This is a genomic window from Sphaerisporangium sp. NPDC088356 (genome assembly GCF_040685555.1).
In the GTDB taxonomy this organism is placed as follows: Bacteria; Actinomycetota; Actinomycetes; order Streptosporangiales; family Streptosporangiaceae; genus Sphaerisporangium.
Map to the genome: position 1 here is coordinate 1 of NZ_JBFBIK010000021.1, position 56,631 is coordinate 56,631.

At 69.3% G+C, this 56,631-nt stretch carries 52 protein-coding genes, 1 tRNA gene and 2 pseudogenes (1 of these 55 only partly in view); 27 read left to right on the plus strand and 28 right to left on the minus strand.

Features of this window, described 5'->3' with window-relative positions:
• The first annotated feature begins 102 nt into the window (after positions 1–102).
• On the plus strand, positions 103–417 hold the full coding sequence (locus AB0O34_RS10815; RefSeq protein WP_363914974.1) for a zinc ribbon domain-containing protein: 315 nt from the start codon (positions 103–105) through the stop codon (positions 415–417).
• Positions 418–541: 124 nt separating this feature from the next.
• Here the strand turns inward: AB0O34_RS10815 and AB0O34_RS10820 are convergent, their stop codons facing one another.
• On the minus strand, positions 542–1,432 hold the full coding sequence (locus AB0O34_RS10820) for an SDR family oxidoreductase (RefSeq protein ID WP_363914976.1): 891 nt from the start codon (positions 1,430–1,432) through the stop codon (positions 542–544).
• Between the two features lie 153 nt (positions 1,433–1,585).
• Here AB0O34_RS10820 and AB0O34_RS10825 point away from each other — a divergent pair, with 153 nt between their 5' ends.
• The gene (locus AB0O34_RS10825) at positions 1,586–2,104 is read left to right on the plus strand and encodes a TetR family transcriptional regulator (protein ID WP_363914978.1); all 519 of its coding nucleotides are present in this window, start codon (positions 1,586–1,588) and stop codon (positions 2,102–2,104) included.
• An 872-nt stretch (positions 2,105–2,976) separates the two neighbouring features.
• Complete coding sequence (locus tag AB0O34_RS10830) at positions 2,977–4,440, plus strand: RICIN domain-containing protein (RefSeq protein ID WP_363914980.1); 1,464 nt, start codon at positions 2,977–2,979, stop codon at positions 4,438–4,440.
• Positions 4,441–4,462: 22 nt separating this feature from the next.
• On the opposite strand, the gene AB0O34_RS10835 is transcribed toward AB0O34_RS10830, so the two are convergent.
• On the minus strand, positions 4,463–5,698 hold the full coding sequence (locus AB0O34_RS10835; protein WP_363914982.1) for a hypothetical protein: 1,236 nt from the start codon (positions 5,696–5,698) through the stop codon (positions 4,463–4,465).
• A gap of 801 nt (positions 5,699–6,499) precedes the next feature.
• Between AB0O34_RS10835 and AB0O34_RS10840 the strand changes: the two are divergent.
• Positions 6,500–6,676 (plus strand): annotated as a pseudogene (locus AB0O34_RS10840) (IS5/IS1182 family transposase); the annotation flags it as partial.
• 332 nt (positions 6,677–7,008) lie between these two features.
• Here the strand turns inward: AB0O34_RS10840 and AB0O34_RS10845 are convergent.
• A tRNA-Pro gene (locus AB0O34_RS10845) sits at positions 7,009–7,082 on the minus strand.
• Positions 7,083–7,203: 121 nt separating this feature from the next.
• Positions 7,204–8,109, minus strand: coding sequence for a metallophosphoesterase (locus tag AB0O34_RS10850; RefSeq protein ID WP_363914984.1), 906 nt, complete (start codon positions 8,107–8,109; stop codon positions 7,204–7,206).
• A gap of 189 nt (positions 8,110–8,298) precedes the next feature.
• On the opposite strand from AB0O34_RS10850, the gene AB0O34_RS10855 reads away from it, so the two are divergent.
• The gene (locus tag AB0O34_RS10855; protein ID WP_363914986.1) at positions 8,299–8,754 is read left to right on the plus strand and encodes a GatB/YqeY domain-containing protein; all 456 of its coding nucleotides are present in this window, start codon (positions 8,299–8,301) and stop codon (positions 8,752–8,754) included.
• 127 nt (positions 8,755–8,881) lie between these two features.
• On the opposite strand, the gene AB0O34_RS10860 is transcribed toward AB0O34_RS10855, so the two are convergent.
• Entirely contained in the window at positions 8,882–11,152 is a 2,271-nt protein-coding gene (locus tag AB0O34_RS10860; RefSeq protein ID WP_363914988.1) for a transglycosylase domain-containing protein, read from the minus strand.
• Positions 11,153–11,451: 299 nt separating this feature from the next.
• Here AB0O34_RS10860 and AB0O34_RS10865 point away from each other — a divergent pair, with 299 nt between their 5' ends.
• Positions 11,452–11,748, plus strand: a complete 297-nt coding sequence (locus AB0O34_RS10865; RefSeq protein ID WP_114029663.1) for a WhiB family transcriptional regulator — start codon at positions 11,452–11,454, stop codon at positions 11,746–11,748.
• A gap of 129 nt (positions 11,749–11,877) precedes the next feature.
• On the opposite strand, the gene AB0O34_RS10870 is transcribed toward AB0O34_RS10865, so the two are convergent.
• Both AB0O34_RS10870 and AB0O34_RS10875 read right to left on the minus strand, forming a co-directional pair.
• Positions 11,878–12,978, minus strand: coding sequence for an ArsA family ATPase (locus AB0O34_RS10870; RefSeq protein ID WP_363915114.1), 1,101 nt, complete (start codon positions 12,976–12,978; stop codon positions 11,878–11,880).
• Positions 12,979–13,058: 80 nt separating this feature from the next.
• Positions 13,059–14,063, minus strand: a complete 1,005-nt coding sequence (locus tag AB0O34_RS10875; RefSeq protein ID WP_363914991.1) for an ArsA-related P-loop ATPase — start codon at positions 14,061–14,063, stop codon at positions 13,059–13,061.
• A gap of 432 nt (positions 14,064–14,495) precedes the next feature.
• Here AB0O34_RS10875 and AB0O34_RS10880 point away from each other — a divergent pair, with 432 nt between their 5' ends.
• Genes AB0O34_RS10880 through AB0O34_RS10895 form a run of 4 tightly spaced genes read left to right on the plus strand, consistent with a single transcriptional unit; the run spans position 14,496 to position 16,813 of the window.
• On the plus strand, positions 14,496–14,651 hold the full coding sequence (locus AB0O34_RS10880; RefSeq protein WP_214410020.1) for a DUF4177 domain-containing protein: 156 nt from the start codon (positions 14,496–14,498) through the stop codon (positions 14,649–14,651).
• Complete coding sequence (locus AB0O34_RS10885) at positions 14,648–15,109, plus strand: RidA family protein (RefSeq protein WP_363914993.1); 462 nt, start codon at positions 14,648–14,650, stop codon at positions 15,107–15,109. The genes AB0O34_RS10880 and AB0O34_RS10885 overlap by 4 nt, the downstream gene beginning before the upstream one ends.
• Positions 15,110–15,161: 52 nt before the next feature.
• Entirely contained in the window at positions 15,162–16,019 is an 858-nt protein-coding gene (locus AB0O34_RS10890; RefSeq protein ID WP_363914995.1) for an NUDIX hydrolase, read from the plus strand.
• Positions 16,016–16,813 carry an MBL fold metallo-hydrolase gene (locus AB0O34_RS10895; protein WP_363914997.1) on the plus strand — a complete coding sequence of 266 codons (798 nt, stop codon included), beginning with the start codon at positions 16,016–16,018 and terminating at the stop codon, positions 16,811–16,813. The genes AB0O34_RS10890 and AB0O34_RS10895 overlap by 4 nt, the downstream gene beginning before the upstream one ends.
• Here AB0O34_RS10895 and AB0O34_RS10900 read toward each other — a convergent pair.
• Positions 16,795–17,475, minus strand: a complete 681-nt coding sequence (locus tag AB0O34_RS10900; protein WP_363914999.1) for a Crp/Fnr family transcriptional regulator — start codon at positions 17,473–17,475, stop codon at positions 16,795–16,797. The genes AB0O34_RS10895 and AB0O34_RS10900 overlap by 19 nt on opposite strands.
• A gap of 192 nt (positions 17,476–17,667) precedes the next feature.
• Between AB0O34_RS10900 and AB0O34_RS10905 the strand changes: the two are divergent.
• Positions 17,668–17,892 (plus strand): annotated as a pseudogene (locus AB0O34_RS10905) (endonuclease III); the annotation flags it as partial.
• 34 nt (positions 17,893–17,926) lie between these two features.
• Here AB0O34_RS10905 and AB0O34_RS10910 read toward each other — a convergent pair.
• The 14 genes from AB0O34_RS10910 to AB0O34_RS10975 form a co-directional block, all read right to left on the minus strand.
• On the minus strand, positions 17,927–19,075 hold the full coding sequence (locus tag AB0O34_RS10910; RefSeq protein WP_363915001.1) for a ThiF family adenylyltransferase: 1,149 nt from the start codon (positions 19,073–19,075) through the stop codon (positions 17,927–17,929).
• Entirely contained in the window at positions 19,072–20,109 is a 1,038-nt protein-coding gene (locus AB0O34_RS10915; RefSeq protein WP_363915003.1) for a ketoacyl-ACP synthase III family protein, read from the minus strand. The genes AB0O34_RS10910 and AB0O34_RS10915 overlap by 4 nt, the downstream gene beginning before the upstream one ends.
• 28 nt (positions 20,110–20,137) lie before the next feature.
• Positions 20,138–20,905, minus strand: a complete 768-nt coding sequence (locus AB0O34_RS10920) for an SDR family oxidoreductase (RefSeq protein WP_363915005.1) — start codon at positions 20,903–20,905, stop codon at positions 20,138–20,140.
• Positions 20,906–20,974: 69 nt separating this feature from the next.
• Complete coding sequence (locus AB0O34_RS10925; RefSeq protein ID WP_363915007.1) at positions 20,975–22,159, minus strand: acyl-CoA dehydrogenase family protein; 1,185 nt, start codon at positions 22,157–22,159, stop codon at positions 20,975–20,977.
• Positions 22,156–22,887 carry a class II aldolase/adducin family protein gene (locus AB0O34_RS10930; RefSeq protein ID WP_363915009.1) on the minus strand — a complete coding sequence of 244 codons (732 nt, stop codon included), beginning with the start codon at positions 22,885–22,887 and terminating at the stop codon, positions 22,156–22,158. Before AB0O34_RS10930 ends, AB0O34_RS10925 begins: the two co-directional genes overlap by 4 nt.
• Positions 22,884–23,627, minus strand: coding sequence for a dihydrodipicolinate reductase C-terminal domain-containing protein (locus AB0O34_RS10935; protein ID WP_363915011.1), 744 nt, complete (start codon positions 23,625–23,627; stop codon positions 22,884–22,886). The genes AB0O34_RS10930 and AB0O34_RS10935 overlap by 4 nt, the downstream gene beginning before the upstream one ends.
• On the minus strand, positions 23,620–23,892 hold the full coding sequence (locus tag AB0O34_RS10940) for a hypothetical protein (protein WP_363915013.1): 273 nt from the start codon (positions 23,890–23,892) through the stop codon (positions 23,620–23,622). The genes AB0O34_RS10935 and AB0O34_RS10940 overlap by 8 nt, the downstream gene beginning before the upstream one ends.
• 14 nt (positions 23,893–23,906) lie before the next feature.
• Positions 23,907–25,334, minus strand: a complete 1,428-nt coding sequence (locus AB0O34_RS10945; protein ID WP_363915015.1) for a class I adenylate-forming enzyme family protein — start codon at positions 25,332–25,334, stop codon at positions 23,907–23,909.
• An 11-nt stretch (positions 25,335–25,345) separates the two neighbouring features.
• The gene (locus AB0O34_RS10950; protein ID WP_363915017.1) at positions 25,346–26,779 is read right to left on the minus strand and encodes a nitroreductase family protein; all 1,434 of its coding nucleotides are present in this window, start codon (positions 26,777–26,779) and stop codon (positions 25,346–25,348) included.
• Between the two features lie 12 nt (positions 26,780–26,791).
• Entirely contained in the window at positions 26,792–27,262 is a 471-nt protein-coding gene (locus tag AB0O34_RS10955) for a VOC family protein (protein WP_363915019.1), read from the minus strand.
• Positions 27,263–27,274: 12 nt separating this feature from the next.
• The gene (gene rfbA, locus AB0O34_RS10960) at positions 27,275–28,144 is read right to left on the minus strand and encodes a glucose-1-phosphate thymidylyltransferase RfbA (RefSeq protein ID WP_363915021.1); all 870 of its coding nucleotides are present in this window, start codon (positions 28,142–28,144) and stop codon (positions 27,275–27,277) included.
• Entirely contained in the window at positions 28,144–29,103 is a 960-nt protein-coding gene (rfbB, locus tag AB0O34_RS10965) for a dTDP-glucose 4,6-dehydratase (protein WP_363915023.1), read from the minus strand. The genes rfbA and rfbB overlap by 1 nt, the downstream gene beginning before the upstream one ends.
• A complete protein-coding gene (locus AB0O34_RS10970) occupies positions 29,103–30,224 on the minus strand; it encodes a glycosyltransferase (protein ID WP_363915025.1) in 1,122 nt (373 codons plus the stop codon). Before AB0O34_RS10970 ends, rfbB begins: the two co-directional genes overlap by 1 nt.
• A gap of 40 nt (positions 30,225–30,264) precedes the next feature.
• Positions 30,265–31,428, minus strand: coding sequence for an acyltransferase (locus AB0O34_RS10975; protein WP_363915027.1), 1,164 nt, complete (start codon positions 31,426–31,428; stop codon positions 30,265–30,267).
• Positions 31,429–32,147: 719 nt separating this feature from the next.
• Here AB0O34_RS10975 and AB0O34_RS10980 point away from each other — a divergent pair.
• Genes AB0O34_RS10980 through AB0O34_RS10995 form a run of 4 tightly spaced genes read left to right on the plus strand, consistent with a single transcriptional unit; the run spans position 32,148 to position 36,839 of the window.
• A complete protein-coding gene (locus AB0O34_RS10980) occupies positions 32,148–32,933 on the plus strand; it encodes a 2,3-dihydro-2,3-dihydroxybenzoate dehydrogenase (protein ID WP_363915029.1) in 786 nt (261 codons plus the stop codon).
• A gap of 15 nt (positions 32,934–32,948) precedes the next feature.
• Complete coding sequence (locus AB0O34_RS10985) at positions 32,949–33,608, plus strand: isochorismatase family protein (protein ID WP_363915031.1); 660 nt, start codon at positions 32,949–32,951, stop codon at positions 33,606–33,608.
• A 21-nt stretch (positions 33,609–33,629) separates the two neighbouring features.
• Complete coding sequence (locus AB0O34_RS10990) at positions 33,630–35,618, plus strand: chorismate-binding protein (RefSeq protein WP_363915033.1); 1,989 nt, start codon at positions 33,630–33,632, stop codon at positions 35,616–35,618.
• Positions 35,619–36,839, plus strand: a complete 1,221-nt coding sequence (locus AB0O34_RS10995; protein WP_363915035.1) for an FAD-dependent monooxygenase — start codon at positions 35,619–35,621, stop codon at positions 36,837–36,839.
• A gap of 27 nt (positions 36,840–36,866) precedes the next feature.
• Here AB0O34_RS10995 and AB0O34_RS11000 read toward each other — a convergent pair whose 3' ends face one another.
• On the minus strand, positions 36,867–37,361 hold the full coding sequence (locus tag AB0O34_RS11000; RefSeq protein WP_363915037.1) for an FBP domain-containing protein: 495 nt from the start codon (positions 37,359–37,361) through the stop codon (positions 36,867–36,869).
• 81 nt (positions 37,362–37,442) lie between these two features.
• Here AB0O34_RS11000 and AB0O34_RS11005 point away from each other — a divergent pair, with 81 nt between their 5' ends.
• The 5 genes from AB0O34_RS11005 to AB0O34_RS11025 all read left to right on the plus strand — a co-directional run bounded on the left by AB0O34_RS11005 (position 37,443) and on the right by AB0O34_RS11025 (position 42,709).
• On the plus strand, positions 37,443–38,042 hold the full coding sequence (locus tag AB0O34_RS11005) for a WHG domain-containing protein (protein ID WP_363915039.1): 600 nt from the start codon (positions 37,443–37,445) through the stop codon (positions 38,040–38,042).
• On the plus strand, positions 38,035–39,465 hold the full coding sequence (locus AB0O34_RS11010) for a DHA2 family efflux MFS transporter permease subunit (protein WP_363915041.1): 1,431 nt from the start codon (positions 38,035–38,037) through the stop codon (positions 39,463–39,465). Before AB0O34_RS11005 ends, AB0O34_RS11010 begins: the two co-directional genes overlap by 8 nt.
• Before the next feature lie 7 nt (positions 39,466–39,472).
• On the plus strand, positions 39,473–41,152 hold the full coding sequence (locus tag AB0O34_RS11015; protein ID WP_363915043.1) for an FAD-dependent monooxygenase: 1,680 nt from the start codon (positions 39,473–39,475) through the stop codon (positions 41,150–41,152).
• 11 nt (positions 41,153–41,163) lie between these two features.
• Entirely contained in the window at positions 41,164–41,898 is a 735-nt protein-coding gene (gene nth, locus AB0O34_RS11020) for an endonuclease III (protein WP_363915116.1), read from the plus strand.
• Positions 41,899–42,058: 160 nt separating this feature from the next.
• On the plus strand, positions 42,059–42,709 hold the full coding sequence (locus tag AB0O34_RS11025) for a CoA pyrophosphatase (protein WP_363915045.1): 651 nt from the start codon (positions 42,059–42,061) through the stop codon (positions 42,707–42,709).
• Positions 42,710–42,716: 7 nt separating this feature from the next.
• On the opposite strand, the gene AB0O34_RS11030 is transcribed toward AB0O34_RS11025, so the two are convergent.
• Positions 42,717–43,265 (minus strand): HEAT repeat domain-containing protein, encoded by a 549-nt coding sequence (locus tag AB0O34_RS11030; RefSeq protein ID WP_363915047.1) that lies wholly within the window; start codon positions 43,263–43,265, stop codon positions 42,717–42,719.
• A 398-nt stretch (positions 43,266–43,663) separates the two neighbouring features.
• On the opposite strand from AB0O34_RS11030, the gene AB0O34_RS11035 reads away from it, so the two are divergent.
• Positions 43,664–44,854 carry a MarP family serine protease gene (locus tag AB0O34_RS11035; protein WP_363915049.1) on the plus strand — a complete coding sequence of 397 codons (1,191 nt, stop codon included), beginning with the start codon at positions 43,664–43,666 and terminating at the stop codon, positions 44,852–44,854.
• On the opposite strand, the gene AB0O34_RS11040 is transcribed toward AB0O34_RS11035, so the two are convergent.
• The 4 genes from AB0O34_RS11040 to acs form a co-directional block, all read right to left on the minus strand.
• Positions 44,851–45,351: a DUF309 domain-containing protein gene (locus AB0O34_RS11040; protein ID WP_363915051.1), complete on the minus strand. Its 501-nt coding sequence runs from the start codon at positions 45,349–45,351 to the stop codon at positions 44,851–44,853. The two genes, AB0O34_RS11035 and AB0O34_RS11040, sit on opposite strands and share 4 nt — an antisense overlap.
• A gap of 32 nt (positions 45,352–45,383) precedes the next feature.
• The gene (locus AB0O34_RS11045; protein WP_363915053.1) at positions 45,384–46,310 is read right to left on the minus strand and encodes an alpha/beta hydrolase; all 927 of its coding nucleotides are present in this window, start codon (positions 46,308–46,310) and stop codon (positions 45,384–45,386) included.
• An 8-nt stretch (positions 46,311–46,318) separates the two neighbouring features.
• Positions 46,319–46,852: a phage holin family protein gene (locus AB0O34_RS11050; protein ID WP_363915055.1), complete on the minus strand. Its 534-nt coding sequence runs from the start codon at positions 46,850–46,852 to the stop codon at positions 46,319–46,321.
• A gap of 422 nt (positions 46,853–47,274) precedes the next feature.
• Positions 47,275–49,251 (minus strand): acetate--CoA ligase, encoded by a 1,977-nt coding sequence (gene acs / locus AB0O34_RS11055; protein ID WP_363915057.1) that lies wholly within the window; start codon positions 49,249–49,251, stop codon positions 47,275–47,277.
• 408 nt (positions 49,252–49,659) lie between these two features.
• Between acs and AB0O34_RS11060 the strand changes: the two genes are divergently transcribed.
• The 6 genes from AB0O34_RS11060 to AB0O34_RS11085 form a co-directional block, all read left to right on the plus strand.
• A complete protein-coding gene (locus AB0O34_RS11060) occupies positions 49,660–50,469 on the plus strand; it encodes an oxidoreductase (protein WP_363915059.1) in 810 nt (269 codons plus the stop codon).
• A 1,300-nt stretch (positions 50,470–51,769) separates the two neighbouring features.
• Entirely contained in the window at positions 51,770–52,810 is a 1,041-nt protein-coding gene (ssd, locus tag AB0O34_RS11065; protein WP_363915061.1) for a septum site-determining protein Ssd, read from the plus strand.
• Positions 52,807–53,973 (plus strand): TadA family conjugal transfer-associated ATPase, encoded by a 1,167-nt coding sequence (locus AB0O34_RS11070; protein WP_363915063.1) that lies wholly within the window; start codon positions 52,807–52,809, stop codon positions 53,971–53,973. The genes ssd and AB0O34_RS11070 overlap by 4 nt, the downstream gene beginning before the upstream one ends.
• A 123-nt stretch (positions 53,974–54,096) precedes the next feature.
• Entirely contained in the window at positions 54,097–54,816 is a 720-nt protein-coding gene (locus AB0O34_RS11075; protein ID WP_363915066.1) for a type II secretion system F family protein, read from the plus strand.
• A gap of 552 nt (positions 54,817–55,368) precedes the next feature.
• Positions 55,369–55,995: a type II secretion system F family protein gene (locus AB0O34_RS11080; RefSeq protein ID WP_363915068.1), complete on the plus strand. Its 627-nt coding sequence runs from the start codon at positions 55,369–55,371 to the stop codon at positions 55,993–55,995.
• 556 nt (positions 55,996–56,551) lie between these two features.
• On the plus strand, positions 56,552–56,631 hold the 5' end (the start) of the coding sequence (locus tag AB0O34_RS11085; RefSeq protein WP_363915070.1) for a DUF4244 domain-containing protein. It continues 217 nt past the right edge of the window; only the first 80 of its 297 coding nucleotides appear in the window; the start codon lies at positions 56,552–56,554; its stop codon lies off the right edge, out of view.

The following is a 56,631-nucleotide window of genomic DNA, read 5'->3' on the forward strand; positions in this document are numbered from 1 at the left end:
TGCCCTACCGGCCGGGCGTGCTGACACTGCAGCGCTAACGGCGTGACACGGGTCCACCTCGGATGTTCCTGACGTTCACCGCCAAGGCGTACGCAAAGTCGGGTGAGCGTTACCACAGCACGCGATCAGGACCGGGTGGAGTTCGAGCGGCGGGCTCGGTGCAAGGCCGAGCCCGCCCGGGTCACGCGAAGAACCCAGATCATCCTGCTGTCCGAGCGAGGGAGTTCGCATTGGGACGGGGCTGTTGGGAAACTCCTCCTTGATGTGCGGGAACGGGATTGCCGGTCCTGCGGTGAACACCATGATCGGGACATCGCCGCCGTGATCAACATCCTCCTTGAGGGACAACGCATCATGAGCACCACCGTGGCCGCCGGGCTGGCTGGACACGGCGAAACGACTGCCGAGGGCAGGTAAGACCAGGTGAGGCAACTCCGACCCTGGCTCCACCCGAAACCTAAGACCCGCAAGCGGCGTAGCAGAAGCAGTAAGAACCCCACGGCGACGTGGGGAGTCCCCGGCGTTTACGCCGGGGAGGATGTCAATGCTTGAAGTAGTGGCCGGCGTCGAGGTCGGCGATGAGTCCCGGTTGCACGGGATTCCACCCGAGCAGTTGCCGGGTCGCCGAGCTCGACGCCGGGCCGTCGAGGCCGAAGAAGCGCGCCATCCACCCGAAGTGGTCGCTGGCCTGGTCGGCGGGGATGGGGACCACCGGTAGGTGGAGGCCGCGACCGATCGCGTCGGCGATGACGCGGGTGGGCACGCCTTCCTCGGCGGTAGCGTGCAGTGCCGCGCCGGTCGGCGCCTTGTCCACGGCGAGACGGACGAGGTTAGCGGCGTCGAGCCGATGCACTGCGGCCCACCGGCTGCTGCCGTCGCCGATGTAGCCGGAGAAACCCTTCTCACGGGCGATGCCGACCAGGACGGCCACGAAGCCGTGATCGCCGGGACCGTGGACGGTGGGAGCGAACCGCACGGACGATGAGCGCACGCCGCGCGTGGCGAAGGACATGGCCGCCTCAACGCCGGCGGTCCGCGGGTGGAGGCCCGGATCAGGCATGTCCCGCTCGGTCGCGACCCGGCCGGACGCGAGGCCGAGCACGCCCGAGGCGACCACGAACGGCCGGTCGGTGCCCGCCAGTTCCGCGCCGATCGCGTTGATCGCCGCCAGGTCAGTCTGCGCCGCCGCCTCCATCCGGGAGAAGTCGTGGTTGTACCCGAGGTGGACCACGCCGTCGGAGGCGCCTGCCCCGGCACGCAGGCTGTCGAGATCGGCCAAGTCGCCGCGCTGCACCTCGGCGCCGAGCCCGGCGACCGACGCGGCGGCGGTGTCGGAACGCGCGAGGCCGAGAACCTGATGCCCGGCATTGAGAAGCTCGGGGATGACGGCGGAGCCGATCCACCCGGTTGCGCCGGTGACGAAGATACGCATGAAGACCTCCACAGGACCGGCCGCTCGACAAGGCAACCGGTGATGTCACTTGATGACATCACCATAGCAGGTGATGTCATCAAGTGACATGACTAGACTTCTGCCATGGGGCGATGGGAGGCAGACGCGAGCGGCCGGCTCCGCGAGGCGGCGATGCAGCTCTACGTCGAGCGCGGCTTCGAGCAGACGACCGTTGCCGAGATCGCCAAGCGGGCCGGACTCACGGCGAGGACGTTCTTTCGCTACTTCGCGGACAAACGCGAGGTGCTGTTCGCAGGCTCGGCCGACCTGCAAGAACACCTCATGCGTGCGCTCGAGGCAGCCCCGAACTCCGCCTCACCCATGCAGGTCGTCTCGGCCGTCCTCGACGCCGCCGCCACGGCGCTGGGGCAGCACCGCGAGCACTCCCGACAGCGCCACTCAGTCATCAACACCAACGCGGAACTGCGGGAACGCGAACTGATCAAGTTGGCGTCACTATCCGCCGCCCTCGCCGAGGGCCTACGCCGACGCGGCGTCCCCGAGCCGGACGCGAGTCTGACGGCCGAGACAGGAATCGTCGTGCTCCGCATCGCGTTCGAACGCTGGGTCAGCGAGCCGCATGGCGCAGACCTGTCGCAGACCATGCGCACCACGCTTGACCGCCTAAAGACCGTCACCACCGCTCGCTGATCCCGCACGGCACGGCAGGCGTGCCATCAACGGCGCGAACTCGGACGCACTCTCGGGGACTCCCCAAAGTGGCCGGCTGATGACAACGTCGCCTGCCCGCTGCACACGCATCACGAGTCCGAGGTCCGTCGATAGAGGGTTCCCGTCGTGCGTGTAGCGCAGGTCCAGTCCGTTTGCCGACGTGTGATCCCAGATCCACTGCTCCATTTTGGACGGCACGCGTCCGGTCCCGCACACAGCGGAACCTCCTCAGTCAAGGGCTGCCGTACCAGCAGTCGACGATGTCCTCCTGCGGCAGTGACAGAGCCATCGCCACTGGCCCGCCGTGGCCATGCTCCTCGGGTCACGGTTCGAAATCGGGAGCCTCGAACGGTGCGGCGGTGGCGACGCGGCTGAACGCGCCGTCGGCCTCCACGCCGATCGGCCCGATCTCCTCCTCCAGGATCAGCGTCCCTCCGGGTGTCCAGCAGGGACGGCCCTCGGCCTGGTAGGCCGCAGCGCCCCCGGGCGGCAGGCGATCCTGTTCGTACCCTGCACCGACCGGGCCGCGATCGGAAAGCGCAACGTGTGGCCGAGGCGCGGTGGAGTTGCACCATCGGGGCGTTGGCGTGACCAGGAGCCTGCCTGAAATTTACAGCGGTGTCCGTCACGGACCAGCGGTTCGAGCAAGTCGTCTCCCTTTCTGTTGACGCACTCCCGCCTCCTCTCTAGCGTGAGGCCTCCGTGGGTGAGCGGGATTTATTTGTTAGCGCTAACAATGCGCACAAGTCAAAGTTTGACCCAGCAATTTAGATCTAGTGATGGGACATTTCATGGCACTGAGCATGGCGTCCGATGGTTACTCATCAGGACCATCGCGGAGCATCCGGTCGTTGCGCCAGTTGCTGATCGCCCTTGTGCTGACCGCGCTCACCGCAGTGGCAGCCCTCGTCCCCGCGTCGTCGGCCAATGCCGCCACCAGCCAATTCCGAGGCATGAACTGGGCCGTGCTGGGTGACAATTTCAGCACCGGCCCGCTCGTCGTGCAGGGCCTGAGCCAGTCCGACAGCAACGCGACGGTACGGGCCAAGGCCAACGCCCTCTACGACGACATGGCCTCCACCATGGGGGTCAACACCGTCCGGTTGCCCATCAACACCCACACTGTGGCCAACACGACCTGGTGGAATTCCTACCGCGGCGCCATCGACGCCGCCACCGAACGTGGATTCAAGGTCATCCTGGCCTATTGGGAGGACGGTGCCGCCTCCGGCGGCAAGATCACGAACCTCGCCGCATGGAACGCGATGTGGTCCAGCGTGATCAACACCTACGGCTCGAACAGCAACGTCTACTTCGAGCCGATGAACGAGCCGCACGGCTACTCATCGGCGGACTGGCGCAACGTCGCAGCCAACTGGCTCAGCTCGCACACCTCGGCGGTTCCCGGCCGGGTGCTCATCGGCGGCACCGGCTTCAGCCAGGACCTGCGGGACATCTGCAACGACAGCCGCTTCAACTCGACGCTGCTGTCCTTCCACTACTACGCCTTCTTCTACAGCGCGATGACCTACGACGCCTTCCGAAGCCACATTCAGACGCGTCTGGGCAACTGCGCCTCCCGCGCGGTCGCGACCGAGTTCGGGGCACCGATGTCCGATGGCCTCAACTACGGCGACGCGAACAGCACCGACAACTTCGTGCGTTACCTCCGCGCTGTGGCCCAGGTGATGCGTGACAACCAGATGGGCGGCACCTACTGGCCCGCCCTCGGCGGCAAGATAACCGCAGGCCTCGGCTACGACCACTACTCGATGTACGCCCTGGGTGGCAGCGGCACCGACCTCAACCTGACCATCCGCAACACCTCCGGCGCCGACCGCGTCCGCTACGCCTGGGGCGACACCACCGGCGGCTCCACCCCCACGCCAGAGCCGGAAACGTTCTACAGGATCGACGTGCGCCACAGCGGCAAGGCCATGGACGTCCAACAAGCGAGCACCAACAACAGCGCGCGCGTCGACCAGTACACGTACAGCGGCAACGCGTGGCAGCAGTGGAAGTTCCAGGACGCCGGCAGCGGCTACTGGCGCATCATCAGCCGCCACAGCGGAAAGTGCCTCGACGTGACAAGCGCCTCAACCGCCGACGGCGCCGAACTCATCCAGTACACCTGCGGCACCGGCACCAACCAGCAGTTCCAGATGGTCGCCAACGGCGGCTACTTTCAGCTCCGGGCACGACACAGCGGCAAATGCGTGGACGTACCGTCCGCATCGACCGCGGATGGTGTGATCCTCAAGCAGTATCCGTGCAACACCGGCACCAACCAGCAGTGGTCGCGCACGGCCGTCTAACGGTCGTCTCGACGTAACCGCGCTACATCCCTCCCCGGTGCCGATCTCGTGCTGTGCGCTCGGTGCCGGGGATTCGGATTGCGGCCTCGTGCGGTCGGCCCGAGGCGCGGTGTCGGTCCTGCCACCGGTCCGTCTCCCCGGGCCGCCGTCCCAAATCGGACGTGCGATTCTCACCACCGCGTGGCGGAGGCAGTCCACGAGATCGGGGCTGCGGGCCGGAAAGGGGGCCTAAAGATCCGGCCTCTGTGTCTGACCGCGCCATGCCAGAGCCTGCGTTGTTGTTGTACTCATAGCGCTCCACGGTCCCGGCACCCGCGCCCCATCCCTCGTGCTCGTGCGCGACTCCGCCGATCGGCTCAGTACGAATGGGTGCCGATGATGGCACCGTCCTCATCCACTCCGCGATCGTGCTCACTACGGCGTCGTAGGCCCCGGGCGAGTGCGAAACTTCGTGGAAGATCGCCAGTAGCTCGTCGGGAGTGCGTGCGATGCGGTGGTCGCTGTCTCGGACTCCTGCGGAGTAGTCACGCGCGAGATCGCCTACGACGTCGTTTCGGCCGGCCTGCAGAATCAGCCAGTCGTGGAACGGAGCTGCCTCGACCACAAGAGTCGGCCGGATCCAGCGACCTGTGATGAGCTTGCCCGCTGCTGCCTGCGCAAGCGCGGTCTGTAGGTCTGCGTACCCGACGGGGCGGTAGTGGTCCGCATGCGGTTGGGTCTGCCGAGGGCCGACCATCCGGCGCACGTAGTCGTGCTCGCGCTCCGACACACCGATCAGAAGGTTCGGGCCGTCACCATCCGGGTCGGCGATCCGGAGTCCCAGCGCTGCTGCGGCCCAGATCAGTCGGCCGTTGGACACGTAGGAGCAATGCGGGCTAAGGAACCCCTCCGCGGTGTGCTTCAAGGAGTAGCTGTTCACCTCCGGCGTCGTGGCGTCCGAGATAGGTGTGAACATCCGGAGCATGTCCGTAATGAGAGCGAGCTCGATGAAGTCGATTTCGCCGTTGAAGTGCCACGGCGCTTCCGAGAAGAAGCCGTTCTCGCCGAGGACGGGATCGCCGCCGCGTGAACCGATCAGTTCGTGATCGTTGAGGGCGGCGATCAGCCGCCGTGCGCTGACTCGTTCACCGAGGAGCCCCTGAGCCAGAGGGGAACCCATCTGCCGCAGCGCAGCGTTGTATGTCGTGCCCGTGAAGTCTGCCCACGCGCGCGCATCCTTCTGGAGCCCACGATTCTGAGCGTGGTTGTTGGAGGTCATCTCAATCTCTGTTCCGGACTATGCACCCACGCCTGCCAGCCCTGACATGAGAGAGATCTCGATCCATCAGGTGGTGCTTCTCTGGATCGGCCACCGTTGTCCTAGACGTCTTCGCCGCGTGGAGACTCAGACTCGGAGAGAGGCAGTCCAGGCTGCCCGTGTAGAGCGTAGCTGAGAGCGCTTCTGCACGTCCACAGCGCGGACTATTGATCAGGGCGCGGCACGCGTGCCAAGGGGTCGGAGTCCTGATTCGCCCATTAGTCGCTACAGCGTCGGCCCGACCCGTTCCGGTCCGGTGCGGCGGGCGGGCTCTTGTGTCCGCTGTTCTGCGTCGGCGACGTTCCGTGCTCGGTCAAACGCGGTGCGAGCTCTGGCGGCGTCGATCTTCTGTGCGTCGTTCTCGGCGGGCGCGCGGAGCGGTGTCGAACCAGTGATGCCGTAGCGGTCGTGGTACGCGGCGACGCAGGTGCCGCCGCCAGGCCGCCGCGGCCCTATCGTCCTTCGGCAGGGCGCCGAGCCCTGCGTCCCAGCCTTGCCCGTCGCCGAGCGCCGCGTCGAGTAGTTGGCTTGAGCTGGAGAGGCCAGCCGGTCAGCCCAGGCCTCAGGCCGAGAGCGGGCCTGGTCGCGTCGCCGCATGATCAGTTGGAGTAATCGTCATGCACACTGTGCCATTCACATCCTGATCACACTGGTCAGGGTGGACGCAGGAGGCGGGCGGGCCGGACAAGTTGGGGGGGTGAGGTGGAGCTCCCGGTAAGACAGCAGTCGACCAAAGATCCGATGCCCCAACCGGGAGCCTCGTTGCTCTCTTGCCCTGCCGCGATTCCCCTGTCGAACCGCCCTCTTGCCCGTTTGGCCGAGCTCATCCGCGTCCGCCGCGCTGAGCGCCGCAGTCGGTGGCGGCGCCTGAAGCCCGGGCAGCAGGCGCTGCTGGTACTGGCTCACCTGCGTAACGGGGACACCTACACTCGCCTGGCCACCCCGGAGCGGCCACCAGACAACGGCGTAGATCGTACCTTCCACGATGACGTCGGCCATGAGGATCCACCCCGTGGAGGCAGGGGCGGCCGGGCTGCGAGTCGGGCAGCGCCGACACGAGTGGGCGGTGGGTAGGACCGCGGAGCTAATGGACCCGCATTGGACACCTGGGGCCGAGGTTCAATCGGGTGCCGGAGCGGGTGATTTTTAGGGCTGCCTGGGGTTGCTAACGGTTACGTGATCGGGTTCAAACCACTAACGCCACGCTAACGAACGATCAAGGGCCTGATCGCTGTCTCCAGCGATCAGGCCCTTGACCTGCAATTTCCGAGTCGGGGTGGCGGGATTTGAACCCACGGCCTCTTCGTCCCGAACGAAGCGCGCTGCCAAGCTGCGCTACACCCCGGTGCACAGGCGCTTTGCTTGTGCTCGCACGAGTCTAGCGGACTTTGGTGGTGCTCGCGTCATCCGGGAGGGGCGAAAGAGCGTGCTGCGTCAGGCGATGTGAGATCGCGTGGAGTCGTACGTCAGGGGCGTGTGGGGCGGCGGGGGACTAGGGTGAGCAAGGTCGCCTCGGGCGGGCAGGCGAAGCGCGCCGGGGCGTAGGGGGAGGTGCCGAGGCCGGCGGAGACGTGGAGCCAGGCGGACTCGTGGCGATGCAGGCCCTTCACCCGGGCGCGGTCGATGCCGCAGTTGGTCACCAAGGCCCCGTAGAACGGGATGCACAGCTGGCCGCCGTGGGTGTGACCCGCGAGGAGCAACTGGTAGCCGTCGTCGGCGAAGCGCGACATGTTGCTGGGCTCGGGGGAGTGCATGACGCCCAGCCGCAGGTCGGCGTCGGTGGGAGCGGGGCCGGCGATCTGGTCGTACCGGTCGCGGTTGATGTGGGAGTCGTGGATGCCGCCCACGAACACGTCAAGATCGCCCACCTTGACCCGCGCGGTGGTGTTGTTCATGTCGAGCCAGCCCGCGGCGGTCATACCGGCGCCCAGCTCGTCCCACGGGAGGTTGGGAATGTGCTGGCGCCTGTCGTTCTTGGACGAGCGCCAGAGGTAGCGGGCGGGGTTCTTGGGCTTGGGCGCGTAAAGGTCATTCGACCCGTACACGAACAGGCCGGGCCGGGACAGCAAAGGCTCGACCGCGTGCAGGTAAGAGCTCACAGCGTCCGGATGGGCCAGGGTGTCACCCGTGTTGACCACGAGGTCGGGATCGAGCGCCTCCAGCGAGCGGACCCAGTTGATCAGGCGGGTGCGTCCGGGCGTGAGGTGCAGGTCGGAGATCTGCAGGATGCGCACCGGCCGCTGCCCCGGGTCGAGGACCGGCACGTCGAAGCGCCTGAGCCGGAACCAGTTGCGCTCGATGACCGAGGCGTAGCCGATCCCGGCAACGCCGAGGCCCAGCAAGGACAGGGGTATCGCGGCAGCTTTCCTCACCCCTTCATGATGCCTGAGGGCACGGCATGCTGCCTCCCAACGAGGAGAAAGGGGTTCGCGCCTTGGAACGCGGTGGAAGCCCTCTGTGACGTTCTGAGGTCCTTGAAGGGACGCGGATCTTGAGGGGCGGAAGCCGGCTCAGGGGAAATGACGGCGATCGGGCTGCGGCGACACGGCAAGATGGTGACCATGAGTGCTTTGAAGGACAAGCTGAAGGCCGACCTCACGACGTCGATGAAGGCACGTGACGAGGTGCGGACCCGAACGCTGCGCATGGCCCTGGCGGCCGTCAGCACCGAGGAGGTCGCGGGCAAGACGGCGCGCGAGCTCTCCGACGACGAGATCGTCAAGGTGCTGACGAGGGAAGCCAAGAAGCGCCGGGAGGCGTCAGAGGCGTTCGCGGGCGCGGGACGGGCCGAGCAGGCGCAGGCGGAGCAGGACGAGCACGCCGTGCTCGAGGAGTACCTCCCCGCGCAGCTGAGCGACGAGGAGCTCGACCGCCTGGTCGGGGAGGCCATCGCTGAGAGCGGCGCTGAGGGGCCGAAGGCCATGGGCCAGGTCATGAAGGTCCTCAACCCGAAGGTGGCGGGGCGCGCGGAGGGCGGCAGGGTCGCCCAGGCCGTCCGCGCCCGTCTGGCGGGCTGAGCGACTACGCGGGCTGAGCGGGCTGGACGGTGGCGTCCGCGCGTGTGCCTGTATGAGTCGATGCGTATGCCTGTATAAGCCGAAAGGTGCCCCCGCAGAGTTCATCTGTGGGGGCACCTTTCGTTGGTCAGCCGTTGCGGGTGTTCGGGGCGGTGGTGGCGACCGGGTCGATGCCGGTGTTCGGGGCGGTGGTGGCGACCGGGTCGATGCCGGTGTTGTTCCCGCCGTTGCCGCCGTTCCGGCCTCCACCGCCGTTGCCGTTGCCGTGGCCGTTGCCGTTGCCGTCCGGGACGGGGTAGGCGTTGCCGTTGTTGTCGATCGGCTTCTTCGGGGGCTTGGGCGCGCAGCCGCCGCTGCAGCCGCCGAACTGACTCATGTCCGGCGGGGTGAAGGACGAGGCCTGGATGTCCTTCAGAGCGCTGATCATCGTGGCCTTCCAGATCTGACCGGAGATCGTGGCGCCGAACACCTCACCGTAGTAGTTGCCGCCGATGGTGATATTGCGCAGCGGGTGGGTGTACGAGCCGCGCGGGTCACCGAGGCTGACGGCTCCGGCGAGGTCCGGGGTGTAGCCGGCGAACCAGGCGGTCATGGATCCGTCGGTGGTGCCGGTCTTGCCCGCGGCGTCCCGGCCGATGCCGCCGACGGCCCTCATCGTGCCCTTGGTGAACACTCCGGACAGGATGCCGCTCACCGCGTCGGCGACCTTCTCGTCGAGCGTCTGCTTGCAGCTGGGCTTGAAGTTGGTGGTCTTGCCGTCCCGGTCGGTGATCGCCGTGATCGCCATGGGCTCGCAGTACTTGCCGCGGGCCGCGAAGGTGGCGTAGGCGCTGGCCACGGTGATGGGGTCCATCTCGTTGACGCCGAGGGTGAAGGTCTCGACCTCCCGGAGCTTCCCGCCGTCGGCGCGCTTGATGCCGAGGTCCTTGGCCGTCTTGACGACGTCGCAGAGCCCGACCTTCTTCTCAAGGCCCAGGAAGAACGTGTTGACCGATCCCCAGGTGCCGGTCTGGAGGGTCTTGAAGCCGCCGCCGCCCTCGGAGTTGTGCGCGACGTGGGTCGGGTCGCCGACGTTCTCGCCCTTGCAGTTCTTGAAGTCGCTGTAGCCGCTCGCCTGGAAGCTGCTGCCCGCGTCGATGCCGTCGCCGTACCGCAGGCCCTCCTTCAGCGCCGTGGCGAGCGTGAAGGCCTTGAAGGTCGAACCCGCCTGGAAGCCCGTGCCGCCGCCGTGCGCGACGTCGGCGACCAGGTTGTAGTTGGACTCGTTCTTCTTCTTGCTGCTGCCGAACTTGCGGCTGGCCGCCATGGCCTTGATGGCACCGGTGCCCGGCTCGACCAGCGCCTCGGCGGCGACGGGCTTGTCGGAGGCGTAGACCCACTTCTTGATGGCCTTGTCGGCGGCCTTCTGTATCTTCGTGTCCAGGGTGGTCTTGATGACCAGCCCACCCCGGTTGAGGAACTCCTTGCGGGCCTTCTCGGTCTTGCCGAACTGCTTGTCGTTCAGGATCTCGTGCTGGACGTACAGGCAGAAGTACGGGTAGTTGCTCTGCTCGCAGCCGCCGGGGATCGAGATGTCCTTGTAGACCAGCTTCTTGGCCTTCGCGGTGGCGGCCTCCTCAGGCGTGATCTTGCGCAGCTCCGCCATCCGGTCGAGGACGACGTTGCGCCGCGCCAGCAGGGCGGCCTTGTGCTGCTTGCCGAGGTTCGGGTCGGTCGCGTTGGGGTTCTGCACGGCCCCGGCGAGCGTGGCCGCCTGTTCGAGGGTCAGCTTGGAGGCGGGCTTGTCGAAGAACCGCTTGGACGCGGCCTGGATGCCGTACGCGCTGGCGCCGAAGTACGCGATGTTGAGATATCGCTCAAGGATCTGGTCCTTGGTGTACTTCTGCTCGACGGCCATGGCGTACCGGAGCTCGTTGAGCTTGCGGGGGACCGTCGGGGCGATGGCCGCGAGCTTCTCCTCGTCGGTCTCCGCCTTGTTGAGCAGCACCTGCTTGACGTACTGCTGGGTGATCGAGGACCCGCCCTGGGCGACGCCGCCGGACTGGAAGTTCTTCATCATCGCGCGGGCGAAGCCCTCAAGGTCGAGGGCGCCGTGCTCATAAAAGCGGAAGTCCTCGATGGAGATGATCGCGTCCCGCATGATCGGGGCGACCTTCTCCAGTGGCACGGACTCGCGGTTCTGGTAGTAGAACTGTGCGATCAGCTTGCCGCTGGAGTCGCGGATCTCCGTCTTCTCGGGTAGCGGCGGCTCTTTGAGGTCTTCGGGCTTCAGGTTCAGCACATCGGTGGCACCCTTGACCCCCACGCCGGCTCCGCCCACGGCGGGCAGGGCGATGGCGGCGGCCAGCACCCCCGCCGCGACGGCGGCTCCGATCAGGCGGAGGAGGTTCCCGAACACCGACCCGTGGGCTTTGCCTTGAGCTTGCACGGGACCAAGCGTATGCCGAGTCGCTGACTCAATAGGTACTCAAAGTCCATTTCGCATTGACTCGTCGGCGACTCGCGGAGGGGAGGACTAGTCATTCCCGGCCACATGGCCTGACATGACCATGTGGGAAATTGACCCGCCCGGGGTCTGTCGGTCCGAACGTCTGGTTGCGTACGTTCTCCTCTGCGGCAACTGAATAAGGAGGCTCGACGCCCGCGCCCGTCGGCCGCCAAGTGACGACTGACCACCTATAGGGGAGTGGGGTCGAAATGTGGATCACGGATTGGACCTCCCGTGCCGCCTGTCGGGGCGCGGATCCTGACGCGTTGTTCGTCCAGGGTGCCGCCCAGAACAGGGCGAAGCTCATCTGCCGAGGATGCCCGGTCCGTACCGAATGCCTCGCGGATGCACTGGACAATCGCATCGAGTTCGGGGTGTGGGGCGGGATGACCGAGCGAGAGCGGCGTGCGCTGCTCAGGCGACGGCCGGATGTGACGTCTTGGCGCGACCTGCTGGAGGTCGCGAAGGAAGAGTACGAGCGGACCAACGAGCTGATTGCCGGCTGAGTTCAGGGGCTGGGGCGGTGTCCGTCTCATGCCCGGCGTCACTACGCGAGGGGCCATGCACGGCCCCTCGTCATCAGGGTCATCCGCGTGGTCGTGTAGCGACCGCGACATCATGTAACGGTTTTCACCTCATGACGCGAGGAGTTCACCGATCTTGCGCAGACCCGCGAGATCGTGCACGTCCTCCGGCATCGCGAGCACTTGAGAGATCGGCACAGTGGGGTGTGCCGAGGCGAAGTGCTCCTGCTCACGATGCTCGCGCGCGGCGAGCTGCATACGTCCGGCGTGAAGCCGCAGCACGGCGGACGTCAGTTCGTGTTCACCACGCGATTCGAGGTCTTCGGCGGCCGCCGCGCTACGGGCGGCCGAGAGGGCCGGCGCCGGGGACCGATGGACCCGGTTGATCACCAGACCGGCCAGGGGCATGCTCTCCTCGGCCAGTCGCTCCACGAAGTACGAGGCCTCCCGCATCGCGTCCCGTTCGGGCGCGGCCACGACGAGGAACGCGGTTCCGGGGGCCTGGAGCAGCCTGTACGTCTGGTCGGCGCGCTGCCTGAACCCGCCGAATACGGCGTCGAGGGCCGCGACGAACGTCTGGATGTCCTTGAGGAACTGCGCGCCCAAGATCTTCGTCAGCGCGCCCGCCACAAGACCGAAACCGGCGTTGAGCAGCTTGAACGCGCTCCGGCCTCCGGCCTTGGCGGGAGCCATCAGGATCCTGATGAGCCGCCCGTCGAGGAAGCGTCCCAGCCGCTCGGGTGCGTCGAGGAAGTCGAGCGCCGACCGCGACGGCGGGGTGTCGACGATGATCAGATCCCATTCGTCCGAGCGGCGTAGCTGCCCGAGCTTCTCCATCGCCATGTACTCCTGCGTCCCGGAGAAGCTGGACGACAGCGACTCGTAGAACGGGTTGGTCAGGATCTGCCGGGCGCGTTCTGGATCGGCGTGCGCCTCGATGATCTCGTCGAACGTCCGCTTCATGTCGAGCATCATCGCGTGCAGCTCGCCGGAGCCACCGACCCCGGCGACCACGCGCGGCGTGTTGTCGAGCTCGGTGAGCCCCATCGACTGGGCCAGGCGCCGCGCGGGGTCGACCGTGAGCACGACCACGCGCCGGCCCCGTTCGGCCGCCCGGAGGCCGAGCGCCGCCGCGGTCGTGGTCTTGCCCACGCCGCCCGAGCCGCAGCACACGACGATGCGCGTGCCCGGGTCGTCGAGCACGGCGTCCATGTCGAGAACGGGAGACTGGTGGCCCGCCGGGACGGTGCCCTCGGCTGGTGACGTGCGGGCGGCGTTGCCCGTCTGAGACTTCACGCTGCTCCCTGGGAACGGATCGCTTCGGCCAGCTCGTACAGACCGGCGAGGTCGGCGCCATCGGTGAGCAGCGGCAGCTCGTAGTGCGGGACCTTCGCCTCCGCGAGCGCCTGCCTCTCGCGGCGCTCCAGGCGGTTGCGCTGGGCGTGCTCGGAGATCTCCTCCGCGAGCGCCTCGGCGATCGCGGACGCGTCGGACGTGCCGTCGGCGAGGCCCGCGGCCTTGAGGCCGAGCGCCAGCTCGGCGGGGTCGAACCTGTCCTTCATGGCGGCTTCGAGTGTCGCTTCGGGTAGCAGCTCGGGGCGGACCATGTTGATGAAGATGCCGCCCGCGGGCAGCTTGGCGGCACGGAGGTTGTCGATGCCGTCCAGCGTCTCCTGGACCGGCATCTCCTCCAGCAGCGTGACGAAGTGCACAGCGGTCTCCGGGGAGGCGACCACGCCGCGGACCAGGTCGGCGTGGTTCTTCACCGGACCGATGCGGGCGAGACCGGCCACTTCTAATGTGACGTTGAGGAACCTGGTGATACGGCCGGTGGGCGGCGCGTCCATGACGACGGCGTCATACACCCGCCTTCCGGACTTGTCGCGACGTCGTACGGCCTCACTGGTCTTGCCGGTCACGAGCACGTCCCGGAGGCCAGGGGCGATGGTCGTCGCGAAGTCCACCAGGCCGATCTTGTTCAGGGCCTTGCCCGCCCGCTTCATGCCGTAGAACATCTCGACGTATTCGAGCATGGCCTCTTCGGGGTCGATGGCGAGCGCGTACACGTCGCCGCCGCCCGGTGCCACGGCGATCTTCCGCTCCTCGTACGGCAGGGGCGGGGTGTCGAAGACCTGGGCGATGCCCTGCCGGCCTTCCACCTCCACGAGCAGCACCCTCCGGCCGCCCGCCGCCAGGGCAAGGGCCAGCGCGGCTGCCACCGTCGTCTTTCCGGTGCCACCCTTGCCGGTTACGACATGAAGTCGTACGCCGTCCCAATCGGTGTCGCGAGCGCTCACGTTCCGAAGGCTACCCAACGGTTACTTCGCGATTCGCCGTGCCCGGCTTTCGGAACGGGCTTGCGACGCACCTCACACCCCGATTGGCTGGGAAACGCGTTTTGCCGGGCCCCCTGACCGCCCGCGTAAAGGGAGGCCACGACAATGGGGACCTCGCGCGGACGATCGCCGATCCGCTCCGCTCGTGCTGGCGCCACGGGCCAGGGGAGCATGAGCCGGACGTCGTCCCGGCCCTTCACCCGGTACGAGATTCGTCCCGCTTTCTCGGCATTGTCGATCACCGGCAAAAGGTCGATATGCGGATCGTCACAATAGCCGCGTGCCGGTGGTGGGGGAGCTCATCCGTGGAAGGGGACGCTGTGACCCATGAGGTGGAAGGGAACAGGGGGAGCACCGCCACCTGATCCCCTCTCTCCCGTCTACAGTGCCACCATGAAGCGCTACGAATATTCGACGGTCCCTCTGCTGACCCATGCCACCAAGCAGATCCTGGACAATTGGGGTCAGGACGGGTGGGAGCTCGTCACGGTGATCCCGGGTCCGAACCCCGAGCAGCTCGTCGCCTACATGAAGCGGGAGAAGGAGTGAGCACTCCCGAGGAGCGCCTGGCGGAGCTAGGGCTGACCCTACCGGAGGTCGTGAAGCCGCTGGCCGCCTACGTGCCGGCCGTACGCACCGGGAACTACGTCTACACCTCCGGGCAGCTTCCGATGGTCGACGGCAAGCTCGCCGTCACCGGCAAGGTCGGCGCCGAGGTCGACCCCGACCAGGCCAAGGAGCAGGCCCGCATCTGCGCGCTCAACGCCCTCGCGGCGGTGGCCTCCGTGGCCGGTGACCTGTCGCAGGTCGTGCGCATCGTCAAGGTCGTCGGGTTCGTCGCGAGCGCCCCCGGCTTCACCGGGCAGCCGCACGTCGTGAACGGGGCCAGCGAGCTGCTCGGCGAGGTGCTCGGGGACGCCGGCCGTCATGCCCGCAGCGCCGTCGGCGTCGCCGCCCTGCCGCTGGACGCGTCGGTCGAGGTCGAGCTCATCGCCGAAGTGCGCTGATCGTGACACCATGGTCCAGCCGAGCTTGATTCGGTTGGATCATGGAGGTGGCATGAACGGCATCCCGCTGCCCGGCGAGTTCGGCGAGCGCGCCCGTGCGATCCTTTCGGGCGAGATCGCCCCCGTGCCCGCCAGAGACGCCGCGACCGTGGTGCTCCTGCGCCGGATCCAGGACCTCGGCGGGCCGGGGGAAGCCTCGTCCCTTGAGGTCTACATGATCCGGCGCAAGGCCGGCATGGCCTTCGCCGCGGGCGCGTACGTCTTCCCCGGCGGCTCGGTGGACCCGCGTGACGCCGATCAGGCGGTCGCCTGGGCCGGGCCCGCGCCCGAGATCTGGGGCCGCGTCTTCGGAGCCGACACGAACACCGCGCGCGGCCTGGTCTGCGCGGCCGTACGCGAGACCTTCGAGGAGTCCGGGGTCCTGCTGGCAGGCCCGAGCGCGGACACGGTCGTCGCGGACACCACGGGCGACGACTGGGAGGCCGACCGCGAGGCGCTGATCGACCGGCGCCTGTCGCTCGGCGACTTCCTGAACAAGCGAGGCCTGGTCCTGCGCGCCGACCTGCTCAGGCCCTGGGCGCACTGGATCACGCCGGAGGTCGAGCACAAGCGGTTCGACACCAGGTTCTTCGTGGCCGCGATGCCGCCCGGCCAGCGCACGCGCGACGTGGGCGGCGAGGCCGACGAGGTCGCGTGGCTGCGGCCGGCGCGGGCGCTCGGCCGCGCGAAGGAGGGGCAGATCTTCCTCATGCCCCCGACCCTGCGCACCCTGACCGAGCTGGCGGCGTACGACGACGTCGCCGCGGTGCTGGCGTGCGAGCGCGAGATCGTGACCTTCCAGCCGCGGGCCGCCGAGGTGGACGGCGAGATGTGGCTGGTCATACCGGGCGAGGATTATCGAATGTCATGAGCGGTCTCCGAATCCCCCTGAGCGGCCCGGACGGGTCGGGTACGGCGCGTGCGACCAACCTGCTGGCGCCCAACGCGTCCCCGATGACCCTGGACGGCACGAACACCTGGGTCATCGGCGAGCCCGAGGCGGAAGCCGTACTGGTCGTGGATCCCGGCCCGGACGAGGAGGAACACCTTCTCCGCGTGGCCGGCCATCTTGCCGGCCGGCGGATCGAGGCGATCCTGCTCACGCACGGGCACGAGGACCACAGCGGCGGAGCCAGGCGGTTCGCCGAGATGACCGGTGCCCCGGTACGGGCCCTGGACCCCCGGCACGTTCTCGGGGACGAAGGGCTGGAGGACGGGGACGTGGTGCCGGCGGGCGGCCTGGAGCTCAGGGTCGTCGGCACGCCTGGCCACTCGTTCGACTCGCTGTGCTTCTGGCTGCCGGCCGACGGGGCCATGCTGACCGGGGACACGATCCTCGGCAGGGGGACCACGGTGATCGCGCCCGACGGCGACCTGGGCGACTACCTGCGCAGCCTCGACCGCCTTCGGGCGAGCGCGGAGATCATGGCGGCCACGGTCCTGCTGCCGGGTCACGGGCCGGTGCTGCCGGAGCCGATCGCGGCGCTCGACGGTTACATCGCCCACCGGCGCGAGCGCCTGGACCAGATCAGGCAGGCGCGGCGCGAGGGCGCCAGTACGCCGCGAGAGATCGTGCGGGTCGTCTACGCAGGGCTGGCCGAGGAGCTGTGGCCCGCGGCGGAGATGTCCGTGCGGGCGCAGCTCGCCTATCTCGAACGGTTGTAGAGGCGGTCGGCGTCCATGATGACGACGGCCTTGGCCTCGATGCGCAGCCAGCCGCGCTGGGCGAAGTCGGCGAGGGCCTTGTTGACGGTCTCGCGCGAGGCGCCGACGTACTGCGCCAGCTCCTCCTGGGTGAGGTCGTGATGGACCCGCAGGCCCTCCTCGGTGCGCTGCCCGAAGCGCTCGGCGAGGTCGAGCAGCGCCTTGCCGACCCGCCCGGGGACGTCGGTGAAGACGAGGTCGGCCATCACGTCGTTGGTGCGTCGCAGCCGCTGCGCGAGGGCACGCAGCAGGTGGAGGGCCACCTCCGGACGTCCGGTCAGCCAGGGCCGCAGGTCGTCGTGGCCGAGACCGGCCAGGCGCACGTCGGTCAGGGCGATCGCGCTGGCCGTGCGGGGGCGGGGGTCGAACAGGGACAGTTCGCCGAACATCTCGCTAGGGCCGAGCACGCTGAGCAGGTTCTCGCGGCCGTCGGGGGCCGTGCGAATTAACTTGATCTTGCCGTCCAGCACGACGTAAAGCCTGTCGCCCGTCTCGCCCTCGCTGAACAGCGTCTGCCCCTTGTGGAGCTCGAGCTCCGAGATCCCCGTACGGAGCGCGGCCGCGCTCTCACGGTCGAGCGCGGAGAACAAAGGGGCCTTGCCCAGCACATCGTCGGTGTTCACGGTGCCTCCTCGCTCCAGTGGTCGCGCCAACACGACTGCGCTCCACACCTGGGATCGCGCTCACTGCTAGACATTGTGACGTACCGCACCAAGCGGGTCTCATGGAGCCCGTCCGCGTAGGCCGTCGGGGTGCCCCGCAAAGTAACCTCCGCTGGGGAGTCCCGGCTCGCTCTGGTTCGCCGAGCTCGGAGAATGACCCGAATCCTGGCGGAAACCTATCCCGACGCCCATTGCGAACTCGACTTCGGCAACCCGCTGGAGCTGCTGGTCGCAACGATCCTCTCCGCGCAGTGTACGGACAAAAGGGTCAATATGGTTACTCGGGTACTTTTTGCCAAATACAGGACAGCTGCTGACTATGCCGGTGTCGACAGGGCCGAGCTGGAGGAGATCATCCGCTCGACCGGTTTCTTCCGGTTCGGAGGCGCACCGGCTTCGCCCAGGACATGCGTCAGTAGGTGGGCATCGCCGGGTCGATCCGCTGCGCCCAGGCGATGATCCCGCCGCCGAGGTGGACCGCGTCTTCGTGGCCGTGGCCCTTCACCACGGCGAGCACCTCGGCGGACCGGATGCCCATCCGGCAGAGGAGGACGATCCGCTTGTCCTTGGGCAGGCGAGCCATCCCGTCGCCCCCGAAGAACTCTCCCTTGGGGATGAGTACGGAGTCGGGAAGGTGGGCGAACGCGTACTCATCGGGCTCGCGGACGTCCACGACCACCACGTCGCTCCGCCGGTCCAGCATGTCCCTGAGTTCCTCCGCCGAGACGGTGGACTCCCGGGCCGCCTGTGCCGCCTCGGGCGAGAGCAGTCCGAAGAACGGCTCGGCGGCCGTCAGCTCGGCGGGCCGCGAGGTCGCGGGATCGCGGGCGAGGGGCTCGACGCCGCTGGTCCCGGCCAGCGAGTCGTAGCGCATGAGGCGGCCGAGGAGCGGCCTCCCTTGGCCGGTGAGCAGTTTGACGACCTCCATCGTCATGGTCACGCCCAGCCAGGCGCCGACGGCCGGCATCGTCCCCGCCATGCCCCGGTAGTAGGCGGTCGGCGGCTTCGGATACAGGTCGCGGTAGGTGGGGCCGTGCGCGTCCCAGAAGACGCCGGCGCGGCCGCCGAGCGCCTCCATCTCGCCCCAGACGAACGGTTTGCCGAGGCGTGCGCAGACGTCGTCCACCAGGTAGCAGCGTGCGGGGTCCTCCGCGGCGCAGACGACGACGTCGTAGCCGCGGACCGTCTCCTCGATGTTGGACGCGTCCGGACGGGCCGTGTACGCCGTCGCCTCCAGGGTGGGGTAGGTCGCCCGCAGGGCCGCCCGCCACGCGACGGCACGGGCCTCCCCCAGGCCCTCGCGCGCGGGAGATCCCATGTACCGGTCCCAGTCCTGCAGCGGCGCGCCGTCGGCGATCCCGATGGTGCCGATGCCCGCGTCGGCCAGATGCGCCACGGCGGGACCACCTGCCTCGTCGGCGCTGACCACCAGCACCTTGGCGTTCTTCAGCCGGCGCTGCCCCACCGAGCCGTGGCCCGCGAGGATCAACTGGTGGGCCTGCCTCCGGGTCTCGGCATCGTCGAGCAGGGGGGTGGGTTCCACGAGAGGGGGGATGCTCATGAGGCGCTCCATCCGGGCTTCGCGATGATCTCCAGGACGGCGCAGCCCCAGTTGAAGCCGTAGCCGGCTCCCGCCAGGACGACCCGGTCCCCGGGTTCGAGCTCGTCGTGGAGCAGTAGGTGGTCGAGCCCCGCCGCCTGGTCACCCGCGCCGAGGTGGCTGATCGTGCGGCCGTACTCCCAGGTCGTGCGGTCCAGGCCGACACCCATCTCCTTGAGCAGCGTCCACCAGTACACGGTCTGTCCGATGTTCGGCATCACGAAGCGGCGGACGTCGGAGGCCTCCGTCTTGGCCTCGGCGAGGGCCTCTCGCATGCACTCGCCCACGCCACCCGCGACCCGCCGGGAGATGTCGTCCAGGTCGTTCATCCGCCTGCGCATGAAATCGGTCTTCCTGGACCGCATGTTGAGCGGCTTTTCGCTGGAGGCCGGCGCGTCGCGCAGCGTCCGGCCGCGGTACATGCCCTCCAGCGTCGAGTCCGAGGTGAGCACCACCGACACGATGCGGGCGAAGGACGGGCGCCGCGTGAGCAGGATCGCGGTGCCGCCGTCCGCCATCACGGTCCCGCCCTCGCTCTTGAACCGGTCCCAGCCCGGCAGGCAGAACCGCTCACCGGTAGTCACCATGACCCCGTCGTCGTCGCCGTCGCACGCGGACAGGTAGGTGACGGCGAGTGCCAGGGCGGCCATGCCGCCGTTGGACTTCTGGTCCACCTCCATGGACGGGGCTCGGCCGCCGATGGTGTGCTGCTGGATGTAGGCGCTGGGCGTCCACATGTCCTGCCCCTGGTAGTACGCGGTGGCGTGCAGCAGCAGGCGGACGTCCGACGGGGACGTGGCGCCCCGGTCCAGCGCCTGGCGCGCGGCGGCGATGGCGAGGTCGGGTGGGAACTCGTCGGAGACGACCGCGCCGGTCAGGCCGTTGGCCGTGTACTCCGTTGCGGCGTAGCGCCCGTCGGCGACGACGTCAGCCAGGTCGACCGGCTCGCCCAGGCGGACGCCGACCGAGTCGATGTAGATGTCGGTGATGAGCATCAGGCTCCCTCGGTTGTGGTTGGTCGGTTCACAGGTAGGCGCCGCCCGTGGCCTCCAGCCGCTCTCCGGTGATCCACCGGCCCTCGTTCGATGTGAGGAAGGCGACGATGTCGGCGACGTCCGCGGCCTCGCCGAGCCGGCCGAAGGCGGTCAGCGCGGCCGCCTCCGCAGCCGCCTCAGGGTGGCCGCGGAGGCGGTCCCCGTGGAAGTCGGTGTCGACGAGCCCCGGCGCGACGTTGTTGACGGTGATCCCCAACGGCCCGAGCTGCTTGGCCAGGGATCGGCAGAAGGCGTCGAGCGCGCCCTTGCTGATCGCGTAGCCGATGATCTGTGGATGCGCGACCCGGCTCGCGGCGGACGAGATGTTCACGATCCGGCCGCCCGCGCGTAGGAGCGGCAGCGCGCGCTGGACCACGAAGACGGGCGTCTTCACATTGACCGTGATCACGCGGTCCAGGTCCGCTTCCGTCATGTGCCCGGCGTCGCCGCTGCAGCCGACGCCCGCGTTGTTGACGAGCACGTCCAGCCCGGTGGAGCCGGTGTGCTCGCGCAGCCCGTCCTCCAGCGCGTCGAACAGCGTGTCGACGGCGCCGGTCTCGGTGAAGTCCGCCCTGACGGCGAAGGCTTCGCCCCCGCCGGCGCGGATGGCGGTGACCGTCTCCTTCGCGGCGATCTCGTCCCTGGCGTAGTGGACGGCGACGACCATGCCCCTTCGGGCCAGTCGTTCGGCGATCGCTCGTCCGATTCCCCTGCTTCCGCCGGTCACGAGCGCGGCGGGTGGTGTGGAGTTCGTCATGTGGTCCCTCGTCTCCGCGGTGTCCCCGCGGCGTCGTGGCTGTGGTGCCCGTGACGGCCCGTGGCCGCCCTAGGTAAGGGAGCGGCTGATGAGCATGCGCTGGATCTGGTTCGTGCCCTCGATGATCTGGAGGAGCTTGGCCTCCCGCATCCACCGCTCCACCGGGTGGTCCTGGACGAAGCCGTAGGCGCCCAGGACCTGAACGGCGTCGGTTGTGACGCGCATGGCCACGTCGGTGGCGAACAGTTTTGCCCGGCAGGCCGCCAGCGTGACGGCCGCCGGGTGCTCTCGGCGGTCCATGGTGCGCGCGGCTTCCCAGGTCAGCGCCCGGGCGGCCTCGATCTGGGTGGACATGTCCGCGAGGATGAAGCCGACCCCCTGGAACTCGGCGATCGGCCGGCCGAACTGCCTGCGGGACTTCGCGTACGCGATGGCGTACCGCATCGCGGCGTGCGCTATTCCGAGCGCGCATGTCGCGATGGCCAGACGGCCGAGGTCGAACAGCCCCAGGGCGAGCAGGAAGCCCTTTCCACGGCGGCCGACCATGCGGTCCGCGGGGACCCGCACGTCGTCGAACACGATTGCCGCGGTGGGGGACGAACGGACGGCCATCTTGCGCTCCAGGCGCTGCACCTGGAGCCCCGGCGTCCCGGCGTCCACCCGGAGCACGGAGAGGCCTCCGGCTCCGGGGACACCGGTCCGGCAGTAGACGTTGTAGTAGTCGGCCTGCCCGGCATGGCTGGTCCACGCCTTCGTGCCGTTGATGACGTAGTCGTCGCCGTCGCGTACCGCCGCGCAGGTGATGGCGGCGATGTCCGAGCCCACTTCGGGTTCCGACAGGCAGTTCGCGCCGAGGAGCTCCCCGGCCAGCATCTCGGGCAGCATCCGTGTCCGCTGCTCCTCGCTGCCGAAGGCCGCCATGCCCTGGCAGGACAGGATGTGGATGTTCACCGACTGGGCCACCCCCAGCCAGCGCCGGGCGAGGATCTCCAGCACCCTGAGGTAGGTCTGGTGGCTCTGGCCTCCCCCTCCGTACTCGACGGGGAACGGCAGGCCGAACAACCCGGCGCGCCCGAGGGTGCGGATCACCTCCCGCGGGAACTCGGCACGGGCCTCGAAGTCGTCGACGCGGGGCTCGAGCTCCTTGTCCGCGAGATCCTCGGCGAGGGCGAGCAGGTCGCGAACCTCGTCGGAATCGGCGCTCGGGTGGCCGGGGCCCGCCTGGCCGCGGCTCGTGTCCTGCACGGCGCTCACTCTCGCCCCCATTCCGCGCTGTCCGGCCACCGCCGGCACACCAGCCGCACCGCGTAGTCCCAGTAGGAGCGGACCGATAGGTCCGCGTAGACGAAGTCCCGCTTGAGCTCCACGTCGGCAGCCGAGGACGAGGCGTACGGGACGCCCGTCCGCTCCGCCTCCAGCTGGAGGCGGCAGGCGCGCTCCAGGACCTGGGCGAACACGGCCGCGTGCCGTACGCTCTTGCCGACGATCACGCCGCCGTGGTTGCGCAGCATGACGGCGGGCCGGTCGTCGAGCGCCTTGGCGATGGCCTCGCCGACGTCCTGGGTGAGCACCGTGTTGCTGGTGTCGGTGAACAGGCCCACTCTGTCCGCGAAGTAGGCCCCGTCGTGTGAGACCGGGCGGATGCTGAGGTCGGTCGCGCCGAATATGAGGGTGTTCGGCGCGTGGCTGTGAACGATGCCGTTGATGTCCGGGCGGGCCCGGTAGATGGCCTGGTGCAGCGGGAGCTCCGGGGGCGCGAGCGGCGGTACCGGCCTGTCCGGCCGGATGGAGGCCGCCACCACCTGGTGCGGCGTGGCCTCGTCGAAGCCGCACAGTGCGTTCTTGATGAAGAAGGTCTCGGAGCCGGGTAGCCGGGCCGATATCTGTCCCTGGTTGAAGTCGTCGTGGCCGTCCAGCGACAGCATGCGGGCGCCGAGGGCGACCTGCACGGACAGCCGGGCCGAGGCCCGCGTGCCGCTCATACATGGACTCCTTCGTGGTGACCGCTCATCGATTCCAGCATCCGGTCGAAGACGGTGCGCGCGTCGTAGAGGCCGGGAGCCTGGCCGACGGCCCATGTCCCAACGCCGATGGCGCCCGAGGCCGCGGCGGCCAGCGAGTGCACCTCGTGGCGGATCGTGAGGTCCTGCTCCTCCCACGTGAGCCGTATCTCGTGGGCGCTGACCATACGACCGGCCCGCAGAGAGGAGATGTCGGAGATCGGGCCACCCGCGCTGCCCGTCCAGTGCGCGGCGAGCGCGGTGGCGGTCGCGCTCGGCCGGTGCGCCTTGGCCGCCGGGTGCCGTTCCAGCACGGCGGCCTCGGGCATGACGCCGGTGATCCCCGCCCGCTCCAGGACGCGAAGGACCCTGGCCACGTCCTCGACGGCGCGGGTCAGCAGGTAGTTGCCCAGAGACAGGTTGGTGGCCCGGACGACAGCGACCTCCCGAGCCAGTTCCGCCAGCCGGGCGTGGTGGTCGTCGCCGAGATCGGACACGCACTCGACCAGGGGCACGTGCAGCCGCTCGCTGAGGTCGATCACGTGGTGCACGGCGGGAGGCGCGGCGCAGTCGATCAGAACGTCCGGGACCGGCAGGCCGGCCCACTGGTCCGGTTGGCGGGAGTCGAACCGCCGGACCGTCAGTTTCTCCTGCGCGCAGAGGCGGGCGACGGCTTCGCCCAGCCGGCCGAGCCCGACGACTCCGAGAACGGGCTCAGGCACTGGCCGGCTCCTGGAGACGCTCCTGGACCACCTGTACGAGGTCGTCCACCGACGCGATGCGCTCGCCGTCCTCCTCGGGGTCGAGGTAGACGCCGAGCTCGTTCTCGACGGTGTCGATCATGCGGATGTAGGAGAGTGACGAGTAGCCGATGTTGGAGAGCGACCATTCGGCGGCCGACAGCTCGGTCTCGGTCAGCTCGCCCTCCACCGAGTCGAGCACGATGCGCACGATGCGCGCGCGGAGCGCGTCCTGCGTGGTGGTCATCGAGGGGGTCTCCTTCACCTGTCGAACATCTGGCGGATCTCCGCCATGGCGGGTTTGCCACTTGAGCCGCGCGGGATCCGCGGTACCACCTGGACCAGGGTGGGCACCTTGTGCGCGGCGAGCCGGGCCCCGACGTGGCGGCGGAGCGCGACGGTGTCGAGGGAGGGCTCCGCCGCGAGCACAGCCGCGAGCGCGTCGCCGCCGTGGCGGTCGGTCACGTGAAGGACGACGGCGTCCCGCACGCCCTCGGCGCCGCGCAACACATCGGTCACCTCGACGGCGTCGATCTTGCGGCCACCGATGTTGATCACCTGACTGGTCCGCCCGGTCAGCACCAGGCTGCCCCCGGCCAGGTAGCCGAGGTCGCCGGTGCGGTAGTGGCCGTCCGGGGTGAGCCTGCTCTCCAGCAGACCGGGGGCGTTGAGGTAACGCGTGCCCATGGACTCGCTGCGGACCTCCACCGCCTCCGGCTCCTCCGCGGACCGTCCGGCGCGCAGGGATACGCCCGGCAGGGGCTTTCCCAGGCCCGGATCGGTGACCGGGTCGGCGGCGAAGGTGAGCGGTCCCGCCTCGGCGGCTCCGTAGTAGTTCTGGATGGCCACGCCGGTCCGCGCTATGAACCGCTCCTTCGTCTCCGGGCTGAGCGGCGCCGCCGACGAGATCGCCATGCGCAGCCCGCTGAAGGCCGGGAGGGCGGGGCCACGCCGTACCAGCGAGTCGTAAAGGGCGGGGAAGCCGACGAGCCGCGTCGCCCCGGTCTGTTCCAGCATCCGGACGACCCGGCTGGCGGTCGGCAGGCCGTGGCCCAGGTGCAGCCGCGCGCCCGCGAGGAAGGCCGGAAGCAGGGAGGTGTTGAACGCCAGCCCGTTGGACAGGGACGCGAAGCAGAGGATCCGGTCGTCGGCTCCGAGTCCCGTGCCCTCGATCCAGTTGACCGCCGCCCGGTGGACCGCCCGGCCAGAGAACTCGACGCAGTGCGGCCGTCCGGTGGAGCCGGAGGTGAAGCGCGCCACCTGGGTCGTGTCGCACAGGTCCGGACGTCGCGCGCGGGACGGCAGCGCGGACAGCAGCATTCCCTGTGGCGATGCCACGACGGAGCTGTAGACGGGTGGTGGCGTTCCGGGCTCGTAGAGCAGCAGGTCGAGCCCGCAGTCCTCGGCGATGGCCTCGGTCTCCTGAGGCCCGCTCGTGCGGTCGAGCAGGAACGGCACGCAGCCGGCGCGCAGAACCGCCAGGTAGAGGACGACGTACGCGGTGGAGTTGCCGCCGCGGATGCCGACCCGGGCACGCTCTCCATAAGGGCCGAGGTGCGCCGCCAGTTCCTTCGCGACGCGCGCGCTCTCTTCGGCCAGTTCGCGGTAGCCGAGCGCGGTGTGGGCGTCCGTCACCGCCACGGAGTCGCCGTGCTCCCACAACGCCTCCTCGATGAGGCTGATCAGCATCAGGCCGCCCCTCATCCGCGGTGGGGGGTGCTCAGCCGGTCCAACTTCACCGGGCCGTTTCCCGGCACGCCGAGCATCACGACGTAGAGCACGTCGTGGGCTTCCGGCAGCGCGGTCAGGGCCCGCCACCGGTCGGCGTCGAAACCGCCGACCCCGGTGACGGCGACGCCCGCGGCGGTCGCGCCGAGGTAGAGCAGGTGGGCGAGCGCCCCCGCCCGCAGCAGGGCGTCGTCCACACCCCGGGCTCCCCCGTTGACGATCTCCTCCCGCGGCGCGTGGAAGAGGACGGTGGCGGCGGCGTGCCGCAGGTGCTCCTGGCCCATGCACACGCGGACCACCTCGTCACCGGACGGTGGCGGCGCGACGGGGACGGCCGCCAGGCCCGCAGGCCCGTGTAGCGGGTAGCTGCCCGGACGCCATCCGGTGACGTCTCTGACCACGAGGGTCGTGCCCAGCTCTGTGCCGGGGGAAAGGTCGGTGGTGAGCGGCGTCGCCAGCGCGGCGAGCGCGTACCTCAGCACGCGGGCGGTGAGCGGAAGGTCCGCGAAGTCCTTGGCGGAGCGGCGGCGCGCGGCGAGCCCTGTCCACGGCTCGGGGTAGGGGAGCGGCCCGGTGTCGGGTGGCGGCACGATCCCCGGTATCAGAGTCTGGAGCCGCACGGGGTGGGGACGTGGGACCGGTGACATGGCCCTGTGCGCTGCGATCGTCTGCCAGCACTCGGTCTCCAGCCCTTTGACCACCGTGGCGGCGACCGGGTCGTCCCGCACGTCCGAGCAGGTCCACGCGGTGTCGCAGTACGATCTCGCCGCTTCCGGCCCGCCGTCGACCACGAGCACGCTGTGCAGGAAGCGGCAGGCGGGGTCGAGGGCCAGCAGTTCGGTCACGGGACTCGCCGCGATCCGGGTGCGCAGCTCGGCGCCGCCACCCGCGTCACGCGTTAGGCACAGCAGGTGGGTGGCGAGGTGCGCGGCGTCGAGCTGCGCGTAGAGGTATCCCCGGTTTCCGTATTTGCGCATGGACAGCCAGGGCCGCACGACGTTCAGCACCAGGGCCCGGCCGGGGCGCCGAAGGGCGAGGTCGGCGCGGTCGAGGGCGCGTTCCACCTGGCTGCCCGCCCGCAGCAGGCGGCAGCCGCGGCGCGCGACGTCGACACCGTACACGGCCGGCCCTTCGGTGCCCGCCACGACCGCGTAGTGCTCGTACGGGTAGAGGGCGCCCGCCGACGGTACGGACGGCCCGCCGGTAGGCGACCCGTTCGCCGCGATCTCCAACAGCCGGAGAATGGAGCGCAGCTCGACCGGCACGGGCACCCGGGGCGCCTCCGCGCACGGCGTGGCGGAGAGCGCCATCCGTTTCCACAGCCATGCCGCGCCGTCCAGCGACTCGACGACGCGGGGGTCGATTCTGGGGCCTTCATCGCGTGCGACAGCTACCGATTCATTCATCGAATGGCTCCTTCACGAATTCCCGGAGGGTCGCATATGCGTGTCGAAAGGGAGCATCGCGGCGCCGCCCGGATTCCAGGCGTCCAGAAACATTTCCTGCCGGGAGACGTCCATCATCTCCAGACGGACGCCGAGGCTTTTCACGCGATGGTAGGTATAGGGCCGGCCGAGGGGGCAGCCGTTGAACTCCACCGGAAACCTCTCGCCGACCAGGCGTTCCGCGCTCTCCTCGACCGACCGTGTCCAGAATCCGATGTGGTCGCACCGGGCGCCGAGCGTCGAGTCCCAAGGGCTGTCCTTGGGCCCTTCGATCAACTCGAAGTACGGCGGCCCGGTCCGGGAGAACGCCATCCGGTATTCCCACGGGCCGACCGAGTCGGCCTTCGCCGGGCCCCATTCGACGCCGACGCTTCTCGTGAGATCGTCCATGGCGATCTCGATGCTCGGCACCACGAAGCAGATATGATAGAAAATCGCCGTCACACCTCCGTAAACTCAGTTGTGCACCAAAGAGCGGACATATCTGCCGTACGTCGATTCGGAGGGGAGCAGTTCCGCGAGCCGGGTAAATTGCGCGATGCCTATGTAGCCCATGCGAAACGCGGTCTCCTCCAGGCAGGCGATCTGCATTCCCTGGCGCTTCTGGAGGATCTGCACGTACTGTCCTGCCTCTAGCAGGCTGTCGTGCGTACCCGCGTCCAGCCACGCGGTGCCGCGGCCGAGCTGCACCAGCCTGCCGCGCCCCTCCTTGATGATGAGCCGATTGACGTCGGTGATCTCCAGCTCGCCCCTGGGCGACGGGGAGATCTTCTCCGGGTACGCGAGTACGTCGTTGGAGTACATGTAAAGGCCGGGGACGGCGAGGTTCGACCGTGGCGAGGCGGGTTTCTCTTCGATGTCGACCAGGAGGCCGGCGTCGTCCACGACCGCGACGCCGTAACGCCGGGGGTCGGACACCGGATAGCCGAACACCGTGCAGCCGTCCACCGTCGCCACGGCCTCGCGCAGCACGGGCGGCAGGCCGTGCCCGTAGAAGATGTTGTCCCCCAGGATCAGGCAGACGTCCTCGTCGCCGGCGAACTGGCGGCCGATGAGCAGCGCCTCGGCGATGCCGCGGGGGGACTCCTGGCGGGCGTAGCGCAGATCGAGACCGAGATGGCTCCCGTTCCCGAACAGCATGCGGAAGGCGTCCACGTGCTGATCGCCGCTGATGATGAGGATCTCCCGGACGCCCGCGAGCATCAGGACCGACAGGGGGTAGTAGACGAGCGGCTTGTCGTAAACCGGCAGCAGTTGCTTGGAACTGACGGACGTCAGCGGCAGCAGCCGCGTGCCCGAGCCCCCGGCCAGAAGAATCCCGCGCATCACGCCACGAGTCCCTTCCGCCACCAGTCGGCGTTGTCCCGGTACCACTGGATGGTGGAGGCCAGCCCGGACGTCAGGTCGAAGCGTGGCCGGTAGCCGAGTTCGTCGCGTGCCTTGCCGCAGTCGACCGAGTAGCGCAGATCGTGCCCCCTGCGGTCGGGCACTCTCCGGACCGAGGACCAGCCGGCTGCGAACGCGTCGAGCAGCAGTCCGGTCAGCTCCCGGTTGGACAGTTCCGTGCCGCCGCCGATGTTGTAGATCTCCCCGGGGCGGCCCTTGGTCCGGACGAGCTCGATGCCCTGGCAGTGGTCCTCGACGTGCAGCCAATCGCGAACGTTGCGCCCATCCCCGTAGAGCGGGACCTGGTCTCCGGCCATCAGCCGCGTGATGAACAGGGGGATGACCTTCTCCGGGAACTGCATCGGGCCGTAGTTGTTGGAGGAGCGGGTGACCCGCACGTCCAGGCCGTGTGTGCGGTGGCAGGCGAGGGCCAGCAGGTCGGAGGCGGCCTTGGACGCCGAGTAGGGCGAGTTGGGCAGCAGGGGGCTGGTCTCCGTCCACGAGCCTTCGGCGATGGACCCGTACACCTCGTCCGTGGACACGTGCACGAAAGTGCGCGCGCCGTGCGCCACGGCGGCGTCGAGCAGCCGCTGGGTACCGAGCACGTTGGTGCGCACGAACGCCCCGCCGTTCTCGATCGACCGGTCGACGTGCGACTCGGCGGCGAAGTGCACCACCGTGTCGATGCCGGGCATCAGGTCGTCGAGTATGGTCCGGTCGTCGATGTCGCCCTTCCTGAACCGCAGCCGGGGGTCGCCGATCAGGTCGCCCACGTTCGCGAGGTTGCCCGCGTACGTCAGCTTGTCCAGGATCGTGACGTACGCGTCGGTGTCCCGCAGCAGCATCCGGGTGTAGTGGGATCCGATGAAGCCGGCTCCACCGGTGACGAGCACCCGCATCAGACCAACTTCTCCACTTGGGCCAGCACTTCGGCCGGCGGCGGCATCATGAGGATCTCCTCGGCGAGCCGCCGCGCGCGTTCGCGGTACGAGGGGCTGTCGAGCAGGTCCCTGCACGCCTCGGTGACGGCGTCGGCCGTGTCCTCGCCGGGCAGCAGCATTGTCGCCGTGCCGTACTCGACGAGCCGCCGGGTCGGTGCGAGCAGCTTGGGCATGTTCGGGATCACCAGTTGCGGGACGCCGCAGGCCATGCCGGTCAGCGCCGTACCACCGCCACCGTGGTGCACCAGCAGGTCACAGCGCGGGACCACCATGTCCAGCGGCACCCACCCGGTGCGCACGCCCAGCCTGCCGGTCAGTTCGTCGCCCACGGCGTCCGGCGCGGCGATCACGATCTCCGCGTCGAGGTCCTTGACCTTCTCCACGAGTTCGACGAGGTAGTCGTAGAAGTAGCCGGGCGCGACCTTGGTCCCTGCGGTGATGCACACGCGGCGGGCCGGCTTGACGTACATCCAGGGTTCGAGCGTCCGCTGCGGGTTCCACGGGATGTAGCGCATGGGTTGGGCGTCCGGCGCGTCGGCGGGACGGACGCTCGGCGGGCAGATGTCAATCCACATGTCAGGGGCGGGGATGCCGTCCAGGCCGAGTCGGTCCAGCTCGCCGCGCAACTCCTGTCCGGCCGCGACATCGACGACGGGCGGCTCCCCGGCGTCCCAGGAGTGGCGCACGTACGGGACGCCGAGCCGGTTGGCGAGCAGCGGGGCCGCGAAGGTCAGCATTCCGCCCACGACCACGTCGGGCCGCCACTGCGCGGCGAACGCGGACAGCGGGTCCAGGTAGGCCGCTGCCATACGGCCGAAGCCGTGCCCGATGTAGCGCATGTGCGCTTCCGGGTCTTCCGGCACGTCGATCAGGGCCCCGGCCCGGTCGGTGGTGATGTGCCGCCGGATCGGGACCTGGGAGACGCAGACTCCGGCGAGCCCGGCCGCGGCCACGGCGTCCATGGTCTCGGCGTTGGAGGCGACGATCACCTCGTGGCCGGCGAGCCGGGCCGCGGTCGCCAGCGGTGTGAGGGGGAAGACGGTCGCGGGGCTGCCACCCGTGACGATGAGAATTCTCAAGATAACTCTCCAGTGAAGGACGGATCAGAGTGATGCGGGGTCAGGCGGCCGCTTCTTTCCGAGGCGCCGGGCGGCCAACCGCCGGGGGGGTGTGCCTGCCCCACCTGCGTACGGCCGGGGTCTCCACCCAGCGGTGCATCGCGTACGCGAGCAGCAGGGAGAGGCAGAAGGCGGCCAGGCCGAACAGCAGACCGGTCAGGGGGTCGAGGTGACGGTCGAACCCGACCATCGCCCGCATCGACACCAGCACGATCTCTTGGATCAGGTAAAAGGCGAACGAGATCTCACCGAGCCGGCGCATCAGGGGGCAGCCCAGCAGGGTGGGGAATCCGCGGGCGTCGGCCGAGGCGAGCGCGGCGACGAGCAGCGCCAGCGGCACGACCGTGACCGCGTCCGCGACGTACAGCATCGGCGCGAACAGCCCGGCCACGTAGCCGAGCGCGGCGATCGACGCGGCCGGTACGACCCCGATGCGAGGCAGGTGGCCGGAGATCACGATGCGCGCCGACAGCATGCCGAGCACGAAGTCCAGCAGGCGGACCGGCGGGAGGATGTAGACGAACCACATGCGGCTGATCGACTCGCCGCCGAGCACCGTGGCGGCCAGGCTCCCGTCGAACACCGGGTCGGCCGGCAGGAGATGGGCCAGGCCGGGAAGCATGACGATCAGGGCTGCGACGCCGGCCGCCCACCACCACAGCCGCCTCCCGGCGATCCGGCTGATCCGCGGCAGCAGCAGCGGGAACAGCAGGTAGAAGACGAGCTCGCAGGAGAGGGACCAGCTCGGTCCGTTCACACTGAGGAAGATGTCGGGCCGCGGCGCCCAGGCCTGGAGCAGGAGCAGGTTCAGCACGGCGGTCCCGGTCGGCGTGGCGGCTGCGGCGAACACGAGCATCGCGAGGCAGAACGTCACCACGTGGTTGGGGTAGATCTTGACGAGCCTGCGGCGGAGGAACCCGGCGTACGAGTCGTCGGATCTGGCCGACCAGGTCAGCACGAAACCGCTGAGGACGAAGAAGAACGAGACCCCGATCGTGCCGGCGGTCTTGGTGGCGAAGGTCAGCGCCGACCCGACGCCGGATCCCTCAGCGAATAGTTGAAGCGTCGCAATGTGGAAAACGAACACCATGAGAGCGGCGATAAAACGTCCTCCGGTGAGCGAGTCGAGACGGCCACCGTTTTGAGCGCGCGCCCAGCGGTGCATGCAGAATCCTCTCTCTGAAGGTCGTCAACTTCGCTTGCGATAGAGCCATGCCGATTCCTGCTTCGGCAATGTATCCGTCTATCCCTAATGTGTCTAGGCTCGACTTCTACTGCGAGTATTGAAGTCGCCTGACTGTCGGCTCCGCGTATTCCCGGTAGATCCAAGGGGGAATTCAAGGGGCTGCTGGAGTTGTGTCACCGCCGAAAACCCCCGCTGTGTTTGCTCGGGCGAGCACCCGGTGAGGGCCGGACGGCCGGGTGGTCCGCCGCCGCCGGCGATCTACCAGAGGTGAATAATCCCAGTTCAGCCTAGCTGTATGGCGATCTTTGGGTCCTTGTCAGGGTGTGGCGGTCCGTACTCTCGGCTTGTCGGCTGGATCCGCTTTCGTCTCGCCGATTGGACTGGTGACATTACTGATCTTGTAAATATATCGGACACAATTTGTTGTACTAGGAGTAGCGAAACTTATGCGCTGAGTGCGCAAGGTCGAAGCCTAGACATATTAGGTTGAGTCGGGTACATTCCTTCGGAGATCCGGTCACGAGATCACCGGTCGGCGATGAAGCCGATCTGGGATCCGCCTATCTCGACCAGGTAACAGGAAAGCCTTCCAGGCAAATCAAGCAGTCATTCGCCGCGTGGGTATTCGCCTGACGTTCCGCCCTGCCCTGCGGCCAGGTCCGTCATCCGCACGATGACGTCGACGAGAAGGAATCAAGATGACCACTGGATGCTTCCACGGCAATGTCGCGATCGTCACAGGGGCGGGCGGCGGCATCGGCGAGGCCATCGTGTACGGCCTCGCCGATGCGGGCGCCGCCGTGGTCGCCGTCGACATCGACGCACCTGCCCTGGAAGCGCTGGAACGCGGCGCCGGGGACAAGGCCCTGAACGTCACCGTGCTGCCGGCCGACGTCAGCCGTCCCGCGCAGGCGGAGGCGGTGGTGGAGGAGGCCGAGAAGCGCCTCGGCCCGGTGGACTTCCTCGTCAACTGCGCGGGGGTGCTCCGGGTGGCGGACGCCCTGTCGCTCACCGCCGAGAGCTGGCGGCTCACCTTCTCGGTCAACGTGGACGGCGTGTTCCACATGTCCTCCGCCGTAGCCAGAAGGATGGCCGCGCGCGGGCGCGGCGCCATCGTCACCGTCGGGTCCAACGCGGGACGCGTGCCGCGGACGCACATGGCCGCGTACTGCGCCTCAAAGGCCGCCGCCGCCGCGTACACGAAGACTCTGGGCCTTGAGCTGGCCGGATCCGGGATCCGCTGCAACGTGGTGCTGCCCGGCTCAACCGACACGCCCATGTTGCGTTCGCTGTGGACCGACGACACCGGCCCCGACGGCTCATTGAACGGCGTGCCGTCGGAGTACCGCGTCGGGATCCCCCTCCGGAGGTTGGCGCGGGCCTCCGACATCGCCAACGCCGTGGAGTTCCTGCTCTCCGACCGCGCCTCCCACATCACCATGCACGAGCTGTGCGTGGACGGCGGCGCCTCGCTGGGCTCGTAAAGGAGACCGATCATCATGCCCATCCGCGCGATCGACCCGTACCCCATGCCACGCCCTGAGACCCTGCCGGCGAACACGGCCTCGTGGAGGCCCGACCCGCGCCGCGCCGTCCTGCTGGTCCACGACATGCAGCGGTACTTCGTGGCGCCGTTTCCCTGCGGGCGGCAGCCCCGTACCGATCTGGTCGGCAACTGCGCCGCGCTGGCGCGGCGTTGCCGCAGCCTCGGTATCCCGGTGTGCTACACGGCGCAGCCCGGCGACATGACCGACGAACAGCGAGGACTGCTCAAGGACTTCTGGGGCTCCGGCATGGGTGGTTCCTTGGAGGACCGCGCCATCATCGAGGAGATGGCGCCTGACGAGCACAGCCTGGTCTTCACCAAATGGCGGTACAGCGCCTTCCACGGCAACGGGCTGCTCGCGCGCCTACGATCCCTCGGCCGTGACCAAATGATCATTTGCGGGGTGTACGCCCACGTCGGCTGCCTCATGACGGCCGTCGAGGCGTTCACCAACGACATCGAGACCTTCCTGGTGGCCGACGCTGTCGCCGACTTCACCCCAGAGCACCATCGGCTGACCCTCGACTACGCGGCCACGCGGTGCGCCGTCGTCCTCCCCACCGAGGCGGTGCTGGACAGCCTGGAGCGGTCCCCGCTGATCGCGCGCACCTGACGAATGACAAGGAGGGGTGCGATGCCTTCGGACAAAGACCGGTTCATCGAGTTGCTCGACGGAGTGCTGAACTCCGGATCCACCACTTTCGCCCTTCTCTACCGCCCCGAAGCAGTCGGCCGGCGGCTGGAAATCCTCCTCGGCGACGTGACCACGGTGAGTCGTCTCGCCGATCTGCCTCTCCCGGACGTGGACGCCGTGCGGGCGCGGCCCGGGCACGAGGTGCTGGTGATGGTGCCCTACAGGCAGATCGGCGAGCGCGGGTTCTCCTGCCATGACGACCAGGCCCCGCTCCTGGCCCTCACCGTCCGGGACTACGCGACCTGCCCCCTCGACCACGCGCTGCCGCGCCTGCCCGACGCCCCCATCGAGCTGGTGAACACCCGCTTCGACGTGGGCGACGAGGAGTACGCGTCGATCGTCGGCGAGGTGCTCGCACGCGAAATCGGCAATGGCGCGGGCTCCAACTTCGTCATCAAACGGGCATTCACCGCCGAGATCGCCGACGCGTCCCCCCGGGTCACGCTCAGCCTCTTCCGCCGTTTGCTGACCGGCGAGCGCAGCGCGTACTGGACGTTCGCAGTGCACACCGGCGAGAGGACCTTCGTCGGCGCCACTCCGGAACGCCACGTCAGCCTCTTCAACGGGACGGCGGTGATGAACCCCATCAGCGGCACGTTCCGCTACCCGCCGTCGGGCCCGGCGCTCGGCGACCTGATGGAGTTCCTCGCCGACCCCAAGGAAGCCGGCGAGCTCTACATGGTGGTAGACGAGGAACTGAAGATGATGGCCCGGATCACCGCCGGCGGTGGCCGCGTCGTCGGCCCTTACCTGAGGGAGATGGCGACCCTCGCGCACACCGAGTACCTCATCAAGGGACGCACCTCGCGCGATGTCCGGGAAATCCTGCGCGAGACGATGTTCGCCCCGACCGTGACGGGCAGCCCGCTGGCGAGCGCCTGCCGGGTCATCCAGCAGTACGAGCCGAAAGGCCGGGGGTACTACAGCGGGATCGCGGCGCTGATCAGCAGGGACATCAACGGCGGACGCTCCCTGGACTCGGCCATCCTGCTGAGGACCGCCGAGATCACCGGCGGCCGGCTGGACATCTCCGTGGGCGCGACGCTGGTCCGGGACTCCGACCCCGCTTCCGAGGTGGCCGAGACCCACGCCAAGGCCCGGGGCCTGCTGAGCGCGCTCGGCATCGAGAAGCGGGGGGAGGGGCCCGGACGGTCGCTGCCGAGCCTCAACGCGCATCCGGAGGTCGAACGGGCGTTGCGCGCCCGGAACGCCGGGCTCGCGGCGTTCTGGCTGGACGGCGCAGGACAAGAGGAGGCGGTTCCCGGCACGAGCGCCGAGGATCGCGGGCGCGTGCTGATCGTGGACGCCGAGGACGACTTCACGGCGATGATCGGCCACCAGCTACGTGCCCTGGGATTGCGGGTCGAGGTGCGCCGGTGGAACGAGGCCTACGAGGCCGACGACCACGACCTTGTCGTCATGGGCCCGGGCCCCGGCGACCCGCGCGACACCGCCAACCCGAGGATCGCCCGGCTGCGCGAGACGATGCGCGCGATGGTGAGCGGCGGCACGTCGTTCATCGCTGTCTGCCTGAGCCATCAGATCCTCGGCGCCATGCTCGGTTTCGAGGTGGTGCGGCGGGATCGTCCCAACCAGGGCGTCCAGCAGGAGATCGACTACTTCGGGCGGCGGGTGCGCATGGGCTTCTACAACACCTTCGTGCTGTCCAGCGCGTCCGACGAGGTGCGGCACGAGGACGCCGTCATCTCCGTGAGCAGGGAGGCCGGCACCGGGTACGTCCATGGTCTCGCCGGGCCCGGATTCCGTTCCATGCAGTTCCACGTCGAGTCCGTCCTCAGCGAGCACGGCCCGTCCGTCCTCGCCGACACCGTCGCCGTGTTGCTGTCCGGCTCCCGGCCACACGAGGAGGAAGCCGGTCGCGGCCGTGTGACCCCTGCCCCTGTCCCCCGTCACGCAGAAGGTGGATGAATGGCAAAGTTCGTCATCGCGGGCGGCGGAATCGGTGGCCTGGCCACGGCCCTCGGCGTCGCGCGGCGCGGTCACACCGTCGATGTCCTGGAGCGAAACGCCGCGTTCGCCGAGCTGGGCGCGGGAATCCAGCTCGCCCCCAACGCCTTCGCTGCCCTGGAGGAGCTCGGCGTCGCCGCGGAGGTCCGAGCCCGGGCCGTCCACATCGACGCCATCCGCCTGCTCGACGGGGAGTCGGGACGGCCGCTCGCCTGCCTGCCCATCGACGACGCGTATCGGGACCGGTTCGGCGGCACGTACGCCGTGGTCCAGCGGGGGGATCTGTACGCGCCGCTGCTGCGGGCATGCGAGGAGGACCACCGCATCCAGCTGCGGGCGGGGAGCATGGTCACCGGCTATGTGAACGACACATCGTCGGTGAGCGTCCTGCTGGGATCGGGCGAGCGCGTCGAGGCGGACGGCCTCGTCGGCGCGGACGGCATTCGTTCCGCGGTGCGCGCCCGGCTCGTGGGCGACGGCGCCCCTGTGGTGTCCGGGCACACGATCTTCCGCACGGTGTTACCGATGGACTCCGTTCCCGCCGAACTGCGCTGTAACTCCGTCCAGCTCTGGTCCGGGCCGAAGTGGCACCTCGTGTGCTATCCCATCGCCGGTGGCGACCGGCTGAACCTGGCCGTCACCCGCGACGACGGCGCGCGGACGGCCGTCTCAGGACTGCCGGTGACCAGGAGGGACGTCCTCGACCGCTTTCCGGCGATGAAGGGCGTTCCGCGGCGGCTGCTCGAACTGGGGCGGGACTGGCGCACGTGGGTCCTGTGCGACCGGCCGCCGGTGACGCGCTGGTCCGATGGCCGCGTCGTGCTCATGGGAGACGCGGCCCACCCGATGCTGCAGTACGCGGCGCAGGGCGCCTGCATGGCATTGGAGGACGCCGTCGCTCTGGGAGACCTTGCGGACGGCCCGGCGGAGGAGATCGGCGACCGCTTCACGCGATTCGCCGCGCTGCGGGAAGAGAGGACCGCCTGGGCTCAGAAAGCGGCGCGGTGGATGGGGGAGGCTGTCTACCATCCTGCCGGGGCGGAAGCCGAAGCCCGCGACGCCATGCTGGCGGCGCTCTCGGCTGAGGATTTGCTGAGGGTGGCGGCCACGCTGCACGCGGGCCCGGGTCGTTCCGCCGTGCGCCGCGACCGGCTGGCGTCGGCGGCGCCCGGGCGGCGGTAGTCGCGCGGGCCGTCCGCCGAGCCGGCGTCAGACGAAGAGCCTGTCCAGGAAGACCATCAGCTTGGCTCTGACGCGCTCGGCCTTTTCCTCGACCGTGAGGGATTCCTCCAGGCGCTCGCCGTGTTCTGGCAGCTTCTTGCCCCGCACATACAGCGAGCAGGCGAGGTCGGTGCATATGTACTCACCGACCGAATCGTCGTCCTTCCCTGTCTGACGTGCCTTCTTGGCCGCCAACAGGGATACGCGGCCGCCCGAGTGCGTCGTGAGGCACAGCGAGCACATGCTGCGGCGCTTGGGCCCGTGCTGTCCCGAGGTCACATGGAGCACCACGCCGATGAGCCCGTCATCGCGTTCGGCGACGATGTAGCTCCTTTGCGGCGCCTTCGGGTCATTCCATCCCAAGAAGTCCAAGTCGTCCCAGGGTCGCTCGGCCAGGTCGCGCGGGACCGTCAGCCGCATCGCCTCGCCCTTTGAGCAGTTCACGAAGGAAGCGCGGATGGCGCGCTCGCTCACTTCTCGCATGCTTCGAACGTAGCAGAGCCTATGCTTATTAGGCAATCAACGATAGTATCTAGGTGCACTGGAAGCACGAAGGAGGATGGCATGGCAACTCACGTCGGCCTCACGGTCGACCGCCTGACCCGGGCCGGGGCGGATCTGGCTGACCAGGTCGGACTGGACAAGATCACGGTGTCCGCCCTGGCCCGGCTCTTCGGAGTCGCGGACGCCAGCCTGTACTCCCACATCAAGAACGTCCGGGACCTTCGCACCAGGATCGCCGTGCTCGCCGCGGACGAACTGGCCGAACATATATCGGCGGCCATCGCCGGCCGGTCGGGCAAAGAGGCCCTGGTCGTGTTCGCGCACACCTACCGGAAGTACGCGCTCACCCACCCGGGGCGGTACACGGCGGTCCAGATGCCCCTGCCGCCGGAGGTCGCCGCCGAGTCCAAGGGACACCGGCGCATCGTGGAGCTCTCGTACGCGATGCTCCACGCCTACGAACTGGTCGAGCCGGACCTCACCGACGCGGTGCGGTTGCTGCGCAGCACGTTCCACGGCTTCGTGAGTCTGGAGCAGATCCGCGGATTCGGCGATCCCCGCGACGTTCAGGCGTCTTGGAAGCGGGCCATCGAGGTTCTCCATCTCTCACTGCAGAACTGGCCGTCACTCCGCAACCAGGAAGGACAACGTCATGACTGACCGGGCCGCCGTCAGAGCCGAGCCGGGCGAGCGGGCAGCCCCACGCAAGGGGCTGGACCCGTCGCTCCTGCGCATCGCCATGATCCTCGCGTTCGGGGCCTTCGTCGCACTGCTCGACACGACGATCGTCGGTGTGGCGGTGCACTCGTTCGCCAGGGACTTCTCGGCCGAGTTGGCCGACGTGCAGTGGACCTCGACGGCCTACCTGCTCGCGATGGGGGCGGTCATCCCCGCCACCGGCTGGGCGTCCCAGCGCTACGGTGCGACCGCGATGTGGATCGCCTCGCTGTGCGTGTTCGCGCTCGGGTCCGCGCTCTGTGGCCTGGCCGGCTCCCTCGGAGCCCTCATCGCCTTCCGGGTGGTGCAGGGTCTCGGGGCCGGAATGCTCTTCCCGCTGATGCGGATCATCCTCGTGGAGATCGCCGGGCGGGACAGTCTCGGGCGGCTGATGGCTCTCATCGCCATCCCCGTTCAGATTGCCCCGATCATCGGCCCCATCGCCGGCGGCGCCATCATCCAGGACCTGTCATGGCGCTGGGCCTTCTTCCTGAACGTACCGATCCTCGTGGCCGTCATCGCGCTCTCCGCCGCTTTCGTCCCGAACTCGCGCGGCACCGCCGCCGGGCGCCTCGACGTCATCGGGCTCGTCGCCATCAGCGGGACGCTCAGTCTGTTCGTCTACGGATTCAGCGTCCTCAGCCAGGGAGGCTCGGCGACCAAGGTCGGCGTGCTCGTGCCACTCGTGGGCGGGGCCCTCCTGCTGGTGGCCTACGGACTGAGGTCGGCCCGGTCACAGGCACCGGGCGTCGTCGAGTTCGACCTCTTCCGCGACCGGGCGTTCGCCGCCTCCACGGCCGTCACCTTCCTCAACAACTTCACCCTCTTCGGGGCCGTGTTCCTGGTCCCGCTGTTCTTCCAGCAGGCGGGAGGAGCGGGCGCGCTGAGCGCCGGGCTCGTCCTCGCCCCGCAGGGCCTGGGAATGCTCGTCGCGGTGCTCGTCGTGGGACGCGTCATCGACCTGCGCAACAACTACCGTCGGCTGGTCACGATCGGGCTGGTGCTGGTCACGATCGGCACCGTTCCCTTCGCTCTGGCCGGCTCCGGCTCGGAGAACCTCCTGCTGATGGTCGCCCTTCTCATACGCGGCGTCGGCCTCGCCCTCGCGATCTCTCCGACGATGGTCACGCTCTATCACTCGATCCCCGGAAACCGGGTGCCTGCGGCGACCACGGCCAACGCCATCGTCCAGCAGGTCGCGGGGGCCATGGGCACGGCGGTCGTCGCGCTGCTCCTCCAGGCGTTCCTAGCGTCCGGCGACGCGGTGGCCGCGTTCCGGTCCGTGTTCTGGGTCGCGGTGGCCTTCGTCGTGCTCACCTTCGTCCCCGCCATGTTCCTGCCGACGCGGAAAATCCAGGAGACGTGAGGGTCTGATGGACGATCGGCAGGTTGACGTTCTGATCGTCGGTGGCGGCACCGTGGGGCTGTTCAGCGCGCTGTTCCTGTCCAGGCTCGGCGTGTCCACGCTGACCGTGGACCGCCACCCCGCGCCTCTCGTCCACCCCCGGGCCATGGGCATCGGCCCCCGGACGGTGGAACTGCTCCGAGAAGCCGGCATCGCCGACGCGGTCGACGCCGTATGCATGGACATGTCAGGCAGCGACCTGCAGATGTTCAGCACGCCCACGTTGGCCGAGGCCGACCTCCCCGCGCTCGCTGCCAAAGCGCTCCCGCGCCTGGGCGATTTCGACCACGTCACGCCGCAGACGCTGAGGGGCACCTGCCCGCAGAGCGAGCTCGACAAGGTGGTCCTGGACGCCGCGCGCACCCAGGGCGCAGACGTGAGGTTCGGCACCGAACTGCGCGCGTTCACGCAGGACGAGTCGGGAGTGACCGCTGAGCTCGACGGGCCGCACGGTCGTACCGGAGTGCGGGCCCGGTACATGGTGGCGGCCGACGGCGCGCGAAGCGGAGTGCGCGCCGCCCTGGGGATCGGGACCTCCGGCCCCGGCACCCTGGGCCTGCCCCTGATCAGCATGCTCTTCCGCAGCGACCTGAGCGGGCTGACCCAGGGGCAGACGTTCACCATGTGCGAGATCACCACGCCGGCGGCCCCGGGCGGCCTCCTACCGGTCGACGGGAAACGGGAGTGGATCTACCACACCCGGTACGACCCCGCCACCGGCCGGTCGCCAGCCGATTTCACCCCGGAGCTCTGCCTCGGGCTCATCCGCGCCGCGGTGGGCGTGCCCGCCCTGGACGCCGAGGTCGTCAGCGTCCTGCCCTGGCAGGTCCGGGGCGCGGTCGCGGACCACTTCCACACGGCGCGCGTCCTGCTCACGGGCGACGCCGCCCATGTCGTGCCGCCGGTGGGGGCCTTCGGCATGAACACCGGGGTCGCGGACGCGCATAACCTCGCGTGGAAACTGGCGTACGTGCTGAGCGGCGCGGCCGGGCCCGGCCTGCTGGAGACCTACGAGGCCGAACGCCGACCCGTGGCGCTGACCACGCTCGAACAGGCGCTCAACCGCCTAGGCGACCCTTCGTTGCACTGGGGGCGCGGCCCTGAGGCGGCGGCGCGGCGCGCGGCGGCCGGCACGCTCAACGCCCCCGTCCTCCACCTCGGCTACCGGTACGACTCCGCGGCCGTCATCGACGCTCGGCCAGCGCTGCCGTCGGCCGAGGACGTCGAGGCCGACCTGGACGGAGCGCCCGGATCGCGCCTCCCACACGTGTGGCTGAGCCGGTCAGGGACGCGGGTGTCCACCCTCGACCTGGTGCGCTCCCGGTTCACTCTGCTCACCGGCCCAGGCGGCGCGGCATGGCTCGATGCCGCCCGGGACGTGTCGGCCGAACTGGACGTCGAGGTGGACGGCCACCGTATCGGCCGACGTCCCGGTCCGGACGGCGAACTGGGGGATCCCGAGGCCCGCTGGCCGGACGTAGCCGGAATCGGTGAGACCGGGACGGTCCTCGTCCGGCCGGACGGCTTCGTCGGCTGGCGTGCCACGTCCCTTCCCGCCTTCCCCGGTGCGGTGTTGTACGAGGTCCTGGCGAAACTGCTCTGTTCTCCATCGGCGGAAGAGAAGCCGATGGACTTGCGCGTACGCTGACGCGTATGGCGATGCAGGTGACTCCGGTGCGGCGGGCTCGACGGGTTCAGAACGAGACCCGGTTGGGGTTGGTCCGCAGGGTCCGGCGGATGTACCGGATCTTGGCTGAGACCTACCCCGACGCGCACTGCGAGTTGAACTTCAGTACCCCGTTCGAGCTTCTGATCGCCACGGTGATGTCGGCTCAGACGACCGATGTGCGGGTGAACATGGTCACGCCGACGCTGTTCGCGAAGTATCCCACGCCTGATGATCTGGCTGTGGCTGATCCGGAGGAGGTCGAGGAGATCATCAAGTCGACCGGGTTCTTCCGGGCGAAGACCAAGTCGATCATCGGGTTGTCGGTGGCGCTGCGGGACAGGTTCGGTGGTGAGGTGCCCAGGTCGCTGGAGGAGCTCGTCACCCTGCCCGGGGTGGGCAGGAAGACCGCCAACGTGGTGCTCGGCAACGCGTTCGACGTGCCGGGGATCACGGTCGACACCCACTTCCAGCGGCTCACCCGCCGCTTCGGGTGGACCACGGAGACCGACCCGGTCAAGATCGAGCACGCCGTGGGCGACCTGATCCCGAAGAGCGAGTGGACGCAGATGTCCCACTACCTGATCTGGCACGGCCGCCGCATCTGCCACGCCCGCAGGCCGGCCTGCGGCGTGTGCCCGCTCGCGAGCCTGTGCCCGTCCTACGGCGAGGGCACGACCGATCCCGCGCAGGCGGCGAAACTCGTCCGCACCGGCCCGTTCTCGTGACCGACCGGCCCGTCCCGCCGGGGGCGACCCGACCCGTCCGTACCGGCCCCTGATCGGCCCGTCCCGCCGGGCCGTCGGCGTCACGCTGTCTGTGCCTCCCTGGGCCACTTTGGGGAAGCAGCCGGATGCCGCTGATGTTGCTCCCCGCAGGAGGTATCGCATGACTGCGCCCGTGCCCGGCTGGCTGAACGACCTCGCGGCCAGCGCCCCCGGCCGTCCCGTCCCCGCCCCCATGCGGCCCCCGCTCGACGGCGGGCGCCACGCGGCGGTCCTGCTGCTGTTCGGCGAGTCGGCAGACGGGCCCGACGTCCTGCTCATCCAGCGCAGCGCGAAGGGGCGCAACCACGCGGGTCAGCCCGCGTTCCCCGGTGGAGGGGTGGATCCCGGCGACGGCGGCCCCGTGGGGGCCGCTCTGCGCGAGGCCGAGGAGGAGACGGGCCTCGATCCGAGCGGCGTCCACGTGATCGGCACGCTGCCGGAGCTGTACATCTGGCGGAGCGACAACCGGGTGACGCCCGTGCTGGGCTGGTGGCACACGCCGTGCGCGGTGCACGCCGCCTCGCCCGACGAGGTCGAGGCGGTGGCACGCGTGCCGATCGCCGAGCTGGCCGACCCCGCCAACCGCCTGCGGCTGCGCTTCCCGGGCGGCCACGCCGCCGGGCCCGCCTTCCGGGTGCGGGGCATGCTCGTCTGGGGCTTCACCGCGGGCGTGCTCGACGACGTGCTGGCGGTCACCGGCTTCGAACGCCCCTGGGACGACGGCCGCGTCGAAAACCTGCCACCCGACGTCCTCAGGCTCGCCCGGCGCTGACGAGCCGCTACGGGAGTATCAGGCCGAGCGCCGCCCAGTCGGCCACGTCGTCATCGGGATCCCTGGCGAGCCGCCGCAGCGCCGCGAGCCCCGCCGGGTCGGCCGGACGGCCAAGGACGTGCGACAGCGCGTACGCCGCCCCGTAGCGCACGGTCGCGTCGTGGTGCGTGGCCAGCTCGATGACCGACGGCAGGGCCCTCGGGTCACGCAGGTGCCCGAAGGCGATCAGCACCGCGTGGAGCACCCGTACGTCGTCGTCGCCGGCGGCCAGGTAGCGCAGGATGGAAAGCGTCTTGTCGATGAAGGGACGCTGCGGCGCGCCGAGCTCCCCGAGGATGTCCACGCCCAGCACCCGCTCGGCGCGGGAATCGCTCGCGCAGAGCCTTCTGGCCTCGGTGAAGGTCTCCAGATCGCCCCTGGCGTGAAGGGCGCCGACGGCCTTCCACCTGGTCGGGCCGTCTGGATCCTCGTCGGCGAGCGCGATCGCGATCAGCTCGCCGACGCCGCGCGCGGCCAGGCCGTGGCCCGTGCCTTCCCACCGGAGAGGTGGCCTCACTAAGCTCGGCTCCCTGACGTTCCCCGGTGTCGGTTCGAGCACGTTTTCCCACCCTTGCTGTCGTTCCTCCGTGTTCCCCGGCCCCGAGCCCCGAGAGCTTTCCGTCCCCGTTTCTCGTACCTCGGCGGATTGGGAGTCTCGTACATTGGCTTGGCCACGTTCATACGAGTTACCCGCGCTTTGGCCGGTTACATTCCCTGTGTCAGGCCCGTGTGGGTTTTCTGGGCCGGGCGGCGCGCCGGTGCCACTGCTCCCGTGGGAGCGGCTCCTGGCGCCCGTGCCCGTGCCGGGGTGCCCGTCCGTACGCCTGTCGTTCGACCCCCCGATCGATACCATGGCGGCAACGATATCGAGCCAACGGGTGCGCGGCTTGTGGCCGCGCTGGATACCGTTGAAGCGTGAGCGGCGATCTCCTCGACTTCATCCTGATTGTTCTCGTGATTGCCTTTGCCGTTTCCGGCTACCGGCAGGGCTTCATCATCGGGGCTTTCAGCTTCCTCGGTTTCGTCGGGGGAGGTTTTCTCGGGGTCCTGATCGCGCCGCCGATCGCCCACGCGGTCGTCAGCGCCTCCACGGAGCAGGCGTTGCTCGCCATCGTGATCGTGTTCCTGGCGGCGGTCGTCGGCCAGTTCGCCTCCTCCACGATCGGCGCGGTCGTCCGCAGCCATGTCACCTGGGAGCCCGCGCGCACGGTCGACGCGGTCGGCGGCACCTTCACCAGCGCGTTGTCCGTGCTGGTGATCGCGTGGCTGATCGGCTCGCTGCTCTCCGTCGCCCCCTTTCCGTGGCTACGACAGCAGACCAACGGCTCGCTCCTGCTGCAGACCGTCGACACGGCGATGCCCGAGAAGGCCAAGGACTGGCGGCTCTCGTTCAAGAAGTTCGTGGACACCTCGGAGTTCCCGCAGGTGTTCAACGCCATCGGCGGTGGCCAGTTCGTCGACGTCCCGCCGCCCGACGCGAGCGTGGTCAAGGGGCCCCAGCTCCAGAAGGCCCGCCGCGCGATCGTCAAGGTCCAGGGCACGGCGCCCGCCTGCCGCAAACTCATCGAGGGCACCGGCTTCGTCTTCGCCCCCCACCGCATCATGACCAACGCCCACGTGGTCGCCGGGGTCACCCAGGAGCTGAGGGTCACCGACGCGAACCGCGTGCGGCACGACGCCCAGGTCGTGCTCTACAACCCCGACAGGGACATCGCCATCCTGTACGTCCCCGACCTCGACGTGGCGCCGCTGAAGTTCGACTACACCGCCGAGAGCCAGGACGACGCGATCATCGCGGGGTTCCCCAGGAGCAAGGGCTTCACCACCAAGCCGGCCCGGATCCGCGTCAAGCAGAACGCCAAGGCGTCGGACATCTACTCGCGCAAGACCGTCACCCGTGAGGTCTACGCGATCCGCGGGCTGGTGCAGGCCGGGAACTCCGGCGGCCCGCTGCTCACCCCCAGCGGCCAGGTGTACGGGGTGATCTTCGCCGCGGCGACCGACGAGCCGGACACCGGATACGCGCTCACCGCCTCAGAGGTGCGGCCCGACGCCGACGACGGCAGCGGCGCCCTCGCCCGCGTCGACACCCAGGACTGCGACTAGCCGCCCCCTGAGGGTCTCAAGATCTCGGCCACGCGGGTGATCGCCGCGCCGGGGTCGGACACCGGGTGCTCCGCCAGGTCGCGCGCGGTGCGCACCATCTCGTCCAGGTCGAAGGGCTGACGTGGCTCGGGTGTGCTGTATCGCCCGATGCTGTCGGCCCCACGGTTGAGCAGGGTGGCCGCCCCTCGGGCGTTGCCCCGCTGGATGTGGGTGAGCCCGACGCAGACCTGCGCCAGGCCCTGCCAGAGCTCGCGTTCCTCGGTCGGCCCGGTCTTCCAGCGGGCCTCCAGCACCTCGTGGGCGTGGAAGGGCCGTCCCTCGGCGAGGTAGTGCACCGCGTCGGTCACGGCCTGGTCAGCGCCGGGCGCGTAGTCGTCCGGGACGCGCTCGACACCGGTCGCGCCCTTGGGGAGGGGACGGCCCAGCGCGTCCCGGGGACGGGCGTTGCGCGGCCGTCCAGCGGGATCCCTGTCGCGCCCCACGGGCTGCCCGATCACCGGTCGTCCTGGCTCATCCTGGCTCCGTGCCGTCATCGGTCGGGCTCGGGGTCGCCGAGCCACCCCAGCAGTTCGGCGTCGAACTGCTCGGGGCGCTCCTCGTGCGGGAAGTGGCCCGCGCCCTCGATGAGCCGCCAGCGGTACGGCGCGGCGACGTACCTGCTGGACCCCTGGGCCGTACGCGGCAGCGTGCAGGAGTCGAGCGAACCGTGCATCTGCAGCGTCGGCATCTCGATCTCGGTGCGCATGAGCCTGCGGTAGCGCATGCCGTCCGGCCGCACCTGCGAGCGGACGAACCAGCGGTGGTACTCCAGCGCGCAGTGGGCGACCGTGGGGATGCGGAAGGCGTCGCGGTAGGTGCCGGCGACGTCCTCCTCCGGCCACTCGGGCCCCGACCAGGTGTCCAGCAGCTCCCCGACGCGCGAGGCGTTGTCCTTGGTCAGCCGCCGCTCGGGAAGCCATGGAAGCTGGGAGCCGAAAAGGTACCCGCTGGCCTTGAGCTGCCCGAAGGGCTCGGTCAGCATGGCCTGGCGCAACCGCAGGGGATGCGGGGCGGACACGGTGACCAGGCGGCGCACCGCCTTGGGGTCCGTCGCCCCCATCGTCCACGCGACCAGACCGCCCCAGTCGTGGCCGACCACGACCGCGCACGTCTCACCGAGCGCGCGGATCAACCCCGAGATGTTGCCCGCCAGCGCGGGCAGGTCGTATCCCCTGGGCGGCTTGTCGCTCGCCCCGTAGCCCCGCAGGTCCACCGCGACGGCCCGGTACCCGGCCTCGGGCAGGGACACGAGCTGGCGGCGCCAGGTCCACCAGAACTGCGGGAAGCCGTGCAGCAGCAGCACGAGCGGACCCTCACCGGCCTCCGCGATGTGGAACATGCCGTTCCCCGCGTGGACGGAACGATGGGTCCAGGGCCCGGGTATCCGGGCCAGCGACTCGTCGGGACGCGTGCTCATGGCGTAGCTCACGGCCGGGGGCTCGTGTGCCCGGGGTCGGGGGCGTCGGTGTCAGTGGTCACGGGCACCCGGTGGTGGCCGACCTGCCCCGCCGTGGGGCCACGGTAGGGCTCTGGCACGGGCGCGGGGCCCGTGGACGCAAGGGCGGCGAACTCGTCGTCCTGCCTGCCGCCGTCCTTGAGGTTCTTCAGGCTCCGGGTGGTGCGCTTCATCCCGGCGAGGCCCTTGAGCCTGCGGTAGCCGACGAAGGCGAGCAGCACGGCCACGATCAGGTAGAACGCGGTCACGATGGTGAACGCCAGCCACCGCATCATGCCGAGCTGCACGAGCCCGTAGGCGATCGCGAACGACGCGAGGATCAGGCACAGGTGGAGCATGAACGCGGCCACGCCGAAGAGCCCGGCCGCCGTGCCTACCCGTTTCGCGTCGAACTTCAGCTCGGCCTTCGCCAGCTCGATCTCCGAGCGGACCAGGGTGGATATGTGGTGGCTCGCCTGGGCGACGAGGGCGCCGAGCGATTCCTCCTCGGGCGGAGCGGCCATGTGTGCTCTCCTAACGGAAATTCCGGACACATTCATCTTGTGCGATGGTGCTTGTCGTCGCGCCTGGCCGGTTCGGACGTCCCACCCGAGGCCTGATCGCCGCGGCGATCATTTTCCCAGGCACGGGGCCCGGCTCCTCCGACAGTCTGGCCAGACCCGGCCGTACGGACAACCACGTGCCACCTAATATGCCCGGGAACTTCCCGATCACCGAAGATCCGACAGACCAGTTGGACTCCCGAACTAACCGGACATCCGGGCACTCCCATCCCAAGACTACTTAACGTGATCGCGGCACGGGCCGTGTGGGTTCGCGTCCGGACACGCGGAAGGCGCGGACCCGAAACCGGATCCGCGCCTTTTCCCGTCTCGCCGACCGGCGAGGGCGGACAGTGCTCGGTCAGTGCTCGGTCAGTGCTCCGTCAGGCCTCGGTCGAGGCCGAGGGCAGCTTCTCGGAGATGAGGTTCATCACGGAGCTGTCGGCCAGGGTGGTGACGTCGCCGATGCTGCGGTTCTCGGCCACGTCGCGGAGCAGCCGGCGCATGATCTTGCCGGAACGGGTCTTGGGAAGCTCGGGCACCACCAGGATCTGGCGCGGCTTGGCGATCGGGCCGAGGGCCTTGGCCACGTGGTCGCGCAGCTCCTTGGCGATGTTCACGCCCTCCTCGGCGCTGCCGCGCAGGATGACGAACGCCACGATGGCCTGGCCGGTGATCGGGTCGGTGGCGCCCACGACCGCGGCCTCGGCGACCTTCGGGTGGGACACCAGCGCCGACTCCACCTCGGTGGTCGAGATGTTGTGACCCGACACGAGCATGACGTCGTCGACCCGGCCGAGCAGCCACAGGTCGCCGTCCTGGTCTCGCTTGGCGCCGTCCCCGGGGAAGTACATCCCCTCGAAGCGGGACCAGTAGGTGTCGGCGTAGCGCTTGTCGTCGCCCCAGATGCCGCGGAGCATCGACGGCCACGGCTCGCGGACGACCAGGAAGCCGCCGCCGCCGTCGGGCACGGACTTGGCTTCGTCGTCGACCACGTCGGCCACGATGCCGGGCAGCGGGCGCATCGCCGCGCCGGGCTTGCCGGAGGTCACGCCCGGCATCGGGCTGATCATGATGGCGCCCGTCTCGGTCTGCCACCAGGTGTCCACGACCGGGGTGCGGTTACCGCCGATGTGCTCGCGGTACCAGACGTACGCCTCGGGGTTGATCGGCTCCCCGACGGACCCGAGGACGCGCAGGCTCGACATGTCGTACTTGGCGGGGATGTCGTCGCCCCACTTCATGAACGTGCGGATCGCGGTGGGCGCGGTGTACAGGATGGTCACCCCGTACTTCTGCACGATCTCCCAGAAGCGGCCCCGGTGCGGGGTGTCGGGCGTGCCCTCGTAGATGACGCTGGTCGCCCCGTTGGCCAGCGGACCGTACACGATGTAGGAGTGCCCGGTGACCCAGCCGATGTCGGCGGTGCACCAGTAGACGTCCGACTCCGGCTTGAGGTCGAAGACCGCGTGGTGCGTCCAGGCGACCTGCGTGAGATAGCCGCCGGTGGTGTGCAGGATGCCCTTCGGGTTACCGGTCGTGCCGCTGGTGTAGAGGATGTAGAGGGGATCCTCGGCGTCGTGCTGCACGGGGTCGTGCCGGTCGCTCTGCCGGTCGACCAGGTCGTGCCACCAGATGTCCTTCTCGGTACGCGGGAGATCCTCGCCGGTCCTGCGGACGACGAGCACGTGCTCGATGCCCGGGCACTCGGCGACGGCCTCGTCCACGGTCGGCTTGAGCGCGCTCGGCGCGCCCCTGCGGTAGCCGCCGTCGGCGGTGATGACGAGCTTGGCGTCGGCGTCCTTGATGCGCCCGCTGAGCGCGCTGGCGGAGAACCCGCCGAAGACGACTGAGTGGATCGCGCCGACGCGGGCGCACGCGAGCATGGCGATCGGCAGCTCGGGGATCATCGGCATGTAGATCGCGACCCGGTCGCCCTTGCCCACGCCCAGCTCCGTCAGGGCGTTGGCGGCCTTGCTGACCTCGCGTAGCAGGTCTGAGTAGGTGAGCGTGCGGTTGTCGCCGTCGGGCTCGCCCTCCCAGTAGTACGCCACCTTGTCGCCGCGCCCGGCCTCGACGTGCCGGTCGACGCAGTTGTAGGCGACGTTCAGCGTGCCGCCCAGGAACCACTTGGCGAAGGGGGGATTCCACTCAAGAGTGGTCTCCCAGCGCTGCCCCCAGGTCAGCCGGTCGGCCGCCCGCTCCCAGAACCCGAGACGATCGTTCGCCGCCTCGTCGTAGGCGTCGGCCGTGACGTTCGCGGCCGCCGCCAGGTCTGCCGGGGGTGCGAACGTCCGGGTCTCGTGCAGCAGGTTCGACAGCGTCTCCTGGGTCTCGCGACCAGGGGTTTCCGGGGCCACAACGTACTCCTTCACATGGCCTGGCTCGATTGGGCTGGGTCCCACTTCACCAGGCTGGGGGCGGCGGGGACAAGAGGTGCGGACCGGCCTTGCCGGTCGGTGATCATGTCTGAAGTGGTTCACAACCGGCTTTACAGACAGTCACAAAAGCTGCGGATTCGTTGCGGGAATGATATCTAACAATAAATGTGACAGGTGCCAGAGCGGGTTTCCCTGGACCTCGTTGAACGGTATGAACCGCGCGCCGAACGGCTCAGCGCATTCGCCGGGCAGCCCACTGTTGACTCCCCGCTGGCGGACTTCTGAACCGCGTGCGACATTGCTCACACTTTCCTGGACTTCCCTTGACCCCACGTTGACCTGCGGTGGCGTATGACCGTGCCCTACTCGCGGGTAAGGTCGGGAGGCGTGAGCGACCCACTGGCTGTCATCGCCCGGCTTCCCGGCGTCCCCGAGGCCGTACAGGATGCCCGTACGGCCGTCGACCGACTCTACGGGCACCGCGTGCTGCGCCGGCGCGGGCCCGAGGTGTCGGCCGAGTCCGCCCTCCGTGGCGCGCGGGCCTCGGCGGCTCTGGAGGGCGCCGACCTCCCGCTGGAGACCCTACGGTCCGGGACGGCCGAGTCGCCGGTCGCGCAGGGGGCGCTCCGCGCGTCTTCCGAGGTAGGGAGGCTGTCCAAGACCTGGCGCACGGCGCCGCGGCAGGTCCTCGCGCGCCTGCACGCCGTGGCCGCCGCAGACCTCTACCGCGAGCCCGCCGGGCCCGGCGGCGGTGAGGACCTGCTGGGACGGCCCCGAACCGGCCCGGCGACATCCGACCTTCTGGGCCTTGGGCCGGCGCCCGGGGCGGAGGCCGCCGCGGCACGGACGGCCTCGCTCGTGTCGCTCATCACGACCCCCTCGAAGGCTCCCGCGCTGGTGCTCGCCGCCATCGTCCACGCCGAGCTGGTGGTGCTGCGCCCGTTCGGAACCGCCGACGGCCTGGTGGCGAGGGCGGCCGAGCGGCTCACGCTCGTCGAGTTCGGTCTGGACCCCAAGTCCCTGGTCGCGGTCGAGGTCGGCCACGTCGATTCGGGGGAGGCGTACAGGGAGAGCCTTCGGGGGTACCTGAAGGGGACCTCTGAAGGCGTCGCGGGCTGGGTACGTCACTGCGCCACGGCTGTGGAACTAGGCGCTCGCGAGTCCACCGCCATTTGTGAAGCACTCCAGCGCGGCTGACCTGCGGCTGGTGGCGTCGTGGGCGGGGTCCGTCTTGGAACGCCCCAGCGACAGGGCGATTTCGGCCCTGGCCTTGGCCGCGCCCGGGGTTGACCGGCCTCACCGAAACCCGCATGCGCTGGCACAGGACGTTCTGCGGACCCTTGGCGCATCCGCAGAAATATCTGTGCTGGGGCATCGCGGCGAAGCTAAATCGTGCGCTCCGGCCAGGTGAACGAGAAAATACTTACACACAAGCGAACGGCGTCCCTGGTCTGGGACGCCGTCGCCAGTACGCCACGCCGGGTTACCAAGCGTGCACCTCAAATCGTCGGAGCGGGTCAAGCCCGTCTCGACGCGCCTCCCGCGGCTGGTCGCGCGTGGGTGCCCGGCGGCCGTACTCGGACACTAGGTCCGTGCCACCTTTCTACGTCCGATCGGGCCTGATGGGAACCCCCCGGAGCAAGACCTTTACTGAGTTGTGGAGGGTACGACCCCGTGTGCGGCCGACGTCCCGGCCAAGCCGAAAGCCGTGCCGCGCTGCACTTGCCCACCATCCTGACATCAGAGTGTGTATCCACCTCGATCACCGCCTGTGATCGGACTCCCGTGGCCGTTTTTCGCACACTTCCAGTAGCCGCTCCGCTACGGCGAAAAAAAACTAGTGAAAAATAGAGATTGCTCCTCGACGGAACTTGAGTTCATCGGGCACCATACGTTGGTGTCTACATGACAGAGGCGATCGTGCTTGGGTTAGCCTTTGCGGCTCCCTTGCCAGGCCCTCGGTCAACGATGAAGGCTTTCTTCTAAAACGGGACCGGCTCTACCCCCCCGGAGCCGGACCGGTTGGCGACCCCCGCTCTCCCCCCCGGCGGGGGTCGCCCCTTTTCTCCGGGCACCCTTTCCCTCGGCCGCCCCCGCACGCGCTCCCGGCTGACGCCGCCCACGAAGCGGTGGTGCCACCCCACTCGCCCATCACGGTGACCACATACCCGAACCGCGCGATACCTGGGCCGGGTAGCAACCTTCCCTCCCGCCGGCATGCCCCCTCGTGTGGCATCATCTCTCCACTCGCCTAGAGCGGTGATCACGTACCTGGGCGGGGCGCCATTCTTCCTCCCGCTGGTATGTCTGTCTGGTCTCGGCGCCGGTACGGCGGGATCGGGTACGGCGAAGCCGGCGCCGTCGTACGGCGGGTGACCCCGTGCACGTCCGCGGACAGCGCGCCAGCGATCGAGTTATCCCCAGAACGACATTCGGGGCGACGGGCTTGGCATGAGGTCGCGCAAGGTGGGTCTCCCAACGACAGGGAGGCCATCACGTGAACCGTCCCCTGGTTATCACTGAAGACCAAGACCTGCTCGACGACCTTCTCCGGGTCGCCGCCGCGGCCGGCGTGGAGATCGACGTCGCGCACGCGGCCACGCATGCCCGGCCCTACTGGAAGCGGGCGCCGCTCGTCGTCGTCGGCACCGACGCGGCTGACGCGCTGGCGGCCACCGGCCCGCCACCGCGGCAAGGAGTGCTCCTCGTGACGCGCGCTCCCGAGGACCCGGCGATCTGGCGAAGATGCGTGGCCGTCGGCGCACAGGCCGTTCTGGAGCTCCCCGCCGCCGAAAGACAGCTGGTCGACGAGTTCGCCGAAGCCTCCGAGCCCATGGTCAGGGCCGGGCATACGGTCTCCGTCATCGGCGGCAGGGGCGGCGCGGGCGCCAGCGTGCTCGCCGCCTCCCTCGCTCTCGCGGGTTCCCGCCAGGGCCTGCGCACGTTGCTCGTGGACGCCGACCCCCTCGGCGGCGGCATCGACGTCGTCCTCGGCCAGGAGCAGGCCACCGGGGCACGATGGCCCGACGTCGTCGAGCGAGAGGGCCGGGTGAGCTTTACAGCCCTGCAGGAGGCCCTGCCCACGATCGGCGAGCTCACTGTGCTGTCGTGGCACCGTGGCGAGTCCCCGCCCATTCCCCCGGAGGCGATGCGGGCAGTGCTGGAGGCGGCCCACAGAGGATGCGATCTGGTCGTCGTCGATCTTCCTCGCCACGTGGGCCCGGCCGCCGCCGAGGCGCTGTCACGGGCGGCCTCGACCTTGCTCCTGGTGCCCGCCGATGTCAGGGGAGTGCTCGCGGCGTCGCAGGTGTTGATCGAGCTGCGCCGGCACACCTCGGCCCTGGGCGTGGTGGTTCGCAACGGAGCGCTGCACCCCGACGTGATCGCCAGCTCCCTCGGCCTGCCCTGCACCGGAGTCCTGCCCGACCAGAGAGGCCTCGCCGAGGCCTTGAACCGCGGAGACGCGCCCCCACTGGGCGACCGCACCCCCCTCGGCCGTTTCTGCGCCGAGTTCCTCCGCGCGCTGGAGCTTCGATGAGCCGTGGCATGGTGTCACCAGAGCTTGTGGAGGCCGTCCGGGTGCGCCTCGCGCGTACGGGCGCCGATCCCTCGGCCTCCCAGGTCGCCGCCGCCCTCCGCGCCGAGCGGGCGGTCCTCGGCGACGCCGAGATTCTTGCGGTCGCCCGTGCTCTGCGTGCCGACCTGATCGGCGCGGGGCCCCTGGAGCCGTTGCTCGTCGAGCCCGAGGTCACCGATGTCCTCGTGAACGGTCCCCGCGAAGTGTGGGTCGACGACGGCCACGGCCTGCGGCGCACCTCGGTGGTGTTCTCCGGTGACGACGAGGTCCGGCGGCTCGCCCAGAGGCTCGCCGCGGCGGCGGGAAGGCGCCTCGACGACGCCTGCCCCTACGTCGACGCGCGGCTGTCCGGTGGCGTGCGGCTGCACGCTGTTCTGCCGCCCGTCGCCCCCGAGGGCACGTGCTTGTCTCTCAGGCTTCCACCACGCAAGTCCTTCACGCTGGAGGAGCTGGTTCCGGGTCAGGGCGCCGTCGCGGTTCGCGCCATCATGGCCGCCCGGCTGGCCTTCCTGGTGACGGGCGGCACCGGCACAGGAAAGACAACGCTGTTGTCCGCGCTTCTGTCATTGGCGGATCCAGGTGAGCGGCTGCTCCTCGTGGAGGATTCCTCGGAGCTTCGCCCACTCCATCCGCACGTCGTCCGCCTGGAGGCCAGACCTTCCAACCTCGAAGGCGCCGGAGGGGTCGGCCTGCGAGACCTCGTCCGGCAGGCCCTTCGCATGCGGCCTGACCGCCTGGTCGTGGGAGAGGTGCGGGGTGCTGAGGTCGTTGATCTCTTGGCCGCGTTGAACACGGGCCACGACGGCGGTTGCGGCACCTTGCACGCGAACAACCCCGCCGATGTGCCCGCTCGGCTGGAAGCGCTGGCCTGTGCCGCGGGGCTGACCCGGGAGGCGGTCCACAGCCAGATCGCCGCAGCTCTCGACGCGGTGATCCACGTGGTCCGTGAGCCTCGAGGAGGGCGGCGGCGGGTCGCCGAAATCTGCCTCATGGAGCGCGAGCCGTCAGGTCTGGTCCGAGTGGTCCCGGCGCTCACCTTCCCCGCCACAGGCGATCCAAGACCCGGCCCCGCCCTCCCATCCCTCCTATCCCGAGCCCCCGGCGCCTGCCACCCAGCCCTCTAACGCACCACTCACACGCTTTCAGCGCTGGGCATGGCTGGGCGGCGAGCCCTCGCGGCCGGGCGGCGGCTCGCGGCGACCGACTCCGTCGGTTCACATCGATCTGATTTGGAAGGAGGGTTCGCGGTGGTGGTGGTTGCCGTGCTCCTGGCCTCCGCTGCGGCACTGCTGTGGACGGGGCCTGATCGGGAGACGGCCAGGCTGCTCTCGCTGATCCGTGCCGACGATGAGATGCGATGGAGGTTCGCGGTTCGTGTCCTGCGGTTCGCCCGTCGGCCGAGCCGTGCGCGTGAAGCCGCGGCCTGGCGCATGGCGTCGATCGAGTTGTGCCAGGGCCTCGTCGCCGAGCTCGCCACCGGCCGCACACCCGGGGAAGCCCTGTCCCGGGCGGTGTCCTGCCTCGAACCTCCCGACCCTGGCGTCCTTCGTCCAGTGGTCGCCGTCGCGCGCGATGGTGGAGACGTGGCCACAGCCCTGGAACGGGCGGCTCCTGATCATGGAGGGGAAGGGCTGTCGCGCCTTGCCGCCTGCTGGCGCATCAGCCTCACCGTGGGAGGAGGCCTGGCCGCGCTGATCGAGCGGGTCGGCGTTTCCCTCAGAGAAGCGGAGGCTCATCGCTCCGAGGTGGCGTCACAGCTTGCCGGTCCTCGCTCCACGGCCCGGCTGCTCGCGGGGCTTCCGGTGCTCGGGTTGCTTCTGGCAGCCGGGCTGGGCCTGCGGCCACTGTCCTTCTTGTTCGGCGGCCCGGCGGGCTTCGCCTGCCTTGGCGCGGGCGTGCTGCTGGACCTTACGGGTGTGTGGTGGACCAACCGGCTAGTAGCCCGCGCCCAGCGACCAGGCCCGTGACCCGTCGCGCGAACCTCGACAGCCTCGCGCCCCACCTCAAGGCCGACGGGGTCGCGCTCGACGGGTCCGTGACCTCATGGTCAAGGCTCGACGGCCCGAGACCCATCCCCAAAGCTCGACGGGCTCGCCATTCCCTGATCATGGGCCGACTGCCGAATGTCCCCTGCTGAACGATCGGACTGACCTATGGGCATCCTGCTCGCCGCCGGGCTCGCGGCACTTTCGACGTGGTTGTGGCTGACGCCGTGGGATCCCACCGAGCGCCTCATCCGATTGAGAATGCACGGCTGGATACCGGGAGTGCCGGATGTCCTTGAGCCGCGTGAAGCGAATCTCCCGTCCACAAGCGAGACCGTTGATCACTCGCCTCTTGGGCCGCCGGGAGCACGGCACGGCGGTAGCCATGAGGGCTCCGGGTTCAGCCGTCCGGCGGCGGACAGTCAAGATCACCTCCTTTCCCTCCGATCTGGTCGGCTGTCCCTCACAGGAACTAGAAAGACCGGCGTGCCGGTGTACCCGCTCACTCGACCGCGTACCTCTGACCGATCAGGAATGTCGACGAAGGAAGACCGGAGCCGGCATTCGCTGCGAGATGCCCTTTCTGTGCTCCTGGCGGCGTTAGGAGGCCTTCTCTTCATCGGTGGGCTGCCGGGTCTGGTCGGAGGCGCCGGCATCGGCGTCGTCGTGGCGGTGATGGCCCATCGCAGGGAACCAGGTGAGGTACGCCGAAGGCAGGCGCGCATCACGGCCGATCTCCCGTTCGCGATCGACCTCATGGTGTCCTGTCTACGGGCGGGCCAACCCGTCAGCGGGGCGGTGGAGGCAGCGGCGCGGGCGATGGGCGGTCCCCTGGGTGACCGTCTGGCGTGGGTGAACGGGCAGTTGCGGCTGGGCGCGCTGCCTGAGGCCGCCTGGTCGGCGTTGGAGCATGACCGCCCCCTCGCCGCCCTGGCCCGCGGTATGACCCGGGCATCGCTCAGCGGTGCGCCCGTCGCCGACGTGCTGTCCAGGCTCGCCGATGACGCCCGGCACGAGGCCCGAGCCGCCTCCTCCGCTGCCGCGCGACGTGTGGGAGTCCAGGCGGTCGCGCCCCTTGGGCTGTGCTTCCTTCCCGCATTCGTGTTTCTGGGAATCGTCCCGGTGGTCGCAGGGCTCGCCGCGCAGGTCTTCGGCGACTGATCTACCGGCCCCCGAGGCTGCCGGTGCATCCTTGCCGCCCGCAGGCTCCGAGCACCTTCTCCCCAGGCGCGGGAGGCCTATCCCCAGCCACCAAGGACATTCCTCACAGCACCGGTGACGTCCCTCACGGACCGATGACGTTCCCGCGACACCCGGGACCTTCCCGCGACACCCGGGACCTTCCCACGGCACCCGGGACCTTCCCACGGCACCCAAGACCTTCCTAACGGTCCCCAAGGGCCCCGGGACCTTCCCCACGGTATCCAGGACGTTCTCGCGAACACCGAGGCGTTCTCCACAGGCACCCAGGACTTTCCTCACGGCACTCCGGTCGGTTCCACGGCACGCAGGCGTTCTCCACGGGGACCAAGGGTTGTCCACAGGCTCGGCGGGTGGGCGGGTGTCCGTCCACAGGCTCGGCGGGTGGGCGGGTATTCGTCCACAGAATCCGGCTCGGTCCGAGGTCGCGCACCTCGTTTGAGCCACGCTGATCTCACCTGTTGGGGCCGGTGCGGGTCATCCACACGGCCGCGATGACGACTCAAGGGGAGGTCCGATGCGCAGGTGGATCCGTGAGTGCGGTCGGCGCACGCTGGGAGCGGCGCTGATCAGGAAGGGCCTTGTGGTCGAGCAGCA

Bases quoted from the DNA above. Each gene is read 5' to 3' on its own strand.
- AB0O34_RS10820 (WP_363914976.1), bottom strand. From the start codon at position 1,432: ATGCGTATCTTCGTCACCGGCGCAACCGGGTGGATCGGCTCCGCCGTC.
- AB0O34_RS10825 (WP_363914978.1), top strand. From the start codon at position 1,586: ATGCAGCTCTACGTCGAGCGCGGCTTCGAGCAGACGACCGTTGCCGAG.
- AB0O34_RS10835 (WP_363914982.1), bottom strand. From the start codon at position 5,698: ATGACCTCCAACAACCACGCTCAGAATCGTGGGCTCCAGAAGGATGCG.
- AB0O34_RS10855 (WP_363914986.1), top strand. From the start codon at position 8,299: ATGAGTGCTTTGAAGGACAAGCTGAAGGCCGACCTCACGACGTCGATG.
- AB0O34_RS10865 (WP_114029663.1), top strand. From the start codon at position 11,452: ATGTGGATCACGGATTGGACCTCCCGTGCCGCCTGTCGGGGCGCGGAT.
- AB0O34_RS10870 (WP_363915114.1), bottom strand. From the start codon at position 12,978: ATGGACGCCGTGCTCGACGACCCGGGCACGCGCATCGTCGTGTGCTGC.
- AB0O34_RS10880 (WP_214410020.1), top strand. From the start codon at position 14,496: ATGAAGCGCTACGAATATTCGACGGTCCCTCTGCTGACCCATGCCACC.
- AB0O34_RS10890 (WP_363914995.1), top strand. From the start codon at position 15,162: ATGAACGGCATCCCGCTGCCCGGCGAGTTCGGCGAGCGCGCCCGTGCG.
- AB0O34_RS10895 (WP_363914997.1), top strand. From the start codon at position 16,016: ATGAGCGGTCTCCGAATCCCCCTGAGCGGCCCGGACGGGTCGGGTACG.
- AB0O34_RS10910 (WP_363915001.1), bottom strand. From the start codon at position 19,075: ATGAGCATCCCCCCTCTCGTGGAACCCACCCCCCTGCTCGACGATGCC.
- AB0O34_RS10915 (WP_363915003.1), bottom strand. From the start codon at position 20,109: ATGCTCATCACCGACATCTACATCGACTCGGTCGGCGTCCGCCTGGGC.
- AB0O34_RS10920 (WP_363915005.1), bottom strand. From the start codon at position 20,905: ATGACGAACTCCACACCACCCGCCGCGCTCGTGACCGGCGGAAGCAGG.
- AB0O34_RS10930 (WP_363915009.1), bottom strand. From the start codon at position 22,887: ATGAGCGGCACGCGGGCCTCGGCCCGGCTGTCCGTGCAGGTCGCCCTC.
- AB0O34_RS10940 (WP_363915013.1), bottom strand. From the start codon at position 23,892: ATGACCACCACGCAGGACGCGCTCCGCGCGCGCATCGTGCGCATCGTG.
- AB0O34_RS10945 (WP_363915015.1), bottom strand. From the start codon at position 25,334: ATGCTGATCAGCCTCATCGAGGAGGCGTTGTGGGAGCACGGCGACTCC.
- AB0O34_RS10950 (WP_363915017.1), bottom strand. From the start codon at position 26,779: ATGAATGAATCGGTAGCTGTCGCACGCGATGAAGGCCCCAGAATCGAC.
- rfbA (WP_363915021.1), bottom strand. From the start codon at position 28,144: ATGCGCGGGATTCTTCTGGCCGGGGGCTCGGGCACGCGGCTGCTGCCG.
- rfbB (WP_363915023.1), bottom strand. From the start codon at position 29,103: ATGCGGGTGCTCGTCACCGGTGGAGCCGGCTTCATCGGATCCCACTAC.
- AB0O34_RS10975 (WP_363915027.1), bottom strand. From the start codon at position 31,428: ATGCACCGCTGGGCGCGCGCTCAAAACGGTGGCCGTCTCGACTCGCTC.
- AB0O34_RS10980 (WP_363915029.1), top strand. From the start codon at position 32,148: ATGACCACTGGATGCTTCCACGGCAATGTCGCGATCGTCACAGGGGCG.
- AB0O34_RS10985 (WP_363915031.1), top strand. From the start codon at position 32,949: ATGCCCATCCGCGCGATCGACCCGTACCCCATGCCACGCCCTGAGACC.
- AB0O34_RS10990 (WP_363915033.1), top strand. From the start codon at position 33,630: ATGCCTTCGGACAAAGACCGGTTCATCGAGTTGCTCGACGGAGTGCTG.
- AB0O34_RS10995 (WP_363915035.1), top strand. From the start codon at position 35,619: ATGGCAAAGTTCGTCATCGCGGGCGGCGGAATCGGTGGCCTGGCCACG.
- AB0O34_RS11000 (WP_363915037.1), bottom strand. From the start codon at position 37,361: ATGCGAGAAGTGAGCGAGCGCGCCATCCGCGCTTCCTTCGTGAACTGC.
- AB0O34_RS11005 (WP_363915039.1), top strand. From the start codon at position 37,443: ATGGCAACTCACGTCGGCCTCACGGTCGACCGCCTGACCCGGGCCGGG.
- AB0O34_RS11010 (WP_363915041.1), top strand. From the start codon at position 38,035: ATGACTGACCGGGCCGCCGTCAGAGCCGAGCCGGGCGAGCGGGCAGCC.
- AB0O34_RS11015 (WP_363915043.1), top strand. From the start codon at position 39,473: ATGGACGATCGGCAGGTTGACGTTCTGATCGTCGGTGGCGGCACCGTG.
- nth (WP_363915116.1), top strand. From the start codon at position 41,164: ATGCAGGTGACTCCGGTGCGGCGGGCTCGACGGGTTCAGAACGAGACC.
- AB0O34_RS11025 (WP_363915045.1), top strand. From the start codon at position 42,059: ATGACTGCGCCCGTGCCCGGCTGGCTGAACGACCTCGCGGCCAGCGCC.
- AB0O34_RS11045 (WP_363915053.1), bottom strand. From the start codon at position 46,310: ATGAGCACGCGTCCCGACGAGTCGCTGGCCCGGATACCCGGGCCCTGG.
- AB0O34_RS11050 (WP_363915055.1), bottom strand. From the start codon at position 46,852: ATGGCCGCTCCGCCCGAGGAGGAATCGCTCGGCGCCCTCGTCGCCCAG.
- AB0O34_RS11070 (WP_363915063.1), top strand. From the start codon at position 52,807: ATGAGCCGTGGCATGGTGTCACCAGAGCTTGTGGAGGCCGTCCGGGTG.
- AB0O34_RS11080 (WP_363915068.1), top strand. From the start codon at position 55,369: ATGTCGACGAAGGAAGACCGGAGCCGGCATTCGCTGCGAGATGCCCTT.